Source organism: Acinetobacter sp. ANC 3813, assembly GCF_002135435.1.
In the GTDB taxonomy this organism is placed as follows: domain Bacteria; phylum Pseudomonadota; class Gammaproteobacteria; order Pseudomonadales; family Moraxellaceae; genus Acinetobacter.
The window spans coordinates 1-57,671 of the sequence record NZ_NEGK01000008.1 but is presented as its reverse complement, the minus strand read 5'-3'; the positions used below and the strand labels follow the sequence as shown (position 1 = coordinate 57,671).

43 protein-coding genes and 5 pseudogenes (1 of these 48 running past the window's edge) are annotated in these 57,671 nt (G+C 40.4%); 31 read left to right on the top strand and 17 right to left on the bottom strand.

Annotated features, from left to right (window positions below):
* From B9T34_RS12655 to B9T34_RS12585, 15 genes and pseudogenes are all read left to right on the top strand, one after another.
* A protein-coding gene (locus B9T34_RS12655) for a ShlB/FhaC/HecB family hemolysin secretion/activation protein (protein ID WP_086213493.1) crosses the window boundary here: on the top strand, window positions 1–1,500 show its 3' portion. It extends 246 nt beyond the left edge of the window; 1,500 of the gene's 1,746 nt are visible here — the last part of the coding sequence; the start codon falls outside the window, past its left edge; its stop codon occupies window positions 1,498–1,500.
* A gap of 65 nt (window positions 1,501–1,565) precedes the next feature.
* Window positions 1,566–10,913 carry a hemagglutinin repeat-containing protein gene (locus tag B9T34_RS12650; RefSeq protein WP_086213492.1) on the top strand — a complete coding sequence of 3,116 codons (9,348 nt, stop codon included), beginning with the start codon at window positions 1,566–1,568 and terminating at the stop codon, window positions 10,911–10,913.
* Window positions 10,900–11,448, top strand: a complete 549-nt coding sequence (locus B9T34_RS12645; protein WP_086213491.1) for a hypothetical protein — start codon at window positions 10,900–10,902, stop codon at window positions 11,446–11,448. Before B9T34_RS12650 ends, B9T34_RS12645 begins: the two co-directional genes overlap by 14 nt.
* Window positions 11,441–11,650, top strand: a complete 210-nt coding sequence (locus B9T34_RS12640; RefSeq protein WP_086213490.1) for a hypothetical protein — start codon at window positions 11,441–11,443, stop codon at window positions 11,648–11,650. Before B9T34_RS12645 ends, B9T34_RS12640 begins: the two co-directional genes overlap by 8 nt.
* Window positions 11,651–11,801: 151 nt before the next feature.
* Window positions 11,802–12,734, top strand: a pseudogene (locus B9T34_RS12635) (IS5 family transposase).
* A 330-nt stretch (window positions 12,735–13,064) separates the two neighbouring features.
* Window positions 13,065–14,153, top strand: coding sequence for an OmpW/AlkL family protein (locus B9T34_RS12630; protein ID WP_171265211.1), 1,089 nt, complete (start codon window positions 13,065–13,067; stop codon window positions 14,151–14,153).
* Between the two features lie 151 nt (window positions 14,154–14,304).
* The gene (locus B9T34_RS12625; protein ID WP_086213488.1) at window positions 14,305–14,778 is read left to right on the top strand and encodes a hypothetical protein; all 474 of its coding nucleotides are present in this window, start codon (window positions 14,305–14,307) and stop codon (window positions 14,776–14,778) included.
* Window positions 14,779–14,790: 12 nt separating this feature from the next.
* Window positions 14,791–15,039: an aromatic-ring-hydroxylating dioxygenase subunit beta gene (locus B9T34_RS12620; RefSeq protein ID WP_171265207.1), complete on the top strand. Its 249-nt coding sequence runs from the start codon at window positions 14,791–14,793 to the stop codon at window positions 15,037–15,039.
* Between the two features lie 233 nt (window positions 15,040–15,272).
* On the top strand, window positions 15,273–16,205 hold the full coding sequence (locus tag B9T34_RS12615) for a LysR family transcriptional regulator (protein WP_086213486.1): 933 nt from the start codon (window positions 15,273–15,275) through the stop codon (window positions 16,203–16,205).
* A gap of 99 nt (window positions 16,206–16,304) precedes the next feature.
* A pseudogene (gene tcuA, locus B9T34_RS12610) lies at window positions 16,305–17,766 on the top strand (FAD-dependent tricarballylate dehydrogenase TcuA).
* Window positions 17,702–18,847: a tricarballylate utilization 4Fe-4S protein TcuB gene (gene tcuB / locus B9T34_RS12605; protein ID WP_086213484.1), complete on the top strand. Its 1,146-nt coding sequence runs from the start codon at window positions 17,702–17,704 to the stop codon at window positions 18,845–18,847. The pseudogene tcuA and the gene tcuB overlap by 65 nt, the downstream one beginning before the upstream one ends.
* 92 nt (window positions 18,848–18,939) lie before the next feature.
* Window positions 18,940–19,932: a Bug family tripartite tricarboxylate transporter substrate binding protein gene (locus tag B9T34_RS12600; protein WP_086213483.1), complete on the top strand. Its 993-nt coding sequence runs from the start codon at window positions 18,940–18,942 to the stop codon at window positions 19,930–19,932.
* A 54-nt stretch (window positions 19,933–19,986) separates the two neighbouring features.
* The gene (locus tag B9T34_RS12595) at window positions 19,987–20,433 is read left to right on the top strand and encodes a tripartite tricarboxylate transporter TctB family protein (protein ID WP_086213482.1); all 447 of its coding nucleotides are present in this window, start codon (window positions 19,987–19,989) and stop codon (window positions 20,431–20,433) included.
* Between the two features lie 12 nt (window positions 20,434–20,445).
* On the top strand, window positions 20,446–21,948 hold the full coding sequence (locus B9T34_RS12590) for a tripartite tricarboxylate transporter permease (protein WP_086213481.1): 1,503 nt from the start codon (window positions 20,446–20,448) through the stop codon (window positions 21,946–21,948).
* A gap of 46 nt (window positions 21,949–21,994) precedes the next feature.
* Complete coding sequence (locus B9T34_RS12585) at window positions 21,995–23,050, top strand: AbrB family transcriptional regulator (RefSeq protein WP_086213480.1); 1,056 nt, start codon at window positions 21,995–21,997, stop codon at window positions 23,048–23,050.
* A 782-nt stretch (window positions 23,051–23,832) separates the two neighbouring features.
* On the opposite strand, the gene B9T34_RS12580 is transcribed toward B9T34_RS12585, so the two are convergent.
* From B9T34_RS12580 to B9T34_RS12570, 3 genes are all read right to left on the bottom strand, one after another.
* The gene (locus tag B9T34_RS12580) at window positions 23,833–24,783 is read right to left on the bottom strand and encodes a D-2-hydroxyacid dehydrogenase (protein WP_086213479.1); all 951 of its coding nucleotides are present in this window, start codon (window positions 24,781–24,783) and stop codon (window positions 23,833–23,835) included.
* 38 nt (window positions 24,784–24,821) lie between these two features.
* The gene (locus B9T34_RS12575) at window positions 24,822–25,538 is read right to left on the bottom strand and encodes a FadR/GntR family transcriptional regulator (RefSeq protein ID WP_086213478.1); all 717 of its coding nucleotides are present in this window, start codon (window positions 25,536–25,538) and stop codon (window positions 24,822–24,824) included.
* Between the two features lie 79 nt (window positions 25,539–25,617).
* Window positions 25,618–27,351 carry an IlvD/Edd family dehydratase gene (locus B9T34_RS12570; protein ID WP_086213477.1) on the bottom strand — a complete coding sequence of 578 codons (1,734 nt, stop codon included), beginning with the start codon at window positions 27,349–27,351 and terminating at the stop codon, window positions 25,618–25,620.
* A 169-nt stretch (window positions 27,352–27,520) separates the two neighbouring features.
* On the opposite strand from B9T34_RS12570, the gene B9T34_RS12565 reads away from it, so the two are divergent.
* The 3 genes from B9T34_RS12565 to B9T34_RS12555 are packed head-to-tail and all read left to right on the top strand — an operon-like array spanning window position 27,521 to window position 31,421.
* Window positions 27,521–28,825 carry an MFS transporter gene (locus B9T34_RS12565; RefSeq protein ID WP_213034162.1) on the top strand — a complete coding sequence of 435 codons (1,305 nt, stop codon included), beginning with the start codon at window positions 27,521–27,523 and terminating at the stop codon, window positions 28,823–28,825.
* 12 nt (window positions 28,826–28,837) lie between these two features.
* Window positions 28,838–29,836: an AraD1 family protein gene (gene araD1, locus B9T34_RS12560; RefSeq protein ID WP_086213476.1), complete on the top strand. Its 999-nt coding sequence runs from the start codon at window positions 28,838–28,840 to the stop codon at window positions 29,834–29,836.
* A 13-nt stretch (window positions 29,837–29,849) separates the two neighbouring features.
* Window positions 29,850–31,421, top strand: a complete 1,572-nt coding sequence (locus B9T34_RS12555) for an aldehyde dehydrogenase (NADP(+)) (protein ID WP_086213475.1) — start codon at window positions 29,850–29,852, stop codon at window positions 31,419–31,421.
* Here the strand turns inward: B9T34_RS12555 and B9T34_RS19250 are convergent.
* From B9T34_RS19250 to B9T34_RS12530, 5 genes are all read right to left on the bottom strand, one after another.
* Window positions 31,380–31,703, bottom strand: a complete 324-nt coding sequence (locus B9T34_RS19250; RefSeq protein WP_086213474.1) for a lactonase family protein — start codon at window positions 31,701–31,703, stop codon at window positions 31,380–31,382. The genes B9T34_RS12555 and B9T34_RS19250 overlap by 42 nt on opposite strands.
* A gap of 129 nt (window positions 31,704–31,832) precedes the next feature.
* Entirely contained in the window at window positions 31,833–31,991 is a 159-nt protein-coding gene (locus B9T34_RS19245; RefSeq protein ID WP_139841272.1) for a beta-propeller fold lactonase family protein, read from the bottom strand.
* Between the two features lie 308 nt (window positions 31,992–32,299).
* Window positions 32,300–32,536: a hypothetical protein gene (locus tag B9T34_RS12540; protein WP_086213472.1), complete on the bottom strand. Its 237-nt coding sequence runs from the start codon at window positions 32,534–32,536 to the stop codon at window positions 32,300–32,302.
* 22 nt (window positions 32,537–32,558) lie between these two features.
* Window positions 32,559–34,346: an IlvD/Edd family dehydratase gene (locus B9T34_RS12535; protein ID WP_086213471.1), complete on the bottom strand. Its 1,788-nt coding sequence runs from the start codon at window positions 34,344–34,346 to the stop codon at window positions 32,559–32,561.
* Window positions 34,347–34,472: 126 nt separating this feature from the next.
* Window positions 34,473–35,648, bottom strand: a complete 1,176-nt coding sequence (locus B9T34_RS12530; RefSeq protein WP_086213470.1) for a fumarylacetoacetate hydrolase family protein — start codon at window positions 35,646–35,648, stop codon at window positions 34,473–34,475.
* A gap of 110 nt (window positions 35,649–35,758) precedes the next feature.
* Here B9T34_RS12530 and B9T34_RS12525 point away from each other — a divergent pair, with 110 nt between their 5' ends.
* The gene (locus B9T34_RS12525) at window positions 35,759–36,694 is read left to right on the top strand and encodes a LysR family transcriptional regulator (protein WP_086213469.1); all 936 of its coding nucleotides are present in this window, start codon (window positions 35,759–35,761) and stop codon (window positions 36,692–36,694) included.
* Between the two features lie 595 nt (window positions 36,695–37,289).
* Here the strand turns inward: B9T34_RS12525 and B9T34_RS12520 are convergent.
* Window positions 37,290–38,168 carry an SMP-30/gluconolactonase/LRE family protein gene (locus B9T34_RS12520; protein WP_086213468.1) on the bottom strand — a complete coding sequence of 293 codons (879 nt, stop codon included), beginning with the start codon at window positions 38,166–38,168 and terminating at the stop codon, window positions 37,290–37,292.
* Between the two features lie 612 nt (window positions 38,169–38,780).
* Here B9T34_RS12520 and B9T34_RS12515 point away from each other — a divergent pair.
* The 6 genes and pseudogenes from B9T34_RS12515 (at window position 38,781) to B9T34_RS12490 (ending at window position 48,313) form a co-directional block, all read left to right on the top strand.
* Window positions 38,781–40,109, top strand: coding sequence for an MFS transporter (locus tag B9T34_RS12515; protein WP_086213467.1), 1,329 nt, complete (start codon window positions 38,781–38,783; stop codon window positions 40,107–40,109).
* Between the two features lie 166 nt (window positions 40,110–40,275).
* Window positions 40,276–41,457: pseudogene (locus B9T34_RS12510) on the top strand (maltoporin).
* 253 nt (window positions 41,458–41,710) lie between these two features.
* Window positions 41,711–42,703, top strand: coding sequence for a D-erythronate dehydrogenase (gene denD, locus B9T34_RS12505; RefSeq protein WP_086213466.1), 993 nt, complete (start codon window positions 41,711–41,713; stop codon window positions 42,701–42,703).
* Window positions 42,704–42,717: 14 nt separating this feature from the next.
* Window positions 42,718–44,094, top strand: coding sequence for an MFS transporter (locus B9T34_RS12500; protein WP_086213465.1), 1,377 nt, complete (start codon window positions 42,718–42,720; stop codon window positions 44,092–44,094).
* Window positions 44,094–44,972: an NAD(P)-dependent oxidoreductase gene (locus B9T34_RS12495; RefSeq protein WP_086213464.1), complete on the top strand. Its 879-nt coding sequence runs from the start codon at window positions 44,094–44,096 to the stop codon at window positions 44,970–44,972. Before B9T34_RS12500 ends, B9T34_RS12495 begins: the two co-directional genes overlap by 1 nt.
* A gap of 557 nt (window positions 44,973–45,529) precedes the next feature.
* Complete coding sequence (locus B9T34_RS12490) at window positions 45,530–48,313, top strand: ImpA family metalloprotease (RefSeq protein WP_086213463.1); 2,784 nt, start codon at window positions 45,530–45,532, stop codon at window positions 48,311–48,313.
* 383 nt (window positions 48,314–48,696) lie between these two features.
* Here the strand turns inward: B9T34_RS12490 and B9T34_RS19040 are convergent.
* Window positions 48,697–48,892 (bottom strand): annotated as a pseudogene (locus B9T34_RS19040) (transposase); the annotation flags it as partial.
* Window positions 48,893–49,026: 134 nt separating this feature from the next.
* Here B9T34_RS19040 and B9T34_RS19180 point away from each other — a divergent pair.
* Window positions 49,027–49,356: pseudogene (locus tag B9T34_RS19180) on the top strand (ATP-binding cassette domain-containing protein); the annotation flags it as partial.
* A 70-nt stretch (window positions 49,357–49,426) separates the two neighbouring features.
* Here B9T34_RS19180 and B9T34_RS12480 read toward each other — a convergent pair.
* Together B9T34_RS12480 and B9T34_RS12475 are read right to left on the bottom strand one after the other, a co-directional pair.
* The gene (locus B9T34_RS12480) at window positions 49,427–50,809 is read right to left on the bottom strand and encodes a heavy metal sensor histidine kinase (RefSeq protein WP_086213462.1); all 1,383 of its coding nucleotides are present in this window, start codon (window positions 50,807–50,809) and stop codon (window positions 49,427–49,429) included.
* A complete protein-coding gene (locus B9T34_RS12475) occupies window positions 50,806–51,477 on the bottom strand; it encodes a heavy metal response regulator transcription factor (protein ID WP_086213461.1) in 672 nt (223 codons plus the stop codon). Before B9T34_RS12475 ends, B9T34_RS12480 begins: the two co-directional genes overlap by 4 nt.
* A gap of 105 nt (window positions 51,478–51,582) precedes the next feature.
* On the opposite strand from B9T34_RS12475, the gene B9T34_RS12470 reads away from it, so the two are divergent.
* From B9T34_RS12470 to B9T34_RS12460, 3 genes are all read left to right on the top strand, one after another.
* A complete protein-coding gene (locus B9T34_RS12470; RefSeq protein WP_171265210.1) occupies window positions 51,583–52,071 on the top strand; it encodes a GlcG/HbpS family heme-binding protein in 489 nt (162 codons plus the stop codon).
* Between the two features lie 10 nt (window positions 52,072–52,081).
* Entirely contained in the window at window positions 52,082–52,483 is a 402-nt protein-coding gene (gene uraH, locus B9T34_RS12465; protein WP_086213459.1) for a hydroxyisourate hydrolase, read from the top strand.
* Between the two features lie 180 nt (window positions 52,484–52,663).
* Window positions 52,664–52,918, top strand: coding sequence for a TIGR03643 family protein (locus B9T34_RS12460; RefSeq protein ID WP_086213458.1), 255 nt, complete (start codon window positions 52,664–52,666; stop codon window positions 52,916–52,918).
* A 14-nt stretch (window positions 52,919–52,932) separates the two neighbouring features.
* On the opposite strand, the gene B9T34_RS12455 is transcribed toward B9T34_RS12460, so the two are convergent.
* The gene (locus B9T34_RS12455) at window positions 52,933–53,067 is read right to left on the bottom strand and encodes a DUF2256 domain-containing protein (protein WP_086213457.1); all 135 of its coding nucleotides are present in this window, start codon (window positions 53,065–53,067) and stop codon (window positions 52,933–52,935) included.
* 3 nt (window positions 53,068–53,070) lie between these two features.
* Complete coding sequence (locus B9T34_RS12450) at window positions 53,071–54,594, bottom strand: cryptochrome/photolyase family protein (protein ID WP_086213456.1); 1,524 nt, start codon at window positions 54,592–54,594, stop codon at window positions 53,071–53,073.
* A 384-nt stretch (window positions 54,595–54,978) separates the two neighbouring features.
* Between B9T34_RS12450 and nudC the strand changes: the two genes are divergently transcribed.
* Window positions 54,979–55,752 carry an NAD(+) diphosphatase gene (gene nudC / locus B9T34_RS12445; protein ID WP_171265206.1) on the top strand — a complete coding sequence of 258 codons (774 nt, stop codon included), beginning with the start codon at window positions 54,979–54,981 and terminating at the stop codon, window positions 55,750–55,752.
* Between the two features lie 257 nt (window positions 55,753–56,009).
* Here the strand turns inward: nudC and B9T34_RS12440 are convergent, their stop codons facing one another.
* From B9T34_RS12440 to B9T34_RS12430, 3 genes are all read right to left on the bottom strand, one after another.
* Window positions 56,010–56,207: a hypothetical protein gene (locus B9T34_RS12440; RefSeq protein ID WP_086213455.1), complete on the bottom strand. Its 198-nt coding sequence runs from the start codon at window positions 56,205–56,207 to the stop codon at window positions 56,010–56,012.
* A gap of 70 nt (window positions 56,208–56,277) precedes the next feature.
* Complete coding sequence (locus B9T34_RS12435) at window positions 56,278–56,505, bottom strand: hypothetical protein (protein WP_086213454.1); 228 nt, start codon at window positions 56,503–56,505, stop codon at window positions 56,278–56,280.
* A gap of 96 nt (window positions 56,506–56,601) precedes the next feature.
* Complete coding sequence (locus B9T34_RS12430) at window positions 56,602–56,817, bottom strand: cold-shock protein (protein ID WP_086213453.1); 216 nt, start codon at window positions 56,815–56,817, stop codon at window positions 56,602–56,604.
* Window positions 56,818–57,296: 479 nt separating this feature from the next.
* Here B9T34_RS12430 and B9T34_RS12425 point away from each other — a divergent pair.
* On the top strand, window positions 57,297–57,671 hold a 375-nt coding region (locus B9T34_RS12425), incomplete at its 3' end, for a lipocalin family protein (RefSeq protein WP_086213452.1).

The window sequence follows — 57,671 nt, the reverse complement described above, 5'->3', positions numbered from 1 at the left end:
TGTTTTGAAATAAAAAAATTTATTTTAACCGGTGAAGATGCCCGTGAATTTACTTTCGCCATGCGTCCAGTCATTCAGGGCGAACACAATTTAATTGGCCGCTGCATTGGTGTGAAAGGATTGAACCAAGCGCTGGATCTGATTCAAAACAGAATCATCAGCCGTGGCTATGTCACCACACGCGTACTGTTGCCGCAGCAAAATATTGCTTCAGGCGAAATTCAGCTGCAGGTCATTGCAGGTAAAGTTGACCAAATTCAATTTGCTGAAGGTACGTCAAAACGTGCGCATAAATTCAATGCACTGCCGGTGAAATCAGGCGATATTTTAAATGTGCGCGATATAGAGCAGGGCTTAGAAAACTTTAAGCGCGTGCCGACCGTAGAAGCCGATTTTAAAATTCAGCCCGCTGCCCAGCGTAGCGAACCAGGCTACAGCGACTTGGAGCTAGCTTGGCAGCAGACTAAGCCCTACCGCATTCATTTAGGCATTGATGATGCCGGTTCAGAATCGACAGGCAAATATCAGGGCACGGCAACCCTGTCTTTAGACCATCTTTTAACAGCGAATGACTTATTCTTCGCCAGCTATAACCATGATTTGGGCGGCGGCGATTCAGGCAAGCGCGGCTCTGACGGCTATTACCTTAGTTATAGCATACCGCTGAATTATTGGCTGCTCAGCACCAGCTTAAGCCAGTCGGATTATCACCAGACTGTGGCCGGTGCCAATCAAAGCTATGAATACAGCGGCGAAAGCAGGCTGGTCAGCGCAGACGTATCCCGTGTGATTTACCGCGATTCACACCGTAAAACCACGGCCTCTGTTGGCGGCTGGGCGCGTGAATCAAAAAACTTTATTGAAGATGTCGAAGTTGAAGTGCAGCGACGCCAAACAGCGGGCTGGCAGGCCAGCTTGGCGCATACCGAGTATCTGTCCAATGCAACGCTGAACGGATCAGTAACCTATAAACGCGGCACAGGCGCATTTTCAGCGATGCCAGCGCCAGAAGAACAGTTTGGTGAAGCCTATACACATGTCGGCATTTGGCAAGGCAATGCCAGCCTGCAAGTGCCGTTCAAAGCAGGCAATCAAAACCTGCAGTATTTAGCAGAATGGCGCATGCAGCACAGCCAAAAGCCGCTGACCCCGCAAGACCGTTTCTCGATTGGCAACCGCTATACCGTGCGCGGCTTTGACGGTGAACAAACTCTGATGGCCGATAACGGCTTTTTAGTGCGCAATGAATTGAGCGGTTCGATTCCTAAGCTGCCCATGCAATGGTATGCCGGTGTGGATTATGGCGAAGTCGGCGGGCAGACCGCACATGAACCGAACCCTTTAGCGGGTACCAGCTTGATGGGCGCTGTGGTGGGATTACGTGGTCAAGTACTGAAATCAGTCAGCTATGACATCTTTGCCGGCGCGCCGCTGAAAAAACCGGATGGCTTTAAAACAGATGATTACACCACCGGCTTTAGCCTGAACTGGATGTATTGATTTTTTAGTCCAAGCTGTTTTAAAAAAACATTGAAAAAAATATAAAGATTGAAGGGTAAATTGCTGTGAATAAGAATTGCTATCGTATTATTTTTAGCCAAGCGCGCGGCATGTTTATTGCTGTTGCGGAAATTGTGAAAAGCCGCAGCAAGACGGCTGGACAAAGTGAGGCCATCCGCGCTGCAGATACGCCGCAATTTACCCCTCAAACGTTAAAAAAACTCAATCCGCTGAATTTTGCAGTGGTCAGTTTATTGGGCGCAATGGTGTATACCGTGCCGCTGAGCAGTATGGCGAATACTCAGATTATTGCCGATAAGTCTGCACCGAATTCACAGCAGGCGACCATTCTGAACAGCAGCAATGGCCTCACGCAAGTGAATATTCAAACGCCAAGCGCTGGCGGGGTTTCCCGAAACACCTATACACAGTTTGATGTCGGGCAAGAAGGCACGATATTAAACAACTCGCGCAATAATACGCATTCCCAGCTGGGCGGCTGGGTGCAGGGCAATCCTTGGCTGTCTAAAGGTGAAGCCAAAGTTATTTTAAATGAAGTCAACAGTAGCAATCCGAGCCAGCTGAAAGGCTATTTGGAAGTGGCGGGCAAGTCTGCACAGGTGGTGATTGCCAATCCATCGGGTTTGGTCTGTGACGGCTGCGGCGTGATTAATGCTGACCGCTTCAGCTTGGCAGCGGGTCAAGCCGTGGTGAATCAGGGTTATCTTGAATCATTCCGTGTACGTGATGGACAGGTGACCATTGAAGGCAAAGGCCTCAATGGCAGCTTAACGCCTTATACTGACATTTATGCACGTGCGTTGAATGTCAATGCTGGACTGTATGCCAATGAGCTGACCGCAGTGCTGGGTCAAAATGATATTCAAGTCAAAGGCCAAACTGCGCCGCAAGTTCAGGCAGTGAGCGGCCAGTCTTCCACACAAACTTCGAAGCCTGATTTCGCGCTGGATGTTGCACAGCTGGGCGGCATGTACGCAGGCAAGATTTTCTTGGTGGGCACAGAACAAGGCTTGGGTGTGCGTAATGCAGGCTCAATTAATACAACAGCAGCTCAGATGACTTTGAATGCCAACGGTGACTTGGTCAACTCAGGCAATATCATTGCCAATAAAGGCCAGCTGGATGTACAGGCTAAAAATATTGCCAATAGCGGCAATATCAGCAGTGCAGCATCGCAAGTTGCTTTGCAGAGTCAAAGATTGGACAACAGCGGCACGATCAGCAGCGCTGATGAACTGAAGCTGCAGCAAAAAAATATTCAAAACACTGGACTGATCAATGCAGCACGTGTTGCCATTGATGCAGACAGCTTGAGTAATAGCGGTAAAATTCAGCAAACGGGTGCGCAGGCTTTAAAGTTGCAGGCGGAGAAGATCAGCAACACCGCAGGTAAAATGGGGGTGATTGCAACAGCATCTTCTGGCGGCAGTACGGGCGGTACGGGTTCAACTGGCGGTACAACCGACCCTGTGGCTGAACAGCCAGTGAATCAGGCGCAGGATGGCGGCAGTTTAAATGTGACTGATTCATCAGACCTGCCTGTAAAAACCTATGAGTCAGGCTATCTTGAAGTTAAAAACTTAAATAATGACAGTGGCAGCATAGAAGCCAATGGCGGAATTGATGTAACAAGCCAGTCAGGTTTGAACAATGATCACGGGAAAATGGCGCTGGGCAAGTTAACGCTGAGTGGTGCGGAACTAAATAATCAGTCGGGTCAATTGAGTGTTCGTGAAGCAGATATTCAAACAGATACGATCAATAACCAAAAAGGCCAACTCTATGCCAGCCAGTCATTAAAAGCGAAAGCACAAGTTCTAAATAACCAATCGGGCAGCATTGAGGCGGTTGATTTGCTCGATTTAGACAGTACCAGCACTCACAATGCTCAAGGTGAAATAGCCAGTCAGCAGCAATTGAGTTTGAATGGTCAAAGTATTGTTAACAATACAGGGGCAATATTTTCTGAAAAGGGAAGTGTGACAATAAAGGCATCATCCCAATTGAATAATACCCATGGACAGATTCAAGCGAAACAACAGCTGACAGCTCAAACGGCTCAGTTAAGCAATATGCAAGGTCAATTGACTGCGCAAACCCTGAGCTTAAAAAGTAAAAATATTCAAAATGCAGAAGGTCTGTTGCAGGCTGAAGATAGCCTTGTGATTGATGCTAATGGTGGTATTTTAAATAACCAAAATTCTGGTGCACAGGGTGGTATTTTGGCGAAGCAAGATATCAGCATTCAAAATGCGGCCGAGATTCAAAACCAGCAAGGTTTGATTGGTAGTCAAAAAGCTACAGACCTACAAAGCGATCAGTTGCAAAATCAGCAAGGTCAGATTTTAAGCGGAACGGATTTGAATATCCAAGCGCAATTAGTACAGAATCAAACAGGCTTGATGCAGTCGGGAAATGATTTAAAAATTAAAGCCGATACGTTGAACAATAGCGCGTCTACTACTCAGGGAAGTCATATTAGTGCGGGCGGGGATCTGACGATTCATGCCTTAAAAGTGGACAATAGTGGGACAAATACCACCCAAAGCCAAGGTCTGGATGCAAAGACGATTCAAATTGAAGCTCAATCTCTAAATAATACGCAGGGTACGCTGCGTGCAGAACAATTGGCTAAACTTAATATTGAAAATGATCTGAATAACCAGAAAGGTCTGATCAGTTCACAGCACAGTGCAGATATTTCTGGAGAGCAACTGAAGCTCGATAATAGCCAAGGTTTAATAGCCGCACAGGATTCTTTAAAACTCACTACTTCTGCAGATTTAGAAAATGCAGGCCAGCTGGTGTCTTTAAAAGATGCTGAGATTCAAGCCAAAAATATCCGTAATGCACAAGGCGCGGAAATTTTTGCCGATAATAATTTAAAATTACAGGCATCTGTTATAGAAAACAGTGGCAGCTTGACTGCGGGCCAGCAGCTGATCAGCAATAGTGAATCTTTATTAAACACGGCTACTGGGCAAATCTTAGCTTCACATGTGCAGCTGAAGGCTACAGATCGTATTTTAAACCAGGGCTTAATTAATGCTGATTGGACTGAACTTCGTACAAATACCTTAACTAACCAAGGTGCACGTATATATGGCACAGATGTGTCTATTCAGGCAGATACACTGAATAATGAAGCAGATGCAACAGGTAAAGCGGCAGTATTAGCATCACGCCAAGATATGCATTTAGGTGTACAGCAGTTGAATAACAAAGCCAATGTACAGGATTATGATTCGCGCAATATTATCAGCAGTGGGCGTGATTTAGTGATAGGCGGTGAGCTGAATACTCAAGGCCAAGCAATTGGTGAGGCTGTTTATATTTACAATGGCAGCAGTTTGATTGAGGCGCAAAATGATCTATTTATTTATACCAAGGAACTGCTGAACCGTTCAGAAAATTTTGATGTGGTGCCGATGCTGAGCAGTACTCGGCATGTGTACGGTTATCAAGATCATAGTACAGGAGAGATTATTGCCTTAGAGGATATTGCATCAACAAGATACCGTGGACGCAATAGCGATATTTTGGTGCTGACTTTAAAAGATGGCCGCGAATATGAAGTCTTTAACCGCTTTGAATATGATGAAAAAATATTTGTGCCTAAAGTTATTGCGAATACACCTGCACAGATCATCAGCGGGCATAATCTGCTGATTGATGCCAGCTCAAAAATCAGCAATGACCAAAGCCAAATTTTGGCAGGCAATATTCTGCACCTTGAAAATGCCGAAATTAAACATATTAAAGAGCCGACGGTCGAAACCACGGTCTTTGAAAATGCGAAAAAGCAATTCTATAGAATTACAAAAAAGAAGCGTAATAAGTTGGGTGGGCATTATGAGGCACGAGCTACAGATGATATGGTGTTTGCGCCTGAACCAGAAAACAAGCCCGTCTTTATTGATGAAGCTGAAAATGGCAGTAATAAAGTTATCAGATACAGCACTGAAGCTGAGCAGGCGCAGCAAGCAGGAAAAGATTTATCTGGTGCTTTAAATACAGATGCTACGGCGGCTAAAACTCAGCAGAGTGATACATCAGTAAATCTGCAGCAAACAGAAAATGAGCAAATTCGTGCGGTGAGTGATGAGGCATTTAAAGTACCGAATAATGCACTGTACAGTGTTAATCCAGATTCCCAAGCCAGTTACTGGTTAGAGACGGATCCTGCTTATGCGAATTATCAAAACTGGCTGTCTTCGGATTATATGGTGCAGGCGTTAGGTCTGAACCCTGCCAATATGCAAAAGCGCATTGGCGATGGCTATTATGAACAGCGTTTGGTGCAAGATCAGATTGCGCAGCTGACCGGTTTTCGCTATTTGTCAGGCTATGAAAGCAATGAGACACAATATAAAGCGCTTATGAATAATGGCTTGAGTTTTGCTAAGCAATTTAATTTGACGGCGGGTGTCGCACTCACTGCCGCACAAATTGCACAGTTAACTACAGATATTGTATGGCTAGAAGAAAAAACAGTACGCTTGCCAAATGGTGAATCTGTAAAAGCTTTAGTGCCAGCTGTTTATGTACGTAGCCGTGAAGGTGACTTAACAGGTGATGGCAGTTTAATTGCGGCTGAAAAAGTGTCGATTATCAGTAAAGGTGATGTGCTGAGCAGTGCAACCATTGCTGGCCGTCAGGCAGTTGATTTAAAAGCAGAGAACTTAGAATTGCTCAATGGGCGTATTCAGTCAAATGAAGTAAGTTTGCAAACGGATAAAAACACCGTACTACAAGGCGGTCAGATTAAAGCGGGTCAAAGCTTAAGTATTGATGCTGGTGAAAATTTAACGCTGGCAACGAGCACAGAAAAATCAGAGAACGCCATTGGCAAAAATTACTTTACCAAAGAAACGGTAGGCAGAGTTGCAGGCTTATATGTTGGACAGGCAAGTGGACAAAACAGTGATACAGAAAATTTAAGCACAACGGTTGTACTGCGCAGTGGCGGAAATACGCAGTTGAATGGTGCGCAAATTGTTAATGCTAATGGTGCAACTCAAATTGCAGCACTAGGCGATGTCAAACTGGATACCGTGCAACTGTCAAAAATAGAAAAATCATATAACGATAGTAAGCATTTTTTAAATGACAGCCGCACAGAAGAGTTAGGGACACGGATTCAAAGTCAAGGCAATGTGCTTGTGCAGGGGCAGGATATTTCAGCACGTGCTGTGAATATAGATAGCAAGAATGGTACAACAGCACTTTTGGCCAAAAATGATTTGAATATCAGTGAAGGCAGTACCAGTCTAGATTATGAAGCGATGGATTATGAAAAATCCCGCGGTTTGTTGAGTAAAAAATCTACTCAAACTTATTATGCGAATCAGCAGAATACGGCTGTTGCCAGCAATATAACGGGCAAAAATATTGTGCTTGATGCGGGCCGTGATATAGCGGTGCAAGGCAGTCAAATTAAAGCAGATGATGCGGCACATATCACAGCAGGCAATAATATTAATATTGTGGCGGCTAAAAACCAATCTGCCCAGCAATCAGAAGTCATTAAGAAAAAGTCAGGCTTTAGCGCCAGCCTTTCAGATGGCGTCGCTAGTGTAGGCTATGGCAAATCAAATGCTAATATTCAACAGGAAAATACAGCAGAAACATTAACGCAAAGTGTCATCAGCAGTGGTCAGGGAAATACGGTCATTGCTGCGGCTAAAGATTTGACTACAGAAGCGGCCTTAATTCAATCTGGCAAAGACCTAACGCTGCAGGGGCAAAATGTTGATTTGAATGCGGGTACAGCAAGCAGTAATCAGCAATTGCAAGTGCAGAGTAAAAATTCAGGTCTAGCTGTAGGTATCACTTATAACCCGATTGATGCTGCTGTTTCTGCATATAAGAAGAGTTCTGACAACACAGAGTTTTCTGATAGCGCTGTTGGTCAAGTTATGTCGCATGCAGAGGCAGTGAATAAAGCCGCTCAGGCTGCGACTACAGCAGTCGTAGTAACTGGGGGCAGTCAAAAAAGTACGCAGAACAGCAACTACAGCACCACGCAGGCAGTTGTGACACAAGCTGAGGCTCAGGGCAATCTGAATATTATTGCCACTGAAGGCAGTATCCGTAGTCAAGGCGCTCAGCTTTCTGCTGAGGGAGATGCATTGCTGCATGCAAAAGACAATATTCATTTGAGCTATGCCACAGATACAGAATCGCAAACGTCTAAAAGTAAGCAAAGCGGCTTCAGTATTGATAACCGTGATAAATTTGCGCCAGCAGGGGTATATAACAATAAAAATCAGGGTTTAGGCAATATTGATAGCGTAACGGGTACTCAGCTGTCTGCAGGGGGGAAATCAACACTGCAAACGACGCAAGGTGATGTCAATATTATCGCCAGTTCGGTCGCATCAGAAGGTGATGTGAATATATTGGCTGCGCGTTATGTGAATATTCTGTCAGCACAAAATACCAAGTCACAAGCTGAAAGCAGCAGTAATAAAGGCATAGGCAGCGCACAGATTTCAGATACTGAGCAGTTCTTTGGCTATATGAAAGGCAACAGCCAAAGCAGCAGCAATGATATTGAACAGCAACGCAGTCAGGTTGGAAGTTTAGACGGGAATGTAAATATTCAGGCGGGTAATGATTATCTACAGCAAAGCGCAGATCTTGTGGCAAAACAGGATGTGAATATTGATGCGAAAAGTATTCAAGTTTTAGAAAATCACAACAGTGGCAGTGCGTCGCAATCTTCTAAAGATTTAAAAGTTGGCCTGTTTAAACGCATTAGCTCTCCAATATTAGATTTGCTTGGCAGTGCGGACAAAGCAGCGAAAAGCAAAGCCGATGATCGAACTCAAGCGTTGCAAGCTGTGGCTGCAGGTGCTCAGGCCTATCAAAGCTATAGCGATATTCAGGGTGGAGCATTGTTTAAAGCTGAGGCGGGTATTGGTTTTAGTACGAGCAGCAACCAGCAAAACAGCAGTTATGCCAATTCTCAGGAAAATAAAATCACAGCGGGCAGAGATGTCAATTTAAACAGTACAGCAGGTGATATTCATCTGCAAAATACTCAAGTTACTGCAAATGATGCGATTCGACTGAATTCAGCTAAAGATATTATTTTAGAGTCTGGTCAAAGCCAAGCGAAAGCAGATGGTAAAAATAGCAATGCAGGTGCAAGTATCGGTTATGGTGCATCTGTAGGCGCGCAAACTGGTGCATATATTTATGCAGAAGTGGGCTATGGAAAAGGCAGCAATCACAGTAGTAGTAATACTCATACGCAAACCGTTTTGAATGCTGAAAATATCAGTTTAAACAGTAAAGGTGATACTACTTTGCAAGGTGCAAAAGCCGAAGCAAATCGTATTGATGTTAATGCTGGTGGTGAATTGAATGTGATTAGCACTCAAGACAGTGCAGATCAAAAAATTAAACAAACCAATGCTGGCGGTCGTGTGCAAGCATCATTTGGGACTGCATGGCAGGCGTCAGGCAATGTCAGCAGCAGTAAGGCTGAGGGTTCATCTAATAGTGTGAACGAGCAGTCGGGCTTATTTGCAGGTGATGGCGGCTATCATGTCAAAGCAGATAGTGTCGATTTGCAGGGCGGCGCCATTGTTTCAACAGCGAACAAAGAAAATAATGATTTAACGGCTATCAGCCTAATGTTTAGCAATCTGGAAAATCAAAGCGCCTATGATGCGAAAAGTGTCAGCTTATCTGGCGGTACAGTATTGGGCAAAGCAGACAGTTCAACCCAGACACCGCAGCCGACCAGTAATACCAATTGGAGAGATGGTACAAGTTTTAGTCCAAGTTTGCCGCAGTCTGATTCTGAAAAAGACAGCAGTACCACTTATGCAACTTTAAGTGCTGGCCAAATTAATATTGGCGGAAAAGATACCACTGTTGAAGCGCTTAGCATATATAGCGATGCTACATCGGCAAATCGTAAGGTAGATACGCTGCCAAACTTGCAAGATATTTTAGATCAGCAGAAAACAGTAGCAGATGCCACTTCTACGATTACTGCGGCTGCACGAACTTATAATCAAAATCAGCAAAAGAAAGCAGAACAAGAAAAAAATGCTGAAAAGCAGAAGATTCTTAATGAAATTAATCAGAATCCAGTTGCCAAAGAGCATTATGAAAATTTAGATGCTGCGAAGAAAGAGGATTATTTAAGACAATATTCTCCTAGCTATGCAGATGCGAGCTTATTAAACCAAGACTGGGGTATGGGCGGCGGCAATAGCCGTGCGTTGAATGCTGTAACACTTGCTGTGACAGGTGCACTTGGCGGACAAATAGATATACAGGTTGCTACGAATGCACTAGCGCCGTATGCGGCACAAATGATTGGCAGTAAATATGGTCATGGCGAAGATAAAAATACAGCTGCGCAATTAGCCTCTCATGCAATTTTGGGTGCGACATTGGCTTACATTAATGGCGGCAATCTAGTCGCTGGAGGGAGCGCAGCTGTAGCTGCTGAATCAGCAGCGATCTACTTAACCAATGAATATATAGACCAAAAAGAGTACCAAAATGAAAAAGGTGAATTCGAGCCGAATTTACTGCCTGAAAGTGTAAAAAACCAAATTCGTGATTTGACGGCAGCTATTGGAGCAGTCGTCGGCGGTACTATTGGAGATTCTGCATTTGAAGCGCAGCTGGCGGGTGTTGTTGGACAGAATGCGGTAGAGAATAATGAGATGGGAATATTCCCAGTTAATCCTAAGCGTATGGAGTCTGCACAATCGCTGGCAGAGTACGGTATTAAGGAAGGGTGGAGCTCAGATAAGCTTCAAAAAGAAGTATCTAAGGAGTTACGCGGAAGAGATCCCCAAGGTGAAGCTTATGTCGGAGCTATTGTTAATGGCAGCGTAGTAATAGCAAGCGTTACTCCTCTGGGATCTGGTTATAGAATTTACCAAGGCGGAAAATGGGTTTTTTACACAGCAAAACAAGTTGCTGGCAGTGCTGCATTAAGAAATACAGTGAAGAGCGCAATGCTGAATGGGACAATTTCAGGCGGGATCTCAGCTGCTTCAGGTGACGACGTTCAAGGTATTATTGCTAATACAGCATTTGGTGCAGCCACGGGTAGTGTGAGTAACTTAAATAAGGGATTTCAAACAATTAAAGGGCAAGCTGCCTTAGCTGGGGCTTCAAATTTGGGTGCTCAATTTGTATCAAATAAATATAGAGATAAAGATCAGCAACTCGATATGAACTGGGCTAATGCAGCCGCCGCAGTGATTATTGGAGGAGCAGGCACCAAGTTGCAAAAATTGGGTTATCCTGCCCAATCATCAACAGTTGTAATCCCTTCCATGGCATTAAATGCGGCAACAGCTGGAAACTCTCCTAAATTACCGGAACAGCAGAGCAAAAAAAATGACAAAAAATAAAGGTTTCTTTGAATTTAACTTTTATAAAATCAAAGAAAATCGTTATCAGAGAATGATTGCGATATCTGTTTATGTTTTACTCATCATTGCTAGTGTCGCTATTGGGCTGTATATCTATGGATTTGATAAACACATTGTTTGGGGAGTAAATAAACAGACTTTAGATAATTTAGCTATGTTCGTGCTTACAGTGTTTTTTATTCTTATTACGCCAATGACCGGAATATTTAAGATATATATGTATTCTAGATTGGTCTATAAGTCTGAAGATTTAGGCTTAAAAACAGCCATTATAAATCCATTTGGGAAAAAAACTTTATTAGAAAACTATGAAATTTATGAAGGATATTCTGACTATGTACAAAGTTTCAGCTTTCTTTGGCTGAAGGGTAAAAACTATGTCAAAGAAGAATTGATTGATAATAAAGGGTGTCATTTTACTGTAAAAGATATGAATACAGGCATTCTTTATTTACTGACTATCGATCCAGATAAAAAGGAATGTATAACTGAGCCAGATTTTAAAAATGAATGAACAGCAAATATATCAAAGAATCGGTAAGCTTTTATGGTCAATAATGGCAGAAGACGCAAAAATTATTTTTTGTGAAGGATTTATTTATCCTTACACGAATTCATGTGGTTTTGAGTGGCTAACTCTGGATGGTAAACAAGATTCATTTGACTTTGAAAGAGTTTCAGTTGAAATTGGAAATAAAATCATATCCTTAGCATAAGAGCTGAGATCTTTGGATATTTTTGTAGAGAAATGAACTCATTTTAAAATTTCTTTGACGGAAGAGGAAAAGATTGATTTTACATTTGTATATATTCGGCTTTGTTGCACAAACCTAGCATCAAAAGCTTATTCAGCAATATAATTTCAAAATGAATAATCCTGCCTCTAAAATCTACCGTATAACCAATTGGTCATCCTATAACCGAGCCTTAATTAACCGAGGTAATATTTCCATTTGGTTTGATCCAAAGACTCAGTGGTATGCACAATCACAAGGCAAGCAAGGTCGAAATCAAACCTACTCCGATACAGCGATTTAATGCTGCTTAATGATCAAATCACTATTCCGACTCTCTTTACGTATGGTCACAGGTTTTGTTCAAAGCCTGATTAAACTCTCTAGATTAGATTGGACAGCTCCGGATTATTCCACCCTTTGTCGTAGACAAAAGCATATTGATATTGCGATAAGCTATCAGAAAAGTCGTGATGGGTTACACCTACTCATCGACTCTACGGGTTTAAAATTTTTAGGTGAAGGCGAATGGAAGCGTAAGAAACATCAGCTTGAATACCGTCGGCAATGGCGTAAGCTTCACATTGCTATAGATCCTAAAACCCTGCAAATACGTGCAGTACAACTCACCACAAATAATGTCAGTGATTCTCAAGTACTCGAAGATTTACTTGCTCAAATTCCCTTGGATGAACCAATTGATTCTGTTTATACAGATGGTGCTTATGACACAAAGCACTGCCGACAAGTCATTTTAGATCGAGATGCACATGCGATCATTCCACCTAGAAAGAATGCAAAACCTTGGAAGGATCAGCAAGCGAGGTCTATAGAGCGGAACGAATTATTAAAGACAGTCAAACGGCTAGGCAGATCGCTTTGGAAAAAGTGGTCTGGTTATCACCGTCGAAGTTTGGTTGAAGCCAAGATGCATTGCATCAAATTATTAGGCGATAAATTAACAGCGCGGAGTTTTCCAAGTCAGGTGAATGAAATTCATGCACGTGTGGCAATTTTGAATAGATTTACGGAATTAGGCAGACCTGATACCCGAGTTGTCACTTAAATTTGGATAACTTAGGGAAGATCTATCTCTAAAGCCTTTATGCAAAAAAGCCTCTGTATACTAAAGTCAGCGCTTTTTTTGCATAAATTTTGATGGAAGTTAACCTAAAACTTGATTCTTTAAAGATAACGATTGTCCCTTATTGATAAATTTAGTCACAAAATGATATGAAAAATTATATTTTTAATCTCTAGAATATCAGCTATTACATATGGTGGATTTTAAAATTTTCAACATATATATAAATAAAACAAATGATTGTTTTTAAAATTAATTAAAAAATGCTAATGGAGTTAGCGCATGAATCTTACAAAATCTATAACAGCGATAATGCTGTTTGGGGTTACACACGCTGTGCTTGCGAATAACCCCGACGGTTTTAAGCGGTTTTCAGTATCTGCAGGCTGGTTGCATGTTATGCCGCAAGGTAAAGCCAATCCCTTTAATATTAACACAGCGGTCAAAAAAGGTACTGTCTCTACAGTTGGATCAATCAGCGAAGGCGCTTTCGTAAATTCTCTAGATCCAGATTACATAAGTGCTGATCCTGACTCTGGGGCCTCATTTAATGCGAAAAATTTAATTCAAGAACTCGTTGATTTAGGTGCTTTAAACGGGTTGGGTATATCTGATGTTGATGGCAATATTCTTGCTACAGAGTCTGGCAGTGCGGTAGTGAATGGGTTGGACTCATGGCAGGCAGGTGGCACAGGCCTTGAAGCGAATAATGTTGATACTTTGGGCTTAACTTTTAATTATTATTTAAATGACAATGTATCTTTGCAGTTTATTGGTGGAATCCCACCAAAAGTTGATATTAGAGGGAAAGGTGTAATTACAGCACCTTTATCAGGTCATGCTACACCAACAGGCACTTCTGGGGTGTTATTTCCTAATGGCTTAGGTTTGAAGCAAGATGTGCCTATTACAAACTTAGAAAATAAATCTAAAGTTGCGACCGTACGTGCTTGGACACCGGCATTAGAAGCACAGTATCAATTTGGTAAGAGCGGCGTAAATAAGTTCAGACCGTATATTGGTGCAGGATTGATGTATGCCTATTATAATGACATTAAGCTCAATTCTGAAATTCGATCAGATTTGGAAGCTGCAGGTCATATGATTCAAAATGTTTTAGATAATAAAGCAGGGGCCGCACTAGACGGCAAAGTATCTTCAGGTGTGATGCATGTAGACGTTGATGCAGAGGATGCAATTGCACCAATTGTTACCGCAGGTTTCACCTATGATTTGAATGACCATTGGTACGGCGTAGCTTCAGTTTCTTATGCTAAATTGAATAACAAAACTACGATCAATGTTGTGAATAAATCTACAGGCCAACAGTTAATCCATGCTACAACTAAAATTGATATTGACCCATTAATCACCTATCTGGGTGTGGGTTATCGCTTTTAAAGATAGTACACAAATAAAAGCCCTCAAGTGAGGGCTTTTCTCTTTTATATGTTGAGTCTTAATTAGATATCATCAATCAAAACCTATAGATTTAGCATAATCTAGGTATTCAAATCATGAAGGTCACGGTACATTAGAAGCGGGCGCGCCGTTGGAATCGGGCAATGTCGATCCGCAAGCACGTGAAGAATACAATCAAAAATTAGTGGATATGTATGGTGAGCAAGGTGCAGCAGATACCTTGACCAACCGTCAGTTCCTGATTTTCCCGAACTTAGTGATTTTCGACTTCAACATTCGAGTGATTCAGCCTATTTCACACGACAAAACTGAAGTGTATTCATACCCATTGATGATTGACGGTGCTCATGATTCGATCAATGCGAACCGCATGCTTGATGCACAAACGCGTGTAGGTACAGCAGGGATCTTGTCTGCCGATGATACCGATGTATTTAACGGTAACCAAAATGCCTTGAATGCGATTGGAATGGACTGGATCACAATTAGTCGAGGTCTAGGTAAAGAAGAAGTTAAAGATACAGGCGAACGTGTAGGTGTTTACAGTGATGAAGCTCCACAACGTGCATTCTGGCGTAAATGGACTTCAGTATTATCTAAATAAGGAAATATGACTGTGAAAAATGAAATTCAAGCATTGATCCATAAAGAAGCAGCATTGCTGGATCAGACCAAACTAGACGATTGGTTAGCGCTTTATGCTGAAGATGGTAGCTATTGGATTCCAATGGATGAAAACTGCGACCCATTGAAAGATTCATCCATTATTTATGATGATATTGGTGGTTTGAAAATGCGTGTTGAACAGATTACGCTTCAACACCGTGTTGCTCAAGACCCAGCATCGGGCATTTTTTTTATTTGAGACGGTAATGACAAATTTAAGAAAACAGCACCTTTCTGGTTATCTGGTGCTCATGATGGCAATTGCCTGTGGACTCTGGACTGCCACCACCTCTTAACGAATGAAGATGGCGTTGGAACTTTGGTTATAAAGCTGAGTTGATTAAAAATTATTTAGTTTTTCTTTCATTTTTTAAAACATTGTATATTTAACGTATTCAGCATCTGGCTATTCATAGTTCGCAAGGGGATCTAGTGGAGCTCAAACAGCTAAAATACTTTAATACAATTGTAGAGTCTGGAAGCCTAGGAAAGGCAGCACAAAAGTTAGAAGTAGGTACATCTGCATTAAGTCAACAAATTTCCAAGCTCGAAGATGAACTTTGTACTCGACTATTACAGAGAAATTCTACAGGCGTTACTCCGACACCAGCCGGTTTAGCTTTTTTTAAACAGGCTCAATTATCACTGCGTCATGCGCAATATGCGATCGAGGCTGCACATTCCTCTCGTCTTACGGGTCATGTGAGCGTCGGCTTTTCACCGAGCATTGCATCGGTACTTGGCATACCATTTTTACAGCTTATGTCAGAACGTTATCCAGATATCAAAATCCATTTAGTTGAGAGTCTATCTGGAAATCTTACTAATTTGGTTAATTCACGTCAGCTGGATATTGCAATTATTTTTACAAAAGATGTTGATGCAAATTGGGCAGTACAACCTTTATTGAAAGAGCAAATGTTTTTAATGGCGAACAGATCTTTGCTCATTGAGTATGGATTCGCACAATGTATACATGATGGCAAGATTGATTTATATAAAGTAAATCGTTTACCACTGGTATTGCCAAGTCAAAGGCATGGTCTGCGCAAATTTTTAGATCAGAAAGTTGAGTTATTAGATGTCGATTATGAAGTTGATGGTTTACATTTATTGATGAACTGCGTGAGCCATTTAAATATGGCAACAATTCAACCCGTGAGTGCACATTTTGACTATTTAGAATCAGACCTTTGCTTACTTAAAGTTGTTGAGCCAGAGTTAGATAGAATTAATTATTTAATTAGTATATCTGAGGAGGAGTTGTCTCCGGCGAGTCTTGCTACAAAAGTTGCTATTAAAAGTTGTGTTAAGGGTTTAATTCATAAAGGACTTTGGCCAAGCGCTGAACTATTAGACTTTTAGCCTATTTAATTTTATTAAATACCTCTTTAAGTTCCGCCTATCACTTACCTAGCTATTTTTAGTCTTAAATTACATAAAATTCGAGAGGGAAGACATCGAATGCATGATGTAATTGTGATTGGCGGTGGGAATGCCGCTTTATGTGCAGCTTTAACAGCAAGAGAAGCCGGTTCATCAGTATTATTATTAGAAGCTGCACCGAAAGAGTGGAGGGGGGGGAACTCACAACACACCCGAAATTTACGTTGCATGCATGATGAACCACAAGATGTTCTTATCGATGCCTACCCAGAGGAAGAATATTGGCAGGATCTGTTAAAGGTGACAGCGGGTAAGACAAACGAATATTTAGCCCGTTTAGTGATTCGTAGTACAGCCACTTGCCGAGATTGGATGCGCAAGCATGGTGTAAATTTTCAACCTCCGCTTTCGGGCGCACTCCATGTTGCTCGGACCAACGCATTCTTTATGGGTGGAGGTAAAGCGCTCGTGAATGCCTATTTTAGAAGTGCTCAAAATCTAGGTGTTGAAATTCGTTATAACACTAAAATTGTTGATTTAGAAATTCAAGACAACGAATTTAAAGCGGCAATTTCTGAAGACGGTACACGCTTTGAGGGTGCATCTTGTGTATTAGCCGCAGGTGGATTCGAGTCAAATATACCGTGGTTGCGTGATGCTTGGGGCCAAAACGAAAATGGTGAATGGCCAGCAGATAATTTTATTATTCGGGGAACACGCTTTAACCAAGGCAACCTACTAAAATTTATGATGGATCAGGGTGCCGATATTATTGGCGATCCATCACAGTCACATTGTGTAGCAGTAGATGCACGTGCACCGTTATATGATGGCGGAATCTGCACACGGATTGACTGTGTATCTCTAGGTATTGTTGTCAATAAACATGCTGAACGCTTCTATGATGAAGGGGAGGATTTCTGGCCAAAACGTTATGCCATTTGGGGACGTTTAGTTGCGAAACAGCCAGGTCAAATTGCTTATTCAATAATTGATTCAAAATCAGTTGGTCGTTTTATGCCTCCGGTATTCGAAGGTACAACAGCAAATACCATTGAAGAGCTCGCTAAAAAATTAAATCTTGATGTCGCTTCCTTTACTAAGACTGTTGTGGATTATAACAATGCCTGTGTGGCAGGTGAGTTTAATCATACAGTACTTGATAATTGCCATACTGATGATTTAAGCCCAGCTAAAACACATTGGGCCGTGCCTCTGAGTCAACCTCCTTACTATGCTTATGCATTACGTCCGGGTATTACCTTCACTTATTTAGGCTTGAAAGTTGAAGATGATGCAGCGGTACGCTTTAACAATCAACCTAGCCCTAATTTATTCGTTGCTGGTGAAATGATGGCGGGCAATGTATTAGGTCAAGGCTATACAGCAGGTGTTGGTATGTCGATTGGAACGACATTTGGTCGTATTGCAGGGAAAAATGCCGCAAAAGCTGCATTTATGCAGGGAGCTTAATCATGAATGCGAATGTAAACAATTTAATTCCTGTTGTGCAACTTACGGAGAACGAGCAGCAAGTTAAACAAGCCTTACAAATTTGTAATGCGTGTCGCTACTGTGAAACTTTCTGTGCCGTTTTTCCAGCCATGACTAAGCGTCTTGAATTTACAAAAGCCGATATCCACTATATGGCAAACCTTTGTCATAATTGTGGTGCATGTTTACATGCTTGTCAGTATGCACCGCCACATGAGTTTGGTGTCAACATTCCTCAAGCGATGGCGCAAGTACGCTTAGAAACTTATCAAGATTTTGCAGTTCCTGCAGCATTTGGCGTAATTTACAAGAAAACAGGTATTACCTTGGTTTCTATTATGACCATAATCTTCTTTTTCTTAATGTTAGCAGGGGTTTGGGTCAATGGAACGGATTTGTTTGGGCGATACCAAGGTGACTTCTATGCAATCTTCCCACATAATTTTTTAGCCGTTTTATTTGGCTCGGTCTTTATTCTGTCTATCGTTTTATTGGGCTTAGGGATTATTAAATTCTGGAAACAAACCTCGAAGATCATTCCAGAAGGTGTGGCTCAGCCAGATATTCTACAAGCATCTAAGAATGTACTAACTTTGAAGTATTTAGATGGTGGACATGGTAAAGGCTGCAATGAAGAAGATGACCGATATACCAAAATCCGTCGTGTATTTCATCACTTTACCATGTACGGTTTCTTACTTTGTTTACTCGCAACGACTGTTGCAACTGGGTATCACTATTTCTTAGGTCTAGAAGCACCTTATGCCTATACCAGTTTGCCCGTCATTTTAGGGACATTAGGTGGTATTGGATTAGTGATTGGTCCAATGGGTCTGCTTTACTTAAATGTTAAAAGAGACCCGCTGCATGGTGATGCAAAGCAAAAACCAATGGATCGTGGTTTCATCTTCTTGTTGTTAATCGTCAGTATCACAGGCTTGGCACTTATGGTGTTCCGTGACACTTCTGCAATGGCATTGCTCCTGATTATTCATTTAGCGACCGTCATGACTTTCTTTTTAACTATTCCTTTCGGCAAGTTTGCTCATGGTTTTTACCGTAGCGCTGCATTGTTGAAATTTGCAGTAGAGGAACGAATTGCAAAGCTTAGAGCAAAAAGTAAGTAAGCACCCAAACCGCCTAAAGCTTTGCTTGAGGTAGAAATAGGTAACCCTTGGAAACAAGATAACGGATAATTCAGCAATAAGGATATTTTGCTATGAAAAAAATGAAATGGTTAGCACTGGCTTGTACAGGCGTAGTTTTAGTCGGTTGTGGCACAGGTAATGCATCGAAAGAGCCAGGTAAACCTAAGCGTGCAGAATGTATTGCACCGGCTAAACCGGGCGGTGGTTTCGACATGACCTGTAAGCTCATTCAATCAGGTTTTAAAGAAACAGGGGTAATGACAGATCCAATACGTGTGACCTATATGCCGGGCGGTGTGGGAGCAGTTGCATATAACAAGATTGTGAACAATGATTCTGCCAATAACAATGCTGTTGTCGCATTTTCAACAGGCTCATTGTTGAACTTGGCACAAGGCAAGTTCGGTAATTTTACTGAAAAAGAGGTGAAATGGCTCTCAGGTGTTGCAGTTGATTATGGTCTAGTGGCAGTCCATAAAGATTCACCACTGAAAAACCTTGATGACCTGATGAAAGCTTTAAAAGCCGATCCGAAAAAAATCAGCTTTGGTGGTGCAGGCAGTGTTGGCGGTCAGGACTGGATGCAAACTGCAATTCTGGCGAAAAAAGCGGGTATTAATCCTCGGGATATGAGTTTTGTTGCCTTAGAAGGTGGTGGAGAAGTTTTAACTTCATTATTAGGTCAGCATATTCAAGTCGGGGTGGGCAACGTCAGCGAAGTCGGTTCACATTTACAGTCAGGCTCAATTCGTATTTTGGCAGTATTTGCAAAAGATCGTTTAGAAGGCAAATTTTCAAATTTACCAACAGCAGTTGAGCAAGGTTATGACCTTGAATGGCCTGTTATCCGTGGTTTCTACATGGGACCTAAAGTTAGTGATGAAGCATATGCTTGGTGGAAAAATGCATTTGACAAAATGATGGTAGATCAGAAATTTGATGCCGTACGTGAGAACCAAGATTTACTACCATTTGAAATGACAGGAGAAGAAATTCAAGCTTATGTTTATAAGCAAACGAATGAAATGCGTCAATTATCGGAAGAATACAAATTATCAAAATAACAAACAAACTGAGTTAGGGCGTATGTGCTAACTCAGTTTTTGTTTAGAGGGAAGATGATGAAATCTGAACGCATTCTTACAGCTATCATTACAGTGATTGGATTGGGATTATTGATCTACGCTTTGAACTTTCAAGCCCCGATTTCTTATGACCCAGTTGGGCCGAAAGCCTTTCCAATTCTTTTGATGGGCTCGATCACTTTCAGTGCTTTTTATTTAACGGTTCGTCCAGCCATTATGTTTGAACTTGTTGAACTAGGTTGGACTAAGCATCTAATTGGGAAGTTGGTAGTGTGCGGATTAGCACTTACTATCTACGCCATTATTTTTGAGTTTTTCGGTTTTGTACTTGCAACACTGCTTATGACGATTGCATTGGGCAAACTGTTTGGTGGGAAAACCATTCCAGTGGTGATCACAGGGATCATACTAAGTACAAGTACCTATTATTTATTTGATCGCGTACTTGATGTTCCATTACCACTTGGATTCTTCGGTTAAGGATAACAACTCATGGATGTATTAAATTTTTTAATGATGGGTTTCGAGGTTGCTCTACAACCACAAAATCTATTAATCGCCTTTATTGGTGCGTTTATTGGAACGATTGTCGGTCTATTGCCTGGCTTAGGTCCAATTAATGGTGTTGCGATCCTGTTGCCGTTTGCTTATGCTCTTGGTTTACCTGTAGAAAGCTCACTCATTTTATTAGCCGCCGTATATTTAGGTTGTGAATATGGTGGACGTATTTCAGCAATTTTACTGAATGTACCTGGTGATGCAGGCGCGATTATGACCACTTTAGATGGCTATCCTTTGGCACAACAAGGTAAAGCGGGCATCGCCTTATCGTTATCGTCTATCAGTTCTTTTATTGGAAGCACAATCGCGTTTATAGGGATTGTTTTATTTGCACCAATTTTAGCGCGTTGGGCAATTTCTTTCGGTCCAGCTGAATACTTTGCACTGATGGTTTTCGCTATCGTATGTTTGACCGGTTTAGTCAGTACACAACCATTTAAAACTTTGATTATGGCATTAATGGGGTTAGCGCTCTCAACGGTAGGTATGGACGCAATTACAGGGGTTTATCGCTTTACCTTTGATAGTGTTGGTTTAAGTGACGGTATTGCATTCACCACGGTTGTTATCGGTCTGTTTAGCATCAGTGAAATCTTACTTTTACTTGAACGTACAACGCTAGGTAAAGTAGTTTTAGAACAGGGTAAGCGTTCATTATTTAACTTTAAAGAGTTCATGAGTGCACTTTCAACCATGATTCGTGGCTCACTGTTAGGTTTTTTTTCGGGCATTTTACCGGGTGCAGGTGCGAGTGTTGCCAGTGCCATGGCTTACACTACTGAACGTAAACTGGCCACTGATGGTAGTAAGTTTGGTAAGGGGGATTTACGTGGTCTAGCAGCACCGGAAAGTGCGAACAACGCCGCAGCGTGTGGTTCATTTGTCCCAATGTTAACTTTGGGGATTCCGGGGTCAGGTACGACAGCTGTAATGATGGGGGCATTAACCATGTATAACATTACACCAGGCCCTCAACTATTTGCAGAACAGCCAACACTAGTATGGGCACTCATTGCATCGCTGATGATTGGTAACATTATTTTATTGGTATTGAACTTACCATTGGTTGGTTTTTTTGCTCGTATGTTGTCTATACCAAGTTATATCTTGATTCCAATTATTGCAGCTGTAAGTTTCGTGGGTGTTTATGCGATTCACAGCACAATATTTGACTTATTGCTGTGCATGGGATTAGGCATTATTGGTTATATCTTACGTAAGTTTGATTTCCCACTTGCCCCACTAATTCTTGGTTTTGTATTAGGGGAGCTGATGGAGTCAAATTTGCGCCGTGCATTGTCGATTTCTCAAGGTGAACTCAGTATCTTGTGGAGTAGTGGCATCAGCATGGGCCTTTGGATTATGTCTGCACTTCTCTTAATCCTGCCATTTGTACGTAAGTATTTATTTATCAAAAAGCAAAAACAAATTTAATAGAAACATGGTGGCTAGCATTTGCTGGCCATCGGCATCAGAATTTATGGGAAAATTAAAATTAAATATCAAAGGCTTGGTGGTCGCATTTATAGGTGCTTTAGTCGCAAATTTATTACATTTTCCATTACCTTGGCTATTGGGGCCTTTACTTGCCGTGAATTTATGTGGAGCAATTGGAGTACAAGTTCAATGTAATGAGCTGTGGCGTAAATGTGGGCAGGTAATAATAGGAATGACACTTGGTCTATATTTTACCCCGACTTTGGTTAATGCCATCGGTGATTATCTAATTTTTGTCTGCATTGGAGTTCTGTGGGCAGTTAGTCTCAACATAATATTAGCTATATTACAACGTAGATTCAATCATGTAGATTGGGCTACAGCATGGTTTGCCTCATCGATTGGCAGTGCGAGTGAAATGGTCAATGTTGCAATAAAACATAATGCTAAAATTGATAAAGTTGTTGCTGCACATACTTTAAGAATTACACTTTTAGTCATCAGTCTTCCATTGCTATTGGGCATGATTTTTCCTATTGATCCTACACAGGTTTTGAAATCAGTAAACCCCAGTTTTGATGTACTCACTTTATTGTTATTGGGGTTCATGGCGATAGCGAGCGCATTGTTTTTTCAAAAAATCAAACTATTAAACTCATGGTTGCTTGGACCACTTATAGTGATTGGCATATGGTCTTATTGGGGCTTATTGACAGAAAAAATGCCGAATTTATTAATTTATCTAGGTCAGCTGTGTATAGGTTGGTCACTTGGGAGCAAATTCCCTTATGACTTTTTTCAAGTCAATAAAAAGTTCATTTTTAATACGCTCTTGTTTAATTCTTTAGCAGTTTTTTTAACTTTATGTCTTTGTTTTGGATTAGGATTTTTTCTAAAAATTGATATTCAAATTTTACTGCTTGGATTATCACCTGGAGGCATTGCCGAAATGTCACTTACAGCTAAAGCACTGGGTGTTGCTGTTCCAATTGTCGTGGCCTTTCAGGTAACTCGACTTATATTTGTGATTTTAACGAGTAGTTTAATATTTCGGCTTAGCCATTACACAATTCAAAAATATAAAAACTATAAGGAGTAAAAGGTTGATAGATTTTTTATTAGATAGTTGCTATTCAATATAAAGAAAAATTAGGGTTTGTTATATCTCATAGATTAGTGCTGGTCATTCAGCTTTAGACAAGGCAAACGGGATATAAATAGTTATACATACTAAGTTGACTATAGAATAAATATTGCTCGAAATAGCATAAGCCCCAAAAGCGCAGCTTATAGACCAATATTGAAATGATGGAGCTTTTATCGAAATTACACAGTATGAAACAGCGCAAGAGGTATAAGCTTTTATAGATGATACAATTTATATGAGTTTGATCAAAATGATAGTGTTGCCGAAGGTATTGTTTTCAAGTCAACTGAAAAACACCTCGCAAAAAAGTTGGATAAATCAAAAGATCAAAATGAACTTGAGCTCATGATATTTCGAAAATGTAAACGGATGTGAATCAAAGACCTATATTAAAATGCCATTTTCTAATGATTCATCACACGAAGCCTTAGCAAGCGTAGAAATAATCAACCGAAATGGTATTAGGTTATACCAGGGCCAATTAGTTATACGCTAGGTTTTGAGTGTAGGCTTCTTCATCTAGAAATTATATTGCCGAAGAAGCTTTTAAGAATAGGTTTGTCGAACAAAGCTTAAAGGCAGCAATTACTTAATCAGCCCTATACCCATGGATTTCGAGATAACTAAGGCTGTATTGCATATTCGAGTGTCATTGCTCAGATCTGAGCTAATACAGCTCAGACGATGTTTACAATAAGCTTAGTTTTACTTTTGTCATTAAGTGACTATTCAAGTTATACTAAATTTTGTTCTATACCTAAAATATTTTTATTTACATTATCTTCTAAGATCGAAAATAAGCGCTCTTGAGCCTCATCCGTTGCCCATGCGATATGTGCCGTAATCATGACATTTGGATGATTTGTATTCAGTAATAAATGGTCTTTAGTTGGCGGTTCTTGATCTAGAACATCTGCACCAAATCCAGCGATTTGGTTGTTTTCTAAAGCATTAACAACATCTTGATTATTGATTAAACCACCACGACCTACATTGATCAAAATACTGTTTTTTTTCATTTTATTTAGGACATTTTGATCAATCATTTCACGGGTTTCATCATTTAACTCACAATGCAGTGAAAGTACATCAGCTTGCTTAATCGCTTGATCAAAAGGAACATAGCCTTCACGACATTTTTCAGCATTTTTACGTTCACTAAAAATGACATTCATACCAAAGGCTTGTGCTTTACTTGCTAAAGCTGTACCAATTTCACCTTTACCCACGATTGATAAAGTTTTACCTTTTAATTCGCGTATTGGTGATGCTAAGTAAAAAGAAACTGAACTTTCAGACCATGTACCATTTTGTACGGCATTAAGTTGAGCACCAAAATTTTTGATTAAATTCATCATAAGAATAAAAGCATGTTCTGCGACTGCATCGCCTGCATAACCACGAATATTACAAACTTTAATATTCTTAGATTTAAGTAAATCGAGATTGACATGGTCATAACCCGTAGAACATAAGGCTAATAATTTAAGCTCTGGATTATTCGCTAAAATTTGTTCATCTACTTTTAAATCACTGATGATGATGACATCTTGATCATGGACTTGAGTGTAAAAATCTTGTTGGCTAATCTGTTCATACTCTGTGTATTCCACAGGAAAATCAAAGTTAAATGCTTTGTTGATGAGCACACCTTTTTCAGTACAAGTAATTTTAAAAGTTTTCATAAATCCATATTTAAATTAAAGAGAAAGGGATGAGCAACTTATTTTTTGATTAAGTTGTAAGCCATTTTGGTATCGTCCAATTGCACTAAAGAAGCATGTCTTGCAGACAGCGGGTCTTTGTTTTCAATGGCCGTTAAAATAGCTTTATGTCTAGGTAAGGAATGGCCTTGTAAATTGGGGCGAAGGCTAGTGACTTGAATAGATTGCTGCAACGGCAAGACCAGCATTTTTGACATATATGCGAGTAGGTCATTGTGCGTTGCTCTTGCAATTGAAAGATGAAAATCAATGTCCGGCTGTATAAAATCTTCAACGGTCGCTGCTTTTTCCATACCGTCATATGCTTTTTTAATGTGTGCGATATCTTCTTCGGTCGCTGTACTGGCTGCAATATAAGCTAACTCAGGTTCTAAAACACGTCTAACCGTTGATAGCGTTTTAAAGAACTCATTTTCAGGTGTCGATTGAATGAGCCAAAAAAGTACATCAGGATCTAATAAGTACCATTCATCTTTAGGACGAACTACAGTACCAATTTTGGGACGTGAATAAGTTAGACCTTTGGCATTCAGCACCCGTATTGCTTCACGAAAAACTGGACGACTAACCTGAAATTCCTTACATAATTCAGCTTCAGAGGGTAATTTTTCATTTTCAGGAATTTCACCTGAAACGATTTTTAGACCCAATTGTTGAACAATTAGTGCGTGCTGGCTTTTACTCGGAACAGGGTTTTTATAGTCGGCGTTACTCATATTCTGCAATTATTTATCTTTGACCTTAATATGGTATAGATGAGCCTGTAAATTAACAAGATCATCTATTTTGAGTAACTTAGTGTGAGTGACGTGGAACTTCAGAACCGCGACAGCCTACAAGAAAGTCAAAATCGCAACCTTCATCCGCTTGAAGTACGTGATTAACATAAAGCTCACGATACCCGCCAATAAAGTTTGGTTTGGGTGGTTCTTTTAAATTCGTCAGACGGTGTTGCAACTCTTCATCGCTGATGTCTAAATGTAATTTACCTGCATAAGCATCCAGTTCAATAAAGTCACCATTTTGTACTGCGCCTAATGGGCCGCCTGCCATCGCTTCAGGTGCAACATGTAGCACAACGGTGCCGTAAGCTGTACCGCTCATACGGGCATCAGAAATACGCACCATATCAGTTATTCCTTTTTCAAGAATTTTGGGTGGCAAGCCCATATTGCCAACTTCTGCCATGCCTGGATAACCTTTAGGCCCTGCATTTTTCAGTACAAGAATACAAGTTTCATCTACATCCAAATCTGGATCGGCAATACGTGCTTTATAGTCATCAAAGTTTTCAAATACTACTGCACGACCACGATGTTTCATTAATTCTGGGGAAGCTGCAGATGGTTTTAATACCGCACCTTTAGGCGCAAGATTACCGCGTAAAATACACATTCCACCATCTTCACGCAGTGGGTTGTCCATTTGACGGATGACTTCATCGTTATAAATTGGCGAGTTTTGACAGTTGTCCCAGATGCTTTCACCGTTGACGGTCAGCGCTTGCGGATGGGGCAATAAATTATGTTCACCCATACGGCGGATGACTGCAGGCAAGCCACCACTATAGTAAAACTCTTCCATAAGAAAGCGACCAGACGGTTGTAGATCTACAATCGTTGGCATGCCGCGGCCGACACGATTCCAATCATCCAATTCTAAATCTACACCTATACGACCTGCTATGGCTTTTAAATGAATCACTGCATTGGTTGATCCGCCAATGGCTGCATTCACTTTAATGGCATTTTCAAACGCTTCTTTGGTTAAGACTTTGGAAAGAGTCAAATCTTCTTTGACCATATCAACAATACGCATACCCGATAAATGAGCTAGAACATAGCGACGTGAGTCAACTGCTGGAATCGCGGCATTATGTGGTAATGATGTGCCTAAGGCTTCAGCCATACATGCCATTGTAGATGCAGTACCCATGGTATTGCACGTACCTGCTGAACGAGACATACCTGCTTCAGCAGAAAGGAATTCATTTAAATCAATTTTGCCTGCTTTTAATTCTTCATGCATTTGCCAGACAATGGTTCCAGCACCAATGTCTTTGCCTTTATGTTTACCATTAAGCATTGGACCACCTGTCACCACAATTGCAGGAACATCACAACTTGCAGCGCCCATCAATAGAGCAGGGGTGGTCTTATCGCAACCTGTAAGTAACACGACACCATCCATAGGGTTGCCACGAATGGCTTCTTCTACATCCATACTGGCCAAATTACGTGTCAGCATTGCCGTTGGGCGTAAGTTGGATTCGCCATTTGAAAATACAGGGAATTCGACAGGGTAACCACCGGCCTCTAAAATTCCTTTTTTTACATGTTCTGCAATTTTACGAAAATGTGCATTACATGGTGTGAGTTCTGACCATGTATTACAGATACCAATAATTGGGCGACCATCAAATGCATGATCTGGAATCCCTTGGTTTTTCATCCAGCTGCGATACATAAATCCGTTCTTATCTGTCGTTCCAAACCAAGCCGTTGAGCGTAAAGGTTTCTTTTCTGACATTTAAATATCCTTATATAGTAATACTATTAAAACATTATAGAGCAAAATACACTAAAAAAAATCTTTTTAAAAGGGTTTGAAATTTAAATAGTAATACTATATTTTATTTTATAGAAATTTTCCTTTAGCATGATGCTTAAGAATAAATATATGGAAGGTGGAGTCGAATATGGATTTCGAAAAGGATGTTATACGGACGGTGACATATAAGCTGATCCCTGCATTGGTCATACTTTATCTTGTTGCCTACATTGACCGTGCGGCGGTTGGCTTTGCTCATTTGCATATGGGGGCAGATGTTGGCATTGGTGACGCGGCCTATGGATTAGGTGCTGGATTATTCTTTATTGGTTACTTTCTATTTGAAGTTCCAAGTAATTTGCTTTTAGATAAGTTTGGTGCAAGAAAATGGTTTGCTCGAATTTTGTTGACATGGGGTCTTATCACCATGGCAATGGCATTAATTCAGGGACCATATAGTTTCTACATACTTAGATTTCTACTTGGTGTTGCAGAAGCAGGATTTTTCCCAGGGGTACTTTACTTAATTACACAATGGTATCCAGTACGTCATCGTGGAAAAATTATGGGCATGTTTGTCTTGTCTCAACCCATTGCGATGATGGTTGCAGGCCCATTGGCTGGTGCATTGCTTGGTATGGATGGTGTAGCAAATATGCATGGATGGCAATGGCTATTTATTGCAGTAGGCTTACCGGCAGTTCTTCTTGCCCTACCAACATACTTATACTTACCAGACAATATTAATAAAGTTAAATGGCTAACAGACCAGCAAAAAAACTGGCTGAAAAATGAATTGGTTAAAGATGAATCTGAATACGACCAAACACGGCATGCTAATCCTTTACTCGCTTTAAAAGATAAACGGGTTTTAACCCTTGCACTCTATTACCTACCAGTCACCTTAAGTATTTACGGCTTAAATTTATGGCTTCCAACTATTATTAAACAATTGGGCGGTGGAACTGATCTGCAAGTTGGTTTTTTGTCTAGCATTCCTTATGTTTTTGGTATTATCGGTCTTTTGATTATTCCGCGCAGTACTGACCGTTTAAACGACCGTTATGGGCATCTCAGTTTTCTGTATGCCATAGGTGCCTGTGCAATGTTCTTGAGCGCATGGCTAAGCTCGCCTGTCTTGCAGCTGGTAGCATTGTCTGCGGTTGCTTTTTGCTTATTCTCTACGACTGCCGTTTTTTGGACTTTACCAGGCCGGTTTTTAACTGGGGCAAGTGCAGCAGCAGGTATTGCATTAATTAATTCTGTTGGAAATTTAGGCGGCTATCTTGGGCCGTATGGTATTGGATTATTAAAAGAATATACCGGCAATATGGCAGCAGGTCTGTATTTCCTCTCTATTATTATGATTTTCGGTTTAATTTTGACGTACTTCGTTTATTCAAAATTAGAAAGAAATAAATCTCAAAAATTAAATGTAAGTGAACAAGCGTAAAGGGAATTCGTAATGAATGTAATGCAGTTTGAAATTAACCATAACCAGCGTGCTGTTGGTATTGTGGAAAAGAATACCGTTAAACGTGTGAATAACATAGAGAGTGTTCGTGATTTAGCATTAATGGCTATTCAAAATCAGCTCACTCTAGAACAGCAAGTTCAACAGCTGGGGTATAGTGATGACAGCTATGACTATCAATCTTTATTAGCAGAATTGAAAGTTCTTCCACCTTTGGATCATCCAGATACAGCTCATTGCTTTATATCGGGTACCGGTTTAACCCATTTAGGTTCAGCGTCTACGCGTGACAAAATGCATCAACAAAATTTAAATGATGCAGCATCCATGACCGACACAATGCGTATGTTCCAATGGGGAGTTGAAAAAGGTAAACCTGCTACTGGTCATGTCGGCGCGCAACCTGAGTGGTTTTATAAAGGGGATGGTTCTATTGTCGTGCGTCCTGGTACAGATTTGCCGTTACCACCCTTTGCAGAAGATGGGGGCGAAGAGCCTGAAATTGCAGGTTTATATGTCATTGGCCCAGATTCAAAACCGTATCGAATTGGTTTTGCCTTAGGCAATGAATATTCTGACCACATTATGGAACGTCGTAATTACCTATATCTTGCACATTCTAAATTACGTGCGTGCAGTTATGGACCAGAATTGCGCACAGGTGAACTTCCAAACCATTTGGTCGGTACAAGTCGTTTACGCCGAGATGGTGAAGTCATTTGGGAAAAAGAATTTTTATCAGGCGAAGATAATATGTGTCATAGCCTCAGTAATTTGGAATATCACCATTTTAAATATCAGCAATTTTTAAAACCGGGGGATGTGCATGTTCATTATTTTGGTACAGCAACGTTGTCATTTGCAGATGGAATCCAAGCACAAGTCGGCGATGAATTTGAAATTGAAATGAAAGAATTTGGTCATCCTCTGAAAAACAAACTTGCACATACCCATGCTGAATTGCCGATTGGCGCAGTGATTACACTTTAAGGAACTGATTAAGATGATTGGGAAAAACTTTATTGCAGGTCAACGCAGCGCGTTAGGACATGAAATCTTACAGAGCGTTAATGCGACTACAGGTGAAGCATTGGCTTATGAGTTTTATCAGGCCACTGAACAGGAAGTCAATCAAGCCTGTGAAGTTGCGAGCCAAGCGTTTAAAAGCTACCGTCACACGTCACCTGAACAACGTGCTCAGTTCCTAGAGGCAATCGCTGATGAACTCGATGCACTTGGGCAAGATTTTCTGGAGATTGTTTCTCAGGAAACGGCTTTACCGCTTGTCCGTTTACAAGGTGAACGCGGCCGAACCAGTGGTCAAATGCGCTTATTTGCCAAAGTGTTACGTCGTGGTGATTTCCTTGGTGCACGTATTGATACGGCTTTGCCCGATCGTCAACCAATGCCCCGTGTAGATTTACGTCAAGTTAAAATTGGCGTAGGGCCTATTGCTGTCTTTGGTGCAAGTAATTTCCCATTGGCATTTTCAACAGCAGGCGGTGATACCGCTTCTGCCTTAGCTGCAGGCTGTCCAGTGGTGGTGAAAGCTCATAGTGGTCATATGGCAACGGCAGATTTAGTGGCACAAGCCATTGAACGGGCCGTTGCAAAAACCAATATGCCCAAAGGTGTATTTAATATGATCTATGGCAATGGTGTGGGTGCAGCGCTAGTCAAACATCCATTGATTCAAGCCGTGGGTTTTACAGGATCATTGAAAGGTGGACGAGCATTATGTGATTTGGCAGCTGCCCGTCCACAACCCATTCCGGTCTTTGCCGAAATGAGCAGTATCAATCCTATGTTGATGTTGCCTGTAGCACTGAAAACCCGTGGTGCTCAAATTGCTCAGGACTTGGCAGATTCTGTGGTGATGGGATGTGGTCAGTTTTGTACTAGCCCCGGTCTGATTATTGGAATTAAATCACCTGAATATAGTCAAATGATTGAGACACTGACAAATATCATGAATGGTAAGCCTGCACAGACCATGCTGAATGCAGGCACATTAAAAAGTTACGCTTCAGGTTTAGAGCATTTAACCGCGCATCAGGGCATTCAGCATTTAGCCGGTCAAGAGCAACAAGGTACTCAAGCGCAACCTCAGCTGTTTAAAGCAGATGTACAGCTACTGCTGGCAGCAGATCAATTGTTACAAGAAGAGATCTTTGGTCCAACCACCATTGTGATTGAAGTTGAAGACACAGCCCAATTGATTCAAGCTCTCAGTAGCATGAATGGTCAATTGACGGCATCCCTCATTGCGGATGAAGCTGATTTCACTGAATTTGCAGCAGTAGTACCGATATTGGAAGAGAAAGCTGGGCGATTATTACTAAATGGATATCCAACGGGAGTGGAAGTCTGTGATGCGATGGTTCATGGCGGACCGTATCCTGCAACATCGGATGCACGCGGTACGTCTGTTGGTACATTGGCCATTGAACGTTATCTGCGACCAGTGTGCTATCAGAACTATCCGCAAAGTTTATTACCAGAAGCATTACGTGATGAGAACCCGCTCAATATCTTAAGATTGATCAACGGTGAGATGACCCGAAACACAATCTAAAAAAGAGGCCCATTTTGGGCCTTTTTTTCTTAAAACCAATTTATTTCGAAAAAAATTAATATCTGTGGGTAAACTAATCTGTAAAGCAACATGTGCCGGAGTTAATGTTCCTGTTTCTAAATTGCGTTTGTACTGGCTCACCGTATTGCTAAAGACATCGGCTACAATTAAATACTGACCTGCTGCATCAATATCAAATGCGCACGGTTCATTACCGCCACTCGAATAATGCCCAACTAAAGTTAGCCGTCCTGTTTCTTGGTGAATTGAATAGGCACCAATTTCCTACATATAAAAACCGTTGGTCTAGAGAGCGAAGCAGCCCCGCACAACCTTTAAAATCAGCAGCAGTTTGAGCAGTTAAATTTTCTTGCTGAATCTTAGTATATTTTCTATCTATTCTTTTAAAGACTACAACCTGAGCGCCCATTCCTTGGAAGCATATGCGTAATCGCCATTTTTACTAAACCTCGGATGACGAGGTCCACTGCCTGCTGGGAAATGTAAATCTAACGTTTTATTTCTTTTTAAGGCATACCTAGCTTTGGGAAGATAGTCATATGCCTGAATCTAATCGCTTCCCAAATCTGCTGAATATACTGTTTTCCCTCCATATAAAAGGTAATGGAATGCGCACGTCCATCTATTTGGCGCTCCGGCAAGGCCTCGGTTACCTTTAAAAGAGATATTCTGTACAGACGCCCCGAATGAACAATTATCAAGAATTGCAAATACAGCAGCACATGCGTGATCAGGCTGGGCAGAATAATTCGCGATAAATAAAAAATGATTATCCTGCGAAATTTCAATATGTGTCAGTTATTGTCCTAAGCTATTGACTGCATTCAGAAATGTTAAAATACCCTCCTGATCTATTCTTAATGCTGAAACAGAGCCTTTAGCATTGGCTTCCTTTGTCGCATAAAGATTTTTTCCTTTTTATCATTGAGCAGCCAAGATGGATTATATGCTTGAACATGATTTATCGGTAACAATGTGCTGTCTGCATTTAAACGGACTTTATAAATTTCTTGGCTTGGGAAATTTGATTTTAAAGCGCCTAACCCATTTGAAGCACTGCGTTGACACGAAATAAAGTTTTTCCCAATCATCATAACCAGTTCCTTCAGTATTTTGTTAGTGAGAGTGCCTTGGTAGATTTTCCTGATTGATGACGCGCATATATAAAGTTGCAGGTTCCAAACAACCACCAGTTGAGAGTTGTCCGACCATATTTCGATACATTTCTTGCCATGGGGTTTGTGATGTTGGAATTGATGGTGTCCAGGATTGACGGCGTTTTTCAAGTTCCTTATCTGAAATAAGCACATTTACAGAGCGGTTATTTAGATCGATTTTTAATAAATCATTGGTTTGTAATAGCGCAATTCCACCGCCAACGGCAGCTTCAGGTGACATATTTAAAATTGAAGGGCTTGCAGATGTACCACTTTGACGGCCATCTCCTAAGCAAGGTAAAGAGTCGATTCCTTTTTTAATTAATTCAACAGGAGGGGCCATGTTAACGACTTCGGCACTGCCTGGATAACCAACGGTACCTGCACCACGAATCACTAAAATGCAATGTTCATCAATATTAAGTTCAGGATCATTAATACGGGCGTGATAGTCTTCAGGTCCTTCAAAGACAATGGCACGTGCTTCAAAACTATTTTCTTGGTCAGGATTAGATAAATAAGTTTTTCTAAATGCTTCACCCACCACAGACATCTTCATAATGGCGCTATCAAAGAAATTACCACTTAGGACAATAAAACCAGCCCCATGTTTAAGTGGGTTTTCATAAGAGAGAATGACATCAGCATTAGAGGTTTGCGATTGCTGTGCAATTTCTCCCATCGTTTTCCCACTAACAGATGCGCAATCCTCATGCAGGACACCTGCTTTTTGTAATTCATACATCACTGCAGGAACACCACCAGCTCTATGGAATCCTTCACCTAAATATTTACCTGCAGGCATACAGTTGACAATAAGGGGGACGTTTTCGCCGACACGTTGCCAATCATCTAATGTAAGTTCGATACCCATATGACGCGCAATAGCAATTAAGTGTGGAGGACAATTACTAGATGCACCTAAAGCCGATGCAACTGCAATCGCATTTTCGAAGGATTTTTTGGTCATGATTTTAGAAGGTTTTAGGCCGTCGATAACCATTTGGCAAATCCGCTTTCCTGTTGCATAGGCCATTTGGCCACGTTCACGATAAGGCGCAGGAATACTAGCACAGGTCGGTAAAGACATTCCTAAAGCTTCGGCTAAGGCATTCATTGAAAGTGCTGTGCCCATGGTATTGCAATGACCAACAGATGGAGATGCTGACGTGGTCATTTCCATAAAGCCTTCGTAATCAATTTCTCCTGACGCTAATAAATTACGTGCATGCCAAATAACGGTGCCTGAACCAATTAATTCGCCTTTGTAGTGACCATCTAACATGGGGCCACCAGATAAAACAATGGCAGGCAAGTCTGTGGTTGCTGCGGCCATTAAGCAGGCAGGTGTGGTTTTATCACAACCTGTTGTTAGTACAACACCATCCAATGGATAGCCATGTAAAATTTCGACTAAACCCAAATACGCCAAATTACGATCTAAAGCGGCAGTGGGCCGACGTGATTGTTCAGCAATAGGATGTACTGGAAATTCCATTGGAATTCCGCCAGCATCACGAATACCAGCTTTCACACGTTCAGCTAATTCCTTATGATGACGGTTACACGGTGTTAAATCACTGCCTGTTTGAGCAATACCAATAATGGGTCTACCAGACTGAAGCTCTTCACGTGTTAAGCCATAATTCATATAGCGTTCCACATATAAAGCAGTCATATCTGCATGTTCTGGATCATTAAACCATCCTTGGCTACGTAAAAAAATCCGTTTACTTTGATCAGTCATTTTTAGATCCTTGCTTGATAAATTGTTAAATATTTATAAATTATGAGGTTTTAAAATTGATTTACCCCTAAAGCATAAATCGCAATGTAGATGTTCGATATTACACTTAGGGATAATATGTGAAAATTATAGTAATTCGCGTTGTTTTAAATTGCGCATTAATGCATTAATGCCAAAGTTCCAAGATGGGGCTGTGTCACTGGTGGTCACAGTGTTGTGCAACGCTCCTAATTTAGGGGTATGAATACGGACAACATCACCAACTTTATGCGTGAAGCCGCCACCTAATGTTTCACGGTCTTGGGTTGGTGCAAATAAAGTCCCAAGAAATAATACAAAACCATCTGGATATTGGTGATTTTCATTGAGCGTTTGTTGAGCTAAATCTTCAGGATCACGACTAATTTGAGACATGGAGCTTAAGCCAGTTAGCACAAAATCATCTGTGCCTTTAATTTCCAACTCGACATCGCATGAACGGATATCATCTAAAGTAAAGGTGTGATCAAACAAGCGGATAAAAGGACCAATTGCGCAAGAAGCGTTATTGTCTTTCGCCTTGCTGAGCAGTAGGGCGCTGCGTCCTTCAAAATCACGTAAATTGACATCATTTCCCAAAGTTGCGCCTAAAATTTTTCCTTGACTGTTGGCGACTAAAACAACTTCAGGTTCTGGATTATTCCATTCTGATTTAGGGTGAATGCCAATCTTCTGCCCTGAGCCGACAGCAGCCAATACTGGTGCTTTAGTGAAAATTTCAGCATCTGTACCAATGCCTACTTCCAGATATTGAGACCACATATTTTGTTCAATTAAATACTGCTTTAATTCAAGCGCTTTTTCAGAACCTGGCTGGATGGTTTTTAGGCTGTCACCGATAACACTTTGAACGACCTCACGAATGTTTTGCGCTTTTTGTGCGTCACCAGCTGCTTGTTCTTCAATTACCCGTTCCAGCATACTAGCTGCAAATGTAACTCCCGCGGCTTTAATGACTTGAAGGTCGATGGGTGCTAAAAAAAAAGCTTTATCCGGATTCGGGCAGCTATTGGTATTGGCAAAGATTTCATCAATTGTACCAATGCATTTACCTTGAATTTTTGACAGTACTTGAACTGGATGTTCTTGTTCAAATAATTCGGTGACTGTATTGAAGGCTGCTGAAATATCAAAGACTTGATGACCCCGCAAGATAATTGGCGATGGACCGGACAATGTGCCAGGAATCCATGCGCGGCCAATTAAGCATCCCTTTGTACCGTCACTAGGCAATGAATTATGTGAATTTAACGAGAAGTTCATTTTTGCTTCCTTGTCTGAATTAAAATCATGATAGGATGCTTATTCAATAAGTACCAATGATAATAATCTAATCATTAATAATATTTAGTTATCACAAAAGGGATTTTTTAATGGCTGATTTAAGTTATTCAAGTTTAAATAATTGGCTTAAACTCAAACACTTGGTTTTATTAGAAACTCTTGCTCGAACAAGTAATATGCATTTAGCCGCAGAGCAGATGAATTTAAGTCAGCCTGCGCTGAGTAAAATGCTGAAAGAGATAGAAAGTTTATTGGGTTTTACAATATTTGAGCGTTTACCCCGAAGTATGCCTGCCACAGCTTTGGGGAAGCATGTCATTGCTTATGCTGAACGTGTACTTAATGATGCAAAGCATTTTGTTGAAGATATTGAAATGCTCCGTTTAGGCGGGCATGGATTTTTGAAGATTGGCGGGATTTTTGCGGCAACAGCTGTGGTGATACCCAATTCAATTATTGAAATTAAAAAGCAATGGCCTTTGCTGTCTATAGATGTTGTGGAACAAACTAGTGACCATTTGATGGAAATGCTGAGTGAGCACACCTTGGACTTAGCCGTTGGGCGGTTTACCCAAGCCACGCAAAGTCAATATTTTGCTTTTCAAGCATTGGCCCCTGAACCTTTTTGTATTGTGGTGAATAGCAAACATCCGTGTGCAAATAAAAAGTTCTGTTCTTTGGAGGAGTTATTAGAATGGCCATGGGTCTTGTATCCAAAAGGGACACCGATACGTGAAAGGATGGAGGTGGCATTTGCGCGTGCAAATGTGAAAATACCCTTAAATACGGTGAATACGATGTCAATGCAGACCTTCTTGCAGATGCTTAACGGCGCCCCCATGATTGCTATGCTGCCTGAAGCGATGGTGAGCCAGCAGGTAAAAGATGGAAAATTACATATTCTTAAAACAGACTTGAGTTTAGATGCGCAGGATTATGGAATATTGACCCGAAAAGGTGAGCCTATTTCGGATATTGCTCAAACTTTTATGAATATATTGCTTAAGCAGAGTGAAAAGAATTAGAACGCCAAAATAAATGACTGGAGCAAGGATCACGCCATACTGAATATTTATCACTGACGTGATGCCGCTTTTAAAAGCAGACTTCTATTTCTTTTGTGCAGATAGGGCCATTTTCTTCAATCTGAGTGAAATCTGCGAAAGACTATACTTTATTGATACGGATAAAATAAATGTAAGCCAAGAGCTTTATCGAAAAATATTAAGTCAAAGATAGGAAAATACAGCCGTATAGACTTGAACCGTTTTCATGTTCAGCTGCTTGCTCAAGACATAAAAAAAACGAGGGACCGAATTTGTTTCAGCAATGTTGGGTCTTTGCCATTATCGCGTATAGCTGCAGTCAATAATTTAACGTCATAGTTTACTGATGCAGGTCCTGATAAGGCAATAAGTAAGAGATAAAGGGCAGATTAATCATTTGTACTAAACTGAAAAAACACACCTTATAGATTTGGCAGTTCTTACAACCTTAAATATTTGTAATATTTAAGGTTTTTTTGACAACCCTATACCGCTTTTTAAAAATCCCAGCGCTTCATACTGCAAATAAAATATATTTACAGTATGTTTGTTTTTTTCAATGATTAACTGACAGCTAACCTTTAAATCTAGTCTCTGCTACGCCTGTTAGGCCTAAGCCATAAATTGCAAATACACTGCCGCGCAGTTGGTTATCACCGGGGAATCTTGGCAACGGAGGCTGGGACATTGAAGTAACAAAAAGCACATCTAAATTTTTCCCGCCAAAAGCCAAACTGGTGACTTTTTTAACAGGCATTTCAATAATTCGGTCTATTGTGCCATCTGGCGCATAGCGCACTAATTGGCCTGAATAGACTTTAGCGCTCCATAGATAGCCTTCACTATCTACGGTTGAGCCATCTGAGGAGCCGCCATCTTGCATGTCAACTGTGCAAAATACCTGCTTGTTGGATAATCCTCCATTTGAAGGATTATAGTCATATGACCAAATTTCACCTTGCCAAGTGTCAGTAAAGTAAAATTTATTGCCCGCAGGGCTCCAGCAGATGCCATTGGATGTATTGATATTATCTTCAAGTTTCTGAATTGAAAGGTCGGCATTCAACCGATATAAAATGCCTGTTTTATCTTCTTCCAATCGATTCATTGAGCCAAACACAAACCGCCCTTGACGGTCTACACCGCCATCATTCAAACGGTTAAATGGCATATTGGGCTCGGGATTAACAATTAAATGCAAATCACCCGTATCAAAATCCAAGCTATACACACCATCTTCAAGAGCAACAATTGCGCCATTATGGTGTTCACGCAATGCATAAGAGCCAATTTTTTGAAAGGTTTCCCATGCTCTTAAATTTCCACCCTGTTCATCACAGCAAAATAAGCGGCCGTCTACAATGTCGACCCAAAATAGTCGTTGTCGAATTGGATCCCAAGTCGGAACTTCGCCTAACCGTGTTTTGATATCAACAAATACTTTAATTTCCATTTATATTGTCCTGCAGCATAAGATCCCTTTGGGGCACACTTAATTGTAATGAATTATCACGTATTTTCTGATTAAACTAAAACTCATTGGAATGGATTACCAATGATTAAAAATTACTATTTGATAAACAGCAGTTATTGAAGACAGAGCTATAAATTTTGAACTGAGTGCTTAAATATTTTTCAATTTGTTTTTTAATATATTGATATTTAAAGTAATAAAATCTGTTTGGTAAATAGAAAAGCTATATTTCGAGTAAGTATTTTCTCTCTGTATTTCTGCACAGTAAATAAAGTAAGTGATCTGATACCTCTTGAGGATCTGATTTATTTAATCCTATTAACTTATGTAAAAAATCCCCTAATTTTCAGTTCGGGGAATTGGATGTATTTTTGTTCAATAATTGGTGGATAGAAGTTATTTCAATTTTTTTAATGAAATAAAACTGATAATAATATGTTATTGCACCTTCTAAAAATGTGATTGGTATTCATCAGCAGGCAACTTTATATTTTTTAAAATTTTTATCACGTGCAGTGAAAATATAAATTTTAAAAAATATTAATGGATTTGAGTCATTTATTGTATGAAATGATGTCATAAGGATTGCGGATGAGTTTAAAAAAGGTACATAGACATTCCTGGGTGTCTCTAGCGGTGTGTTGGGTAATTTGGGTGGTTATTGCATATGACCGTGAATTGATCTTTCGTGCTGCGAATATGATATGTGAAGAGTTCACTTTAACCCCGACACAATGGGGCTATACCATTGCAGTCATAACTTTAGCTCTTGCATTGCTCGGTATACCTATCAGTGCTTTAAGCGATAAAAAATATTCAGGCTGGAAACGTGCAGTGTTCCAATGGCCATTGATTGTGGGTTTTACATTTATTTCACTTCTTTCCGGAATCACATCTATCAGTTCATCCTTTTATAAATTTGCATCATTACGGATACTCGTTTCCTTAGGCTGCGGCGTTGCGGAACCCGTTGGTGTTAGTAACACGGCTGAATGGTGGCCAAAAGAACATCGGGGATTTGCAATTGGCGCACACCATGCAGGCTACCCAGTGGGTGCGATGTTAAGCGGCGTTGTGACCGCAGCAATTATTTATTATTTTGGCCCTGAAAACTGGCGTTATGCTTTTTTTCTAGGGATTATTTTGGCTGTTCCAGCACTCACGTTTTGGGTAATCTATTCAACAAAGGCGCGTTATTCTGAATTTCATCAATCTTGTATCGAGAATGATTTAACTCCGCCAATGGATTTTAACGAAGAACAGCAGCAAAAAATCGAACAAAGTAACAGTGTTCGATTGAAGAAGACACTAGCATCCAAAGGCATTTTATTTACAGCAGGAAGCACATTAATCACTCATATTGTCTATATAGGGTTTTTAACCATTTTTCCTGCCTATTTATATAATATTATTGGTTTAGATTTGGCCAAAGCCGCTGGATTAAGTGCCGTCTTTACTTTAACAGGTATTTTAGGTCAATTATTTTGGCCAACTCTGTCTGATAAAATTGGCAGACGCTTAACACTTATTTTATGCGGTTGCTGGATGGCTGCGGGTATTGCAAGTTTTTGTTTTACTTCAGGCATAACGTCAGTCATTGTCATTCAGTTAGTTTTTGGTTTTTCTGCTAATGCGATTTGGCCTATTTTTTATGCCACTGCTTCAGATTATGCTGATCCAGATTCATTGGGCACTGCCAACAGTATTATTACGTGTGCCTTATATGTTGGTGGAGCAATCGCGCCAATTTTAATGGGGTATTTGCTGACTGAATTTGGCGGATGGCATAGCTCAACGGGCTATACATTATGCTTTTTATTAATGTCTGCATGCGCATTAATCGGTGTTGCATTACAAGTAATATTAAGTATTCTTGTAAGCAAAGAAAAAAATAAAGAAGCTGTATATAGTGCCGGATAATCATTTAATGATGATGGTGGGAAATAAATATTGCTATATTATTTTAGCTAAAAGCTAAATAATATTAATAATGCCTAAGTAAAAAACTCTACAAAAATCAGAATATTGAAGCTGGCTTATTTTAATAGGCCAGCAGATTTTTTTTGCCAAAAAATAGATTTTAATAATGAAAAAAGCAGTATTAGTGTGTGGTACATCAATTTTTATTTCATCTCAAATTGCTATGGGAGCAGAGATAAAAGGATATTTTCGTACTGGGGCTGGACAAACCGAGCATGGAAATACGCAGGAGTGTTTTCAACTCACAGGGGCACAATCAAAATATCGATTAGGGAATGAATGCGAGCAATATGGTGAGCTATTTGCATCGCAGAATATCGCAGATTTTTCAGATCATTCAACACTTTCTATTAATGGAATGATGCAATTTTATAATGAATATGGTCAATCACTTACATTCAGCGGCGATGATGGTTATAGCCGATTAAATTAAATTTATTTGGATTGGAATAATATTTCAGTTTTAAATGGTGGCAGTTTATGGGCTGGGCGATAATATTATAATCGTAATGATGTCAATATGACAGATTTTTTTTATTGGAATCAGAGCGGAACAGGCTTTGGGGTAGATAAATATCGCTTAGATTATTTTGCTTTGAGCTATGTGTTTTCAAGGAAGGATAATTTATTTCAGGATCATTATATTAATCGGCATGATATCACAATGAGTGATTTAAAAATTAATGCAAATAATCAATTTAATTGGGGGCTGACTTATATTGATGCAGAAAATAGCGGCTGGGCGCTTACGCTGCAAAATATAAGCTCAGATATTCAAAATGGTAAAAACACCGTAGCCTTTCAGTATGGTGTTGGCCCTGGAATTTCGATGAGCTATACAGGGGATGTCGAACTGAATCGAGATAATCAATCAATTCGAATATTAGATGCCTTAGATTGGCGCAGTTCTAATAATTTATTTAATGGGCAAGCGCAAGTTTTGTACCAAAAAACAGATTATCAAAAGGGGGATGATACACAATGGTTTTCTATTGGTTCCAGAGCTTCTTATATTGTGCATGAGCATTTTAAATGGTCTGGTGAAATTGGATTGGATCAGATTAAAGAAGGTGATGAGACCAGACGGTTGACTAAAATCACGCTGGCGCCGACATTGTCATTAAAGGGAACGGAATATTATGACCGTCCTGAGTTACGTCTTTATTACACATATGCTTATTGGAATACTGCTGAACAAAAGAAAAGGGGCAGCTACGATCCTCAAAGCAATTTTTATAATACTTCACATGGCTCCAACTTTGGTATTCAACTAGAAAATGCTTGGTAAATTGCTACCAATTTAAATTATATCCAAGCGCCGTATCATACATCTTCAACATTTATTTCTGGCATTAAAGCCCATTTTTAAATTTTAAAAATATTGATTTTTAACTGGATATATCACTTTTATTTACTAAAACGATTACATCCAGTTATCAATTATTAAAATTTATTCATTGGTAATTATTAATGCAACTGGGCTAATTTCTACTAGCTGAAATAGAAAATATCTTAAGCTCAATAAAAACAGGGATGAATAAATGAAGGTTTTAATTACCGGTGGAACAGGTTTTATTGGAAAGCAGATTGCCAACAAAATTTTAGCACTAGGCAGTCTTGCATTTGATGGTGAACAGGCTCAAACAGTGGATAAAGTCATTTTGTTTGATGCCTTTGCAGGAGAAGAGCTTCCTCAAGACCCTAGAATTGAAGTCATTGTTGGTGATATTACGGACAAAGCCTTGGTCGAAAACATCACACAAGATATTGATGTCGTTTGGCATTTGGCCGCAGTTGTGAGTTCTGCTGCTGAAGCCGATTTTGACTTAGGTATGGACGTTAATTTATACGGTTTATTATGTTTATTAGAGGTATTGCGAAAACAAGGTTCAAAACCGAGGGTTATTTTTGCCAGTGGCTGTGCTGTGTTTGGCGGTGACTTACCAGAAGTTGTGACAGATGAAACAGTGGTTACTCCTAAATCATCTTATGGTATGCAAAAAGCAGTGGGTGAGTTATTGGTTTCAGATTATTCACGCAAAGGTTTTATTGATGGGCGAGTTTTACGTTTACCAACCATTGTCGTCCGACCAGGAAAACCCAATAAAGCGGCATCCACTTTCTTTAGTTCTATTATTCGTGAGCCTTTAAATGGGGAAAAAGCTATTTGCCCAGTTCAAGCAGATACCCCTGTATTTATTACCTCCCCACGTCGTTGTGTCGAGTCAATGATTCATGCCGCGACTCTTTCACCCGCAAAATTATCGGATAACCGAATTATTCCACTTCCTGGTTTAACGGTCACCGTTCAACAAATGCTTGATGCCTTGGAAAATATTGAAGGTAAAGAAGCTGTTGAATTAGTGCAGTTGAAAGAAGATAAAACCATTCAGCGTATCGTGCAAAGCTGGCCTGTACAAGTCAAAGCTAAATATGCTGAATCCTTGGGTTTTAAGGCGGATGCGAATTTTGAAAGCATTATTCAAGCACATATTGAAGATACCCAAAAAGTAATGGCTGGGACAGCCGATTAAAGTGAGGCAATATTATGGAAGATATTAAACCTGTATCTGCGTTGGAAGAGCAGACCATTAAACGTATTTCAAAAAGAATCATTCCATTTCTCATTATTTTATTTGTTATGGCTTTCTTAGATCGAACTAATATCGGTTTTGCTGCCTTACATATGAATGATGCGATTGGCATTACCCAGACCATCTTTGGTTTAGGTGCTGGTATTTTCTTTCTCGGATATTTCATTGCTGAAGTTCCAAGTAATATTCTACTCCATCGTTTTGGTGCTCGAATTTGGATTGCCCGTATTATGATTACATGGGGCATCATTGCCGCAATGATGGGCTTTATTCACAATGGCACTCAATTTATTGTTTTACGGTTCTTGTTGGGCATTGCAGAAGCGGGCTTCTTCCCGGGTGTTATTTTCTATCTCACATTATGGTTTCCAGCACGCTACCGTGCCCGTGTATTTGCAACATTCTATTTAGGATTGCCCATTGCACAAATTATTGGCGCACCAATTTCAGTTGGCTTAATGCAATGGGGAGATACCATTGGTTATGAAGGTTGGCGATTAATGTATATCCTAGAAGGTATTCCTTCAATTATTTTAGGTATTGTCTGTCTAAAATATTTGACCAATACACCAAAAGAAGCACAGTGGTTGTCTACAGAGCAACGTGTTTGGTTAATGAATACGTTAGAGCGTGAAGAACGTGAAAAAGAAAAAACTGAAGATTCAAACCTAACTAAAGGCGAGATGATTAAACAGGTCTTTAAGAATCCATTGGTTTGGATTATGGCAATGGTTTATTTCGGTATTACGTCTGGTTCAAATGCAATGTTTTTCTTCTTACCAAGCGTATTAGAATCTTTCCGCAATACCTTTGGTATGGAAATTACGCTAATTCAAAATGGTATGTTAACTGCAATTCCTTATGCATTTGCTGCGGTCGGGATGATTCTGTGGAGCCGTCGTTCAGATCGTAAGCAAGAGCGTTATAAACATGGGGCTTGCGCTGCATTAATGGCCGCCGTTGCTATTACTATTGCCTTGGTTGTCAACCAGCCTTGGGCCATTATTGTCGGCTTTATCTTCTTAGCAATTGGTGTCTTTAGCGCCATTAATATCTTCTGGACGCTTCCAGGCCAAACGCTGACAGGTGTCGGTGCTGCAGCGGGTATTGGGTTGATTAACTCAGTGGGTAATTTAAGTGGATTTACAGGGCCTTATTTGACAGGATATTTATATACCACGACGGGAAACTATACCATCGCCTTCTTAGTGATTGCCTCTTTTGTTGCCGTTGGTGGTCTTGGTCTACTGCTATTAGGGAAATTAAAATCTAATGCACTTAAAGTAGAGCAACATCAGGTTAAGACCCAAGCGGTAACGGAGTTTAGATAATGGCGAAGATTGGTTTTGTGGGTACAGGCATCATGGGTACGCCAATGGTCATAAATTTGTTAAATGCGGGACATGATGTAAAAGTATGGAATAGAACGCCCTCGAAACTTAAAACTTTGTTTGATGCGGGGGCGGTTGCTTGTTCTGAATTGAGTCAAGTTGGCGTTGATGTTGAATTTTTAGTGTGTATGTTAAGTGATGGAAAAACCTGCGATGACGTTCTATTTCAAGAGCAGGGTGCCATCAGTCTGCTTCAGCCTGAAAGTACCGTGATTGTCATGAGTTCCATTCCAGTGGCAACGGCAAAGGAACAATCCCAAAAATGTAGTCAACTGGGTTTGCAATATTTGGATGCACCTGTATCTGGTGGGGAAAAAGGCGCAATCAATGCTAGTTTAGCGATTATGGTTGGTGGCGATGAGCATGTATTTTCACAAGCTGAAACTGTATTTAAAGCGCTAGGACGGCCAGTTCTTGTTGGAAAAGTGGGATGTGGTGAATTGGCTAAACTGGTGAATCAAATGATTGTTGCTAGTACAATTGCAACGGTTAGTGAAGGTCTGCTCATGGCGCAACAGGGTGGGGCAGATCCGCGTAAGGTCAAAGAAGCACTATCAGGTGGTTTTGCTGATTCGCCTATCTTACAACAACATGGTGAGCGAATGCTAAACGAGACGTTTGAACCAGGTGGTACAGCTAGAACTCAATTGAAAGATATAAACACAGCCATGGCGCATGCTCAAACTTTAGGATTGAATTTGCCTGTTGCCAAATTGGTAGATCAACTTTTTGAAAGTATGGTAAATGCTGGAGATGGAGGTTTGGATCACTCAGGTCTAATTCGAGAATTAAAACGATTAAATAGCTTAACTCTATAATAAATATTTAAACTTAATAAAATAAAAAACCGGCATATTAAATGCCAGTTTTTTATTAATGACAACTTATACGGTGTTCAATGTTATTTCTAATAATAAAAAATCAAGCCCAAATTGTCACTTAAATTTGAGTGAATTAGAGTAATTCTATGTTTTAATTTCTTGTGCAATAAAGCCATTCAGTGCTGTGATATAAGTCTTCAAACAGTACAAATACAAACTGTAATCTCTCATTTTTTTTAGTAATTTATGATGTTTGTCACATTAAAAATAAATATCTATATGATATTTATTTATTTTAATAAAGGGTTATTATTTATAGTCAGATAAGTTTTTAAAGATTTTTTATTAACGTCTTTTTTCATGCGGGAAAATGCTTATACCTTTAGCTTTGCTAGACCTTAAGGCTATCTTTATTGCGGTAAAAGACGTGGCTGTAAAGAAATAAAACAGTACATCTTGTAATTTAATCCTAATGAGCAGTTTCATGATCAGGTGCTGATAATAATGCTTATGCTGGGGAAAATAAAAAGATTGTATAAATCAGGAATTATAGAATGCAACATTTTTTAAAATTAGCCGTAGCCATCAGTATGGCTGGGTTGCTTACCGCTTGTGGCGGTAGTGGGGATGGAGTTTCCTCTTCAGCTGACTCTGGTGCTGAAAATCAGGCGCCTGTGAGTGCACCGACGCCACTTAATGGCCGCATATCCAACGCATTGGTAAGTGGGGATGTTTCTGGCTTGGAAACATCAGATGTCGGCACAATCCTAGACCAGGCAATTACAGAAGCAAATGGTCAAAAAAATTATATCAGTTCTGTGCTGAGCTCCATTTATGGCGGAGGTGTTGATCCAACTCTGAATATCGGCACCTCAACCAGTAACAGCGTGGGTGTACAGTCAGGCACGTCGGCAATTCCGTATATTGTAGCGGATGGTGGCCGGGGCATGGCTGCGGTTACTGGTTATGGCAACGGGCGCGGCATGGCATATGGCGCTGATGTGCTGAACTGGATAACCAATGGCAGTAAAGAAACGCAACATTATCCTTTATTCTTGCGGGCATTTAAATGGCTGTTAACGGGCTCAGGCAATGGCACGCTTCCGAGCACCATTAAATATGCAGTATCTGGTTATGATACAACTGTAGTGAATAAATTTATTGTCCGTACAGGCGCAGTGCCAGAGGCAGTCTCTTGTAATGTTGCGGACAATAGCAATAACTGCTGGAAAAACGCTGATGTTATTATATTTGGCGGTTCAGTTGCAGCCAGTAACGAACTGAGTGCGATGGTGCGCAAATATTTGGCGGCAGGAAAAGCGGTTATTTATATGCACCCAGGCTGGTGGCAATCTGCTGGAGGTACACAAGTTGTGTCCGCGATGGGCATGACATTAGGCGGCGATCCAGGGAACTATTATGCAGCTGCCAATAATGTAAAAGTATCTGAGCGCAGTAATGCACAAGTATTGAGTAGTGTGCTGGCAGCATCGGATAAATTTAAAAATTTAGCTGCGTCATTAGAATTATTAAAACAGAATGCGCCAGCTGTTAATTTGACAGTAGATACATCGTCTGTTGCACCATTTACAGCAGCTTTAACGGATCTTTCAACATTGAATTCGTCTAGAACTGATATTTTTGCCGGTGATCGTGCGCATCTCCTATACCGGTTGCTGGTACTTTGGGCGGATATGGAGCGTCCTTCAACAAATTACGGTACGATCAGACGCAGCAATGCCTCTGCTTTTTTAAAGGCTTATGCGAGTGATGCTTTCCAATGGTTTGCACGCAGTACCGCAACGGCTACACCAACGGGACAAGGCGATTACATGCCAGCTTCAGCCCAGTTGATGATTCCAAGCAGTGAATGGGAAGAAATTGAAGTGACTATCCCCCAAACTAGCGGTACGACCCTCATTGGCCGAGGCGCTATTCCTGGCAAGGGTGTACAAATTGAAATTTCTGATGCTGCTGGAGCTGGCACTTTAGGTATTCAAACCAGCTTGCTCAGAAGCTGGGGCAATCCATTAACAGAGTCTAGTGATACTTATGCGCGCCCGCTGCGCCCTCATTCCTTCAATGTCAGTTTAAAAAGCGGCATCAATAATTTCGTCAGCCCGAACGGCGGGCCGCTGATGTTGAGTTATAGCGGCGCGACAGCGGATACCATCGTGAAATTGCGGATTAAAGGCACGGTTAAATATTCACATTTTGATTATACCCGTGATATGAGCAGCACTGATATTTCTGAGGCTGTGGCTGCATTGAATGCAGGCACTTACGGCTGGCAAACGACGAAAGTTACAGGCGGTGAAATCCAGCAAATCATGAAATATGCGAAAAACGCTATCGGCAGCTTGTCGCCAGAGATGTATGCCAATACGTATATCCGTGATGGCTTATTTATGAGTAATCATATTGCGAATGGTTATAATGATGCTGGTATGACTGCTACAGTATCTTCTTTATGCAATAGTTTTGACTGGACATGTGATGGCAGTGTACATAAAGAACCTGTAGTGCAACACTTCGTGGGCTGGATTGCGACGTGCGGTTTCTTGTGCTCAGGCAACCCAATTGATGGGTCTGCAGGTATTGGTTTGGGTTGGGGGTATGCACATGAAATGGGCCATAATACTGTACAGCGTATCATGCGTATTAAGCCAAACGGAACGAACGGTTGTTTAGTCGAATGTGACAACAATATTCTTGCGAGTGCAACCGCATTACGCGTATTGGAAACATTAGGTGTTAATGCAGACAGCGGACATCCGCTTGATTATGTAGGCACTTATGCAGATATTGTTGCAGCGCGTAAACTCGGTTTAAGTGATGCCGCATATTTAACCGAAATGCAAAATCGTATTTGGTCAGATATGAAATACCAAAACAAAATGCGTACTTTGCATTTCCAATTGGCATTCCAATTTGCCAAATACCGCAGTAGCTTAACACAACCTACAGTGACATCAACTTTGGACTATTTAGCTTTATTGACCAAGGGTGACCGTCTGGTAAATAAAACCTTTACGCTAGATAGCGCTTCAAAATATGGCATGAGCCGATATACTGTTGCAACTGCAAAAAGTATCTCTAACCATGATTTACTGTATGTTTTGAGCTCAAAAATTATTGGCAAGGATATGCGTAATATCTTCTGGATGTACGGTATTCCCTTAAGTAATGATGCTTTGAATTCTGTATCTGATCTTGGTTTTGCTATTGCTCCATATAGTTTTTATGCATTGGAAACAGGTAAGCATAACCAGCTAAAATTAGGTCAATGGATAGATTTAAGCAATAATTCGACACCAGCTTGGCCGTATAAAAATTAATGTAAATAAAAACGAAAAGGGAAGCTGAGGCTTCCTTTTTTATGTGTTTTTGAAATGATGAATGCATGAATCATGCTAATCAAAAGTGTGGAATATGAGCATCAATATTTTCAAATACAGACCTATCCCTAAAATTGGCCTATTAAGTGATAGATGAAAAAAATATAAAGAAAGTAATGATATAATACAAATTTTTCAATGGATTTTAATTGTATTTGAATTAGTACGCCATTTAAAATCTTGCAACTGGATGTGAACATAATTAGTTTTGTTATTAAATGGGCTTTGTTGCATAAAGATTTTAAAGATAGAACTTTTCTAAGATGCTCAAATTTAAATGACAGTTTTGGTGTGAGGTCTGCCCAGTTCTCTAACTTATTTAACACAGCTATATGCAGTTTACGCAATTGCCGAAGCAATTTAGGCTGATGTTTCTTGCGTTTCCATTCTCTCTCACACACAAAACTTAAAGCCAGTTGAATCTACCAATAGATGAAGTCCACCATGATTTTTTCGATAACTGATCACAATATCAATTTACTTTTGTCGTCTACATAGTGTGAAATAATCTGATGCCGTCTAACTTCAACTATTGAGTTGAATAAGTCTTTGCACAAAGCTTTAGACAATCAGTAAATGAAGTCGAAATAGAGATTTGATCTGAATAGCCATCGATTTTGCAGGCACATTTTAGTTAGATAAAATGACTAAGTAATGAGTTGCTTATGCGATTAATACTGAAGAAAGGAAAACCAGATCAATCTGAGTTGTAATATACCCATAAATTATTGGCCGCCGTATGGTTAGATAAGTTCGCTGACCGTAAACCGAATGAGCTTTCTGGAGGGCAACAGCAGCGTGTGGCGATTGCACGTGCTCTGAATACTCAGCCTGTATTATTGTTGGCCGATGAACCGACAAGCAATCTTAATACTCAAACTGCTGCGTAAATTTTTGAATTATTTCGTAAAGTACATCGCGAACATGACTGTGCAGTCTTATTAGTGACTCATGATCCTAGATTATCGGCAAGCTGTGATTGAACCATTAATCTGGTGGATGCGAGAATTCACAGTGATTCCAAACACGATATGAAATAAGTACAAATATGGATCACACCTCTGGGAATAGCAGTTCAAAACATATACCTTCTGCGCTATTGACTGCCTGATACATTCCCTGATGAAGCATTAAAATGGATGCCACAATCGATAAGCCTAAACCACCCGTTTGATGAGGGCTTTGTCTGCTGGAACTGCACTGATAAAAACGCTCAAAGAGATGAGACAAATGCTCAGGGGCAATTTCCAAACCACTGGTGATCACAGATAATGTAACCATCTGTATATTATTAATGATCTTCCGGTGGCTAAGCACATAAATAGTTCGGTGATTGCCGCCGTGAATGAGCGCATTTGATATCAGATTATACAGCGCTTGTAGTAACAGTTCAGGATCTGCAGATAGCTCAGTCGCTTCAAGACTTAAAACAAAATTGCAGTGTTGTTCTTCAGCTTGATACTCGAAAATACTGAATATATCTTCTATAAATGATTGAAGTTGAATCTTCTGTTTGTTTAAGCAAACTTTGTGCGCATCTGCGCGGGCTAGAAATAACATGCTGTCAATCATTCGTTTTAAACGTTGATAGTCCTCCAAGTTGGAAATCAGGAGTTCCTGATACTGTGCGTGACTACGTTCATTCATGAGTAAAATTTCGGTTTGCCCGATTAAATTATTCAATGGGGTTCTAAATTCATGCGCAATGTCTTCAGAGAAGCGATTCAGTTGGCTATATCCCATTTCAATACGGTCAAGCATGGCGTTAATATCGGAGGCTAGTTGTTCGATCTCTTGAGGAGGATGACTCAGATTGAGTCTCTGTTCAAGTTTGTGAATATTAATAGCATGAGCTTGTTCGCGTAGTATTCTTAACGCATTCAATCCGAGACGGCTAGCAATGGCGCAAAGCATGAAAATGACTAGAATACCGCTAAACGCATAGATAAAAAGACGTTTTTTAAAAGGCGAGATAATGGCTAAACGTTCCGACCACTGCTTGCCTGCAATTAATAGATAGGGTTGTCGATTAATTTGAATGGTTTTCCATGCAATACGGGTGGGATAAGCATGAGCCGATAAATCACGGAATTCAATCTGAGGCTGGTGGGTAAATTTAGGTAGTGGAATGCTAAGAGGATTAATATTGATCAGAGCCTGATTTCCCTGAAGCAATAAAAACAGATTGTCCTGATTGCCGAGCATATTTTGATACAGCTTCGGACGTGCGATAATCTGCTCAATATTGCGACTGTCTTGCAATAAAATTTCCAGACGTTCAATACGTTCAGCCAAAGCCCGATCTTGCTGTGCAATTAGAATCTGGTTGATGCCAAAATAAGTCATCAATGCCACAGTACACAGAACCATCGCAGCACAAGTGGTAGCCAGCAATGTTAATCGTAGTTCTAGTGAACGAATGGGGTTAAACATTATTTGTCTGCCGAAATTTTATAGCCTAAACCGCGAACAGTATGAATTAACTTCATATTATGTCCCTCATCAATTTTACTGCGTAAACGCCGCACAGCCACATCAATAAAATTAGTATCGGTATCAAAATTGATCTGCCAGACTTCAGACGCTATTTGCCTGCGTGTAATAATTTCATTCGGATGGCGCAGTAAGAAGCGCAAAAGATTGAATTCTTTTTTACTGAGTTCTATAGGCTGCTGGTTACGCCAGACTTTATGATGGATTAAATCCAATTTTAAATTTGCAATTTCTAATTGATTTTCCTCTACATACTGCTGACGTCTAAGTAGACTTTTAATTCGGGCCTGTAATTCAATATAAGAAAAAGGCTTGGCTAGATAATCATCGGCGCCTAGTTCCAAACCTTTGACCCGATCAATCACCTGGTCTTTTGCGGTAAGAAAAATTACTGGAATCTTAGAAAATTGTCGCAATACTTTCAGGACTGCCCAGCCATCTATATCGGGCAACATCACATCTAATATGACCAGACTATATGCATGCATTTTTAACTTTTCCAAGCCTTCTAGCCCTGAATGGACACATTCAGCGGCATAGCCAGATTCATTTAAGCCATTCACCAGATATGAGGCGATTTTTACTTCATCTTCGATAATTAGAATACACATTTTGTTCAGGCTCATTTTGAAGATGACAACTTTGTAATGTGATTGTCATCATCTAAATCATTCAGATTGTATAAGATTTTTAAAACTTAATTCAGAGCAATCATGATGAACAAACTCAAAGGGCTTATTGCAACAGTAATGCTGATGAGTAGCAGTACTTTTGCACAATCCGTTCAATTGAATCAAGTTTATTCACTTGATTCTCAGGCAGCACAAACTCTTATTGATGCTGCTGTGACCGCATGTCAAAAAATACAGCATAACATTGCCGTGGTAGTGGTGGATCGGGGAGGAAATACCTTGATGTCAAATAGGCATGAAACTGTCGGACCACATAATTTGGGCGCAGCCGAAAAGAAAGCCTATACCGCTTTATCGACCAAAATGGCGACCATGTTGTTAACTCAAAATGCCCATGAAAACAAGGATGCAAAAAATTTAACCACCTTATCAAATCTACTGTTGTTAGGTGGCGGCGTACCTGTGCGCTATGAGAGTCAAGTTGTTGGCGCGATTGGAGTTGCGGGAGCAGGAGGCGCAAAAAATGACCATTACTGCGCAGAAACAGCTGTTCAGTCTATTTTCAATCCTTAAGGAATCTATTATGTTTAAAAAATTATTGCCACTCTCAACACTATTGTTGACTTCAATGACTTTTGCACAAACTAACCCCTTAAGTGTGCATGTGTTGAATCTAGAAAATGGTCTGCCTTCCGCTCAAGTCGAGGTGGTACTGGAAAAAAATACTGGGAATAAATGGGTGAAGTTAAATCAGCAATATACTGGCCCTAATGGTCGTATTACTGCATTGTTTCCTGAAAATCAGAAGCTTGAAGCTGGTATTTATAAAGTTACCTTTAAAACCGAGGACTGGTTTAAAAAAAATAAGCAAGATACTTTCTTTCCTGAAGTTCCTGTAATTTTTAACGTAGATGGAAGTGTCAGCCATTATCATATTCCATTACTTCTAAGTCCTTATGGATATTCGACTTATAGAGGTAACTAGGATTTAAAAGGGCTAGTCTAACTAGCCCTTTATTTGTGCTGAGTCCGTAAGCTAGAGAAAAATCACAAAAAATTCATGATCGTATTATTATGCTTTTAGTTGAATTCAAATTGACTCAAGGTATGTAAATGAGTTGATAGAGCTAATTCAACCTTCATAGTAATTAAAAATGAGAGTGGCATGAATCAATTTTCTCAAGAAGACTTATCCAGAATTATCGAAATGGCTTGGGAGGATCGAACTCCATTTGAAGCCATTCAACGTGAGTTTGGTTTGAATGAAGCGGCGGTGATCCGCTTGATGCGGCAAAATATGAAACCCGGTAGCTTTAAAATGTGGCGTGAACGCATGACCGGCCGAAAAACCAAGCATCTGCAGTTGCGTTCACCCGATGTGATACGTGCCTATTGTTCACGGCAATACAAGCGTTTCTAAGTGTTTGATTTTGACTACCGTCTTGACTCACGTTTACATCGTTCAGAACAATATCGTACTTCCTCCCAGCAGCGGTGCCATTTTTTTCGCCAAGTAAAAGGGCGCAAACAGTGGATACAGATTTTTACAGGGAGATGCTGTTTTTTCATCGTTTATAACTCATTGATCTGGCTTAGAAGTTGCTGGGCATGGCTGATAATCTGCTGCTGATCTTTAAGTTTATCTAGCTGTCGATAAATCATGCCCATACGTGGATGGGTACGAAATTTCGCCTCATTCCGGATCATGAAATACCAGTACAGGCTGTTGAACGGACAGCTATTCAGCTCGGTGCGAGTTTTGACATTGTAGCTACAGTGCTTGCAGTAATCCGACATCTTATGGATATAATTGCCCGAGGCGGCATAGGGTTTGCTGGCCATCAAGCCTCCATCGGCATGCATCACCATGCCCAGCGTGTTCGGTAATTCTACCCATTCATAGGCATCGGCATACACTGCCAGATACCACTCGCTGATCTGCTGCGGGTCTACACCAATTAATAAGGCAAAATTTCCAGTCACCATCAAACGCTGGATATGATGTGCATAGGCATGCTGAAAGGTATTACGGAAACACTCAGCCATACAGTTCATTCGTGTACGGCCAGTCCAGTAAAATTGTGGCAGCGGCGCTGAGTGCTGCAGTGCATTGCGGCTGGCATATTCCGGCATGTATAGCCAGTAAATTCCGCGGACATATTCGCGCCAGCCGAGAATCTGTCGGATAAAACCTTCCACTGCATTCAGTGGTGCATGATTGGCATGGTAGGCAGCTTCTGCCGCATCACAGACTTCTCTGGGCACCAGCAGGCCACAGTTCAGATAAGGTGAGAGCAGGCTGTGAAACAGCATGTCTGAGTCTTGAACCATGGCATCCTGATAATCGCCAAAATGTGGCAAACTGTGGGTAATGAAATGCTCCAGTGCAAGCAGGGCATTGCTACGTGTGGTGGCCCAGCGGAAGTTGTCAAGGCTGCCAGAGTGACGGGAAAATTCACGTTCAACCAATTCAAGCACATCCAGATCAATCTGATCGTGTTCAAAGTGAAGTGGTGCAGGCAAAGTGGGATTGCCAGCCCAGGCCTTGCGATTGGCACTGTCATAGTTCCACTGTTCTCCAAGCGGCTGCTGTCCCTGCATCAAGTAGCCGGTCTGCTTGCGCATTTCCCGGTAAAAATATTCCATACGCAGTGTCTGGTAGCGGCTGGCCCAGTGCCGGAACTGTTCCGGACTACAGAAAAAACGTTCATCATTCAGGCACTGAACTGGCAGTTGCAGCTGATGGCTCCAGTGCTGTTCAATCTGCTGCTGTAAACGATATTCCCCGCAGTGCGTAATGACCAGTTCTGTGACTGGTAAGAGTTGTTGCTGTGACTCAACGAAATCCAGCAGGCTACGAATAGGACTACCAGATTGAAAAGTATGGTAACGTACACGCCAGCCTTTTGCTTTGAGTTCTTTGGCAAAATGACGCATGGCACTAAAAATCAGGGCAATTTTCTGCGGATGATGAGCGACATAGGTGGCTTCCTCAACAACTTCAGCCATCAGGATCACATCCTGGGTAGGGTCTAGTGATTTGAGCGTAGCAAGCTGATGATGAAGCTGATCACCCAGAATTAAACCGAAACGCATAGCCAATCTAGACCCGATGAAAGATAGCGCAGTGTAAAGCCAGATAGTTCAATTTTTTGTGAAGATAAAGATCAGCCCGCATGCTGAGTTAATTTAACTCGTCTAAATTATCCTCTGGCATTAGACAGAAATCATGATTGTTGCAATAACAGGTTGTTCATCTCTCAAATGCTAAAGCCAGTTGATAAAAATCCCTTCGCATTATTCCTTAATACATAGATGCTGTGAAAATTATATGATTTTAATCATAAAGATAAAAATTATTTTGTTTGTAATTTAGGCAGCTTGCGCCTAGTATTTTGCTAGAGGTTACTCCATGTAAGCTTCCTTAGTTTTGTCCCATACACCCCTCTGTAAGGGATTTTTTTTAAACAGAGAATTGTCATGAGCATGCATTCAAAAGCTTATATTTTTAGACAGCAGCAATTACTGGTGGATGAGCATTTTCAGTTGCCGCAGGCAGCCAGACTGCAGCACGATCTGTACCTGTCGGAAAATGGTGAGATCATTGCCCGTGACCTTAAAGAAGATGAACTGGTGCCGGAAGGTTATCAACTGGTACCAATCCGGCTACTAGTGCAAGTCTGGAGCAGAGTGCAGTTTGAACAGGCTAGCCGTGCGGTACAGTTACTGGAATGGCGCCGTAATCACCGCTTTTGCAGTCAATGTGGACACTCCACCCAGCAGCACGCTAGCCAGTATGCCATGGTCTGTTCATCCTGTGGCTATAACCAGTATCCGCGGGTGAATCCCTGTGTGATTACCATCATTACCCGGGGTACAGATGAAATTCTGCTGGCAAAAAATGCCCGCAACAAAACCCAGATGTACAGCCTGATTGCAGGCTTTGTAGAAGTAGGAGAAACCCTGGAATATGCAGTACGCCGTGAGACGTTGGAAGAAGTGGGGCTTCATATCAAAAATATTCAATATCTATCCAGTCAGCCGTGGCCGTTTCCCAGCAATCTGATGATGGCCTTCAAGGCAGAATATCAGGAAGGGGAAATTCAGATTCAAGAAAATGAGCTCAGCGATGCGCAATTTTTTAAATTTGATCAGTTACCCGAGATTCCGTTCAAGGGTAGTATCGCCTATGCCATGATTCAGCATGTGATACATGGAACGCCTGTTGCAGATGACAGCAAAGAATGGCTTTGAAATTTAAAAAGAGAAATGTTTGAATATTTAGATGATAATTTCAGGCTGAAATAAGAACGGAAATCTAGAAAAGGAACTCTCTCAGCACTTGCCATGGACTTTGCCCGTTTTCACTCTATAGACTGAAATAAAGAGCTTGGCAATGATGGATGCTGCATGGTTTTTTTTAGTGTGGTGTCATCGGTTCGATCATGTAAATGTGCTGTATTTTACAGACCACTATAAACAGATGCAGTCCTGAATAGGTTGGGAATAATTTAGATAATCTTGAAAATTTTTCCACTTGAAGTACTTTGGAAAAACATATCAATGCTAGGTTGAATATCTTCACCATCCACGGTTATATATTTGACATGGGAGTAAGACTGGTTAGCGTCAAAATGGTAATCAACTGTGGCTTGAATAGAATATTTGATACCGAATTGATCTTTCATATTTAGATTTTGTTTAAGCATTTAGATATACCTTGAATAACAGCACGAAAGAAAAACGGTTACATGGCTTCATTATTCATAAATTTTTAAGTTAAATCACTTTATAATTTAACTTAAATAATTGATTCATGGAGATATAAAATGTGCGACTATCTAAATTTAAATCTACTTCAACGCCAGATTCTAGACGTACTTTTTTACCTACTTCGATCGCTTTAAACCCTTCACGTGTATTTTGCATTTTATTTAAAGGGATTAACGAGACAATAATTTCAGTACCATTTGTAGATTTTGCAACTAATTCATTATTTTTTAACAATGTATATCTTGTTTTTATCATTTTTTCGAAGAATGTGATTAACAACTTTTGAATTAAAAAAGTACAGCGTCGTACTTTTTTAATTCATCAAATTACTTAGACCGCACTAATATTAACTGCGTTTGGTCCTTTTTGACCTTGAGCGATGCTGAATTCAACTTGTTGACCTTCAAATAAGGTTTTAAAACCTGAACTGGAAATCTCACTGAAGTGAGCAAAAACGTCTGGGCCAGATTCTTGTTGAATAAAACCAAAACCTTTAGTTTCATTGAACCACTTAACCGTACCTTTAACAATATTTGAGTTTGACATAATAAATCCTACTGATTTTTTAATAATTTTAGCCATTTTATTGACTACTTATAACTTGGAAAATAATAATGAATGAGACTTAAAATCTAAACAAACGAAGTATTATTAATAAAACGACGATACTTAACAGAGATTGAATGAAACAACACTTTTTTCTAGTTAAGCTCAGTATACATTAAAAATAAATTTAATCAAGTTTTCTTATATGTATATTTGATTGTCTTATAAAAGGCATCTGAATCTGGAAAGAGTCTGTTGATCTGGTTGACTTTTTTTAACAAGTCTATAGACAGCACTGATACATTTAAACAGAAAAAACCAATTTACCGCTTAAAAATGGGATACAAGAAAAAATGATTTTACTCATTTTTCAGGCTATAAAATTGAAATTTCGCCTACATTCGTCCTGCAATTAATCTTCACGCTTTGTTCACATCTCTTTGGGTTATCTTTGCTAGAGAATCAAATAAGGCTTGAAAATGAATACTCTATTAAAGTCAATTGCGGGTACGGCACTGGCAATCATCAGCTTAAGCTTATCTGTCACTGCTCAGGCAGAAACAACTGCACCCCAAGCAGTAGAGAAAATCGATATTCAACAGTACGCAGGTAAGTGGTATGAAATAGCGCATTTACCGATGTATTTTCAACGTAAGTGCGTTTCAGATATTACAGCCCAATACAGTGTAAACACTGATAAAACGATGGGTGTATTAAATAGCTGTCGTACTGCAAACGGTGAAATGATCAGTTCCGAAGGTGTTGCCTATCCGCAGAATGAAGGCAATAGCAAACTTAAGGTGAGCTTTTTGCCTAAAGGCCTAAGATGGTTGCCATTTACTAAAGGTCATTAT

What these genes read in the sequence shown, in the direction of transcription:
- araD1 (WP_086213476.1), top strand. Translation starts at nt 28,838, where the DNA reads ATGAATGTAATGCAGTTTGAAATTAACCATAACCAGCGTGCTGTTGGT.
- B9T34_RS12640 (WP_086213490.1), top strand. Translation starts at nt 11,441, where the DNA reads ATGAATGAACAGCAAATATATCAAAGAATCGGTAAGCTTTTATGGTCA.
- B9T34_RS12645 (WP_086213491.1), top strand. Translation starts at nt 10,900, where the DNA reads ATGACAAAAAATAAAGGTTTCTTTGAATTTAACTTTTATAAAATCAAA.
- B9T34_RS12460 (WP_086213458.1), top strand. Translation starts at nt 52,664, where the DNA reads ATGAATCAATTTTCTCAAGAAGACTTATCCAGAATTATCGAAATGGCT.
- B9T34_RS12535 (WP_086213471.1), bottom strand. Translation starts at nt 34,346, where the DNA reads ATGACTGATCAAAGTAAACGGATTTTTTTACGTAGCCAAGGATGGTTT.
- B9T34_RS12600 (WP_086213483.1), top strand. Translation starts at nt 18,940, where the DNA reads ATGAAAAAAATGAAATGGTTAGCACTGGCTTGTACAGGCGTAGTTTTA.
- B9T34_RS12580 (WP_086213479.1), bottom strand. Translation starts at nt 24,783, where the DNA reads ATGAAAACTTTTAAAATTACTTGTACTGAAAAAGGTGTGCTCATCAAC.
- B9T34_RS12530 (WP_086213470.1), bottom strand. Translation starts at nt 35,648, where the DNA reads ATGAACTTCTCGTTAAATTCACATAATTCATTGCCTAGTGACGGTACA.
- B9T34_RS12515 (WP_086213467.1), top strand. Translation starts at nt 38,781, where the DNA reads ATGAGTTTAAAAAAGGTACATAGACATTCCTGGGTGTCTCTAGCGGTG.
- denD (WP_086213466.1), top strand. Translation starts at nt 41,711, where the DNA reads ATGAAGGTTTTAATTACCGGTGGAACAGGTTTTATTGGAAAGCAGATT.
- B9T34_RS12590 (WP_086213481.1), top strand. Translation starts at nt 20,446, where the DNA reads ATGGATGTATTAAATTTTTTAATGATGGGTTTCGAGGTTGCTCTACAA.
- B9T34_RS12565 (WP_213034162.1), top strand. Translation starts at nt 27,521, where the DNA reads ATGGATTTCGAAAAGGATGTTATACGGACGGTGACATATAAGCTGATC.
- B9T34_RS12470 (WP_171265210.1), top strand. Translation starts at nt 51,583, where the DNA reads ATGAACAAACTCAAAGGGCTTATTGCAACAGTAATGCTGATGAGTAGC.
- B9T34_RS12440 (WP_086213455.1), bottom strand. Translation starts at nt 56,207, where the DNA reads ATGCTTAAACAAAATCTAAATATGAAAGATCAATTCGGTATCAAATAT.
- nudC (WP_171265206.1), top strand. Translation starts at nt 54,979, where the DNA reads ATGAGCATGCATTCAAAAGCTTATATTTTTAGACAGCAGCAATTACTG.
- uraH (WP_086213459.1), top strand. Translation starts at nt 52,082, where the DNA reads ATGTTTAAAAAATTATTGCCACTCTCAACACTATTGTTGACTTCAATG.
- B9T34_RS12630 (WP_171265211.1), top strand. Translation starts at nt 13,065, where the DNA reads ATGCTGTTTGGGGTTACACACGCTGTGCTTGCGAATAACCCCGACGGT.
- B9T34_RS12495 (WP_086213464.1), top strand. Translation starts at nt 44,094, where the DNA reads ATGGCGAAGATTGGTTTTGTGGGTACAGGCATCATGGGTACGCCAATG.
- tcuB (WP_086213484.1), top strand. Translation starts at nt 17,702, where the DNA reads ATGAATGCGAATGTAAACAATTTAATTCCTGTTGTGCAACTTACGGAG.
- B9T34_RS12555 (WP_086213475.1), top strand. Translation starts at nt 29,850, where the DNA reads ATGATTGGGAAAAACTTTATTGCAGGTCAACGCAGCGCGTTAGGACAT.
- B9T34_RS12500 (WP_086213465.1), top strand. Translation starts at nt 42,718, where the DNA reads ATGGAAGATATTAAACCTGTATCTGCGTTGGAAGAGCAGACCATTAAA.
- B9T34_RS12455 (WP_086213457.1), bottom strand. Translation starts at nt 53,067, where the DNA reads ATGAAAAAACAGCATCTCCCTGTAAAAATCTGTATCCACTGTTTGCGC.
- B9T34_RS12490 (WP_086213463.1), top strand. Translation starts at nt 45,530, where the DNA reads ATGCAACATTTTTTAAAATTAGCCGTAGCCATCAGTATGGCTGGGTTG.
- B9T34_RS12430 (WP_086213453.1), bottom strand. Translation starts at nt 56,817, where the DNA reads ATGTCAAACTCAAATATTGTTAAAGGTACGGTTAAGTGGTTCAATGAA.
- B9T34_RS12525 (WP_086213469.1), top strand. Translation starts at nt 35,759, where the DNA reads ATGGCTGATTTAAGTTATTCAAGTTTAAATAATTGGCTTAAACTCAAA.
- B9T34_RS12475 (WP_086213461.1), bottom strand. Translation starts at nt 51,477, where the DNA reads ATGTGTATTCTAATTATCGAAGATGAAGTAAAAATCGCCTCATATCTG.
- B9T34_RS12540 (WP_086213472.1), bottom strand. Translation starts at nt 32,536, where the DNA reads ATGATGATTGGGAAAAACTTTATTTCGTGTCAACGCAGTGCTTCAAAT.
- B9T34_RS12595 (WP_086213482.1), top strand. Translation starts at nt 19,987, where the DNA reads ATGATGAAATCTGAACGCATTCTTACAGCTATCATTACAGTGATTGGA.
- B9T34_RS12570 (WP_086213477.1), bottom strand. Translation starts at nt 27,351, where the DNA reads ATGTCAGAAAAGAAACCTTTACGCTCAACGGCTTGGTTTGGAACGACA.
- B9T34_RS12575 (WP_086213478.1), bottom strand. Translation starts at nt 25,538, where the DNA reads ATGAGTAACGCCGACTATAAAAACCCTGTTCCGAGTAAAAGCCAGCAC.
- B9T34_RS12585 (WP_086213480.1), top strand. Translation starts at nt 21,995, where the DNA reads ATGGGAAAATTAAAATTAAATATCAAAGGCTTGGTGGTCGCATTTATA.
- B9T34_RS12520 (WP_086213468.1), bottom strand. Translation starts at nt 38,168, where the DNA reads ATGGAAATTAAAGTATTTGTTGATATCAAAACACGGTTAGGCGAAGTT.
- B9T34_RS12450 (WP_086213456.1), bottom strand. Translation starts at nt 54,594, where the DNA reads ATGCGTTTCGGTTTAATTCTGGGTGATCAGCTTCATCATCAGCTTGCT.